Consider the following 40,633-nt stretch of genomic DNA (forward strand, 5'->3'; position numbering starts at 1 on the left):
TCGGTAAAGAAGGATCATGAATCTTTAGAAAAAGAATATGATGAATTCAGAACGAGAGCACAGGAAAGAGAAATGCAAGTTCGTAGAGAGCTTGTTACTGAAAGAAACAAAGCAGAGGAAATGCAAAAAGAGTTATCATCTTTAAGAAAAAGAGATAATAAACTTTCGTAGTTCCCTAAAAATATGATATTAGAAAGCTCACTTCTTCCCCAAAGTGAGCTTTTTTTTATTTATCATGGTTTGAAAGCAAAACTTTTTACAAATTTACATCTGTAAAATTTTTCAGTATCATTATATGCAACGTTACGTATTCTTTCTTTTTACAATATTCTTAACGATTTCAGGCTGTCAGGAAGAAGATGATAGTTTAGACGGATTGGTGGATGCAAGTTCACATGAAGGAGAATTTTACGAAAAACAAGTTAAGTTTCTGAATAAAGCCATCAGAAGTGATAAGAGAAATCCTCGACTTTATTACCTAAAAGGAAATGTGGAAATTAGTTTACATGCCTATGCTAGTGCATTGGAAAACGCAGAGCATGCAATAAAACTAGATTCAACAGAAGGGCGGTACTATTTTCTAGAGGGACAAGCACACTATTACCTTAATAATTTCAGAAGAGCTTTATCGAGTGGTACGAAAGCCATAAAGCTGAAGTATAAGAATCCATCACTTAATATTTTAATGGCAGATGCTTATAATAATCTAGGTAAAGCAGATAGTGCATTACTTTTTATTGAAGAATCTGAAAAAGCAACTCCGAATAGTATTCCGTTACAAAAGGCAAAGGCAAAATCTTTCGAGTTGAAAGGAGATAAGATGAGTGCAATGGCTTTGTACAAAAAAATACTATCTGTAAAGCCAACAGATACTGTCGCTTATGCTCAATTGATTCATTATGAGGTAGAGCAAAAAAATGAGGAAGGAGCAAAGTTATTGATTACTCAGGCCAATGAGAATGAAGTATCTTCTTTGGATATTCAGCTTTACCAAGGACAATTGATCATGGGAGAAAGTTATTTTGACAGTGCCGAAGTGATTTTTGAGAATATATTGACTGTGAATCCATCTAAGTGGGAAGCATCAAGACAGTTAGGAAAACTGAAAAGAAAAAAGAACGTTCCTTTAGAAGCTAAAAAAGTACTTTTAGAAGGATTAAAACATACCCCTAATGCAAAGCAGCTTTGGTACGAATTAGGATTAACCGAGCAATATATGCTAAGGGATTATGGAGAAGCTAGAAAAGACTATGAAAAGGCATTAGAAATAGATCCTGCTTACCTAGATGCTAGAAGAGCACTAAATAATTTAAGAGCCTACTTAAGAAAACTATATGCACCTCCTGTTACTACAACAGAAGAGCAAACTGAAGATACTGGAGAAAATACCTCTTCAGAAGAATAAACATATTAGAACTGCAACGATTCTAACTAAAAACAACTATGATTTCTAAAACTTATGGAAGCTCCGTTTATGGAGTGGATGCTACGCTGATTGAAGTAGAAGTAAACGTACTCAATGGAAAAGGACTTTATGTAGTAGGACTGCCTGACAGTGCTATTAAAGAAAGTGAACACAGAGTAGAATCTGCTGTAAAACATTTTGGTTACGTTATTCCTCGACAAAAAGTAGTGGTCAACTTAGCTCCAGCAGCAGCAAAAAAAGAAGGAGCTGCTTTTGATTTACCTATCGCTTTATCTATTCTACAGGCCTCTGAACAAATTGGTGCTAAAGAACTCGATCAGTACATTATTCTTGGAGAACTAGCTTTAGATGGGACATTAAGGCCTATAAAAGGAGCTTTACCTATCGCGATAGAAGCAAGAAAGAATAATTTCAAAGGGTTTATTTTACCCAAAGAAAACGCTCAGGAAGCCGCTATTGTAAATAATCTAGATGTAATTGGGGTTTCAACATTATTAGAAGCCATAGAATTTATTCAAGGAGATAGAGAGATTGCTCCGTTGGAAATAGATACTAGAGAATTATTCAACGATATGTTGGATGATTACGAACTTGATTTCTCTCAAGTACAAGGTCAAGAAAATATAAAAAGGGCTTTGGAAATTGCGGCAGCTGGAGGTCATAATGTGATTATGATAGGCCCTCCAGGTGCAGGAAAAACGATGTTAGCCAAACGCCTGGCCACGATTCTACCTTCTTTGTCTCTACCTGAAGCGTTAGAGACTACAAAAATACACTCAGTAGCAGGAAAACTAGGAGCAGGTAAAGGACATTTGATTTCAACTCGTCCATTCCGTTCTCCTCACCATACAATAAGCGATGTAGCTTTAGTTGGAGGAGGAGGTATACCACAACCTGGAGAGATTTCTTTGTCTCATAATGGTGTTTTATTTCTCGATGAACTACCGGAGTTTAAGAGAACAGTGCTAGAAGTAATGAGACAACCTTTGGAAGAACGTAGAGTAACGATTTCTAGAGCAAAAATGTCTGTGGATTTTCCCGCTAACTTTATGTTGATAGCAAGCATGAATCCATGTCCTTGTGGTTATCATAATCATCCAGAAAAAGAATGTATATGTCCTCCAGGAGCAGTACAGAAATATCTAAACAAGATCAGTGGTCCATTATTGGATCGAATTGATCTTCATGTAGAAGTAACACCCGTTTCGTTTGATCAAATGACTTCAGTTAAACCTGCTGAATCAAGTACTGATATTAGAGACAGGGTGATAGCTGCCCGAGAAAAACAACAGAAGAGATTTAAGAGTGAAGGTCTTAAGTTGCATAATAATGCAATGATGCCTTCGCAAGTAGTAAAAAAAATATGCACTTTAGATCCATTAGGAAAAAACTTATTAAAGTCGGCAATGGATCGATTAGGCTTATCAGCAAGAGCATATGACCGAATTTTGAAGGTTTCTCGTACAATTGCTGACTTAGCAGGCAGTGAAAATGTCAAAGCTGAACATATTGCAGAAGCTATTCAATACAGAAGTTTAGATAGAGACTCTTGGGCAGAAGGTTAAAAATTATCGCTAAATGAAAAATCACACTATATTTGCTTTTGTATTCCCATTGATGCGGGAGTGTTTCTATTAAAAAAGAAAAAATAGCTGTGAAAATCATTATTGCAGGTGCCGGTGACGTAGGGTTCCACTTAGGGAAACTATTGGCACATGAAGATCACGACATTACGTTACTTGATACAGATGAGGATAGTCTGAATCATGCAGCAAATCATATTGATGTAGCTACGATAAAAGGTTCTTCGACTTCTTTCAATATTTTGGAGGAAGCCAATGTTTCGAAATCAGACATGTTGATCGCTGTAACGTCTTCTGAAGAGACGAACTTGATCACTTGTATGATTGCTAAAAGATTGGGAGCAAAGAGAACAATTGCCAGAATCATCAATAGTGAATACTTACATTCTAGAGATGTTCTTGACATGAGAAGAATGGGAGTGGATGAAATGATTTCACCTCAAGTGTTGGCAACAAAAGAGATCAAGCGCTTGTTGAAAGAAGCAGCTATTACTGATACTTTTGAATTTGAGAAAGGACTCTTGTCTTTAATTGGTATTACCATAGATCAAGAAAAGCCATTAGTAGGAAAAACGTTAGAAGAAACAACGTACTTGAACCCAGATTTCAAGTTCCTTACTGTTGCAATTCTTAGAAATGACGAGACCATTATCCCAAGAGGTGATACGCGCTTCGAATTGAATGACCATGTGTATTACATCGCAAAGCCAGAAGGTGTAGAGAGTGTATTACAGCTGACAAGAAAGAAACTGAGCAAGAAAATTAAACGCCTAATTATTTTGGGTGGTGGCAAAGTTGGTTTCTATGCAGCAAGGGCTTTAAGCTATAAATACAATGTTGTACTTATCGAAAAAGATAGAGATATCGCCATTGAACTAGCTGAAGAACTTCCAAATACATTAGTTATTCACGGAGATGGTAGAAATGTTGATCTATTAGAGGAAGAGGGCATTGACAACGCAGATGCATTTATTGCAGTAACGGGTGACTCTGAAACAAATATTATCACATCACTAGTAGCGAAGAAACATGGTGTGCAAAAAACGATTGCCCTTGTAGAGAATATGGATTACATTCACTTATCTCAGAATATGGGGGTAGATACGTTAATCAATAAAAAACTAATCGCAGCAAGCTTTATATTCAGATATATCCGAAGAGGTGAGATCATTTCATTAACCAACGTTCATGGTGTGGACGCAGAAGTTCTTGAATTTGTAGTGAACGAAAACTCTCCGGTAACAAAGAAGGAATTAAAAGCATTAGGGTTCCCTAAATCCGCTATTATTGGTGGAGCTATCCGAAAAGGTAAGGCTTATATTCCAAAAGGAGATTTCCAATTCGAACCTTACGATAGAGCAGTGGTACTGACAAGACCAGAGTGTATCGCAAAAGTTGAAGCATTCTTCCGTTAATCTGAATATTATCTTAGGTAAGAGATCAAATGCAACGTAAAAGTCAATTTAATGTAGGACTGATATGTAGAGTCCTTGGTGTACTGATTTTACTCAATGGTATTTTCATGTTTACCTGTCTTCCTTTTGCCTTCTATTTTGGTGATGGAGATTGGAAAGCATTAGTACAATCTGGTGTTATTACAGTAATTGCAGGAGGGTTTGGTATGTTATACGCCCAAAAAATGGGCTATGAACAAGTTTTTAAAAAGAAAGACGGTTATATTATTGTTTCATTAGGTTGGGCATTAATGGCTTTCTTTGGAAGCTTACCTTATATCTTCAGTGAAATACAGGCATCGTTTGCTGATGCCTATTTTGAGACGATTTCTGGGTATTCTACAACCGGAGCATCTATTCTAACAGATATTGAAGGAGTAGGAAAAGGTATTTTATTCTGGAGAAGCTTAACACAATGGATAGGTGGAATGGGTATCATTGTATTGGCAGTGGCTGTACTTCCATTCTTAGGAATTGGTGGGATGCAGCTATTCGTTGCAGAAGCTCCTGGTATCTCTCCTGATAAATTACAACCTAGAATTAAGGAAACAGCCAAAAGATTGTGGTGGGTATATGCTGGTTTAACAGGTGTAGAGACTATTCTGTTAATGACGGGAGGTATGAGTTTCTACGATGCCTTGAACCATGCTTTAACAACCATGGCAACAGGAGGCTTCTCTACATATAATGACAGTGCTGCTTCGATGTCTCCCTACATACAGTACATTCTAATATTCTTCATGGTACTGGCAGGGACCAACTTTACGCTGAATTATTTCTTCTTTAAAAGAATGTTCAAAGCAATCTGGAAAAACGAAGAATACAAATACTATTTAGGAATCATTAGTTTAGCAACGATAGGGATTTCTAGTGTGGTTATTTACACAACTGATTTGGGTATAGAAAAGGCATTTAGAGATGCACTATTCCAAGTAGTATCAATAATTACAACCACTGGGTATGTTTCTGCAGATTACACTGCATGGGCTCCATTTGCCACCATGATCGTCTTCGTATTGATGTTTTGTGGGGGTATGGCAGGATCTACAGCAGGTGGTGTTAAGATTGTTCGACATATTATTCTATTCAAGAACTCATTTCTTGAACTAAAGAGACAATTGCATCCTACAGCGATTATACCTGTAAGGTTTAATGATAAAGCCGTAAAAGGAGGTATCACATTTAATGTACTTGCTTTTATCATGGCTTACTTTTTGGTTTTTGGAATTGGGATATTAGTCATGTCAGCTTTAGGGTTGGATTTATTGACTGCAATTGGTGCTGTAGCAACATCTCTAGGTAATATTGGTCCTGGTGTAGGAACAGTAGGTCCAGTAGATAACTTTGCTCATTTGCCTGATATGGCAAAATGGGTATTATCTTTCTTAATGTTGTTGGGAAGGCTAGAACTTTTTACAGTAATGATTATCTTCACTCCATATTTTTGGAGCAGATTCTAAACATATAAGATTTTTTAATTCCGAAGGGAAAGGAACGATGGGAAATACTAAAAAAACAAGTCTGTCTACTATTTATGGAGTAGCGATATTAGTTATCATTCTTGATCAAGCAAGTAAGTTGGCTGTTCATAATTTTATGGACATGGGTACTTTAGGTGAAATTAAAGTGCTTGGTGACTGGTTTAGGTTGCATTACTTGCTTAATCCAGGTATGGCATTCGGTATGCAATTTGGAAATGAATATGGAAAGTTGATACTTACATTGTTCCGTATTATTGCATCAGGTGTCATTATCTATGGTATTTCTGTGTTGTATAATAAAGGAGCACATACAGGTTTCTTAATTTGTGGAGCTATGATTCTTGGAGGGGCTATTGGTAACTCCGTAGATTCTGTGTTTTATGGTGTCTTCATTGAAGGTAATGCAATACCAGGTTCATCAACACCTTGGTTTCATGGACAAGTAATTGATATGCTTTATTTTCCGATGATTGAAGGGAATTTCCCTACATGGCTACCATTTGTTGGAGGAGACCACTTCCTCTTTTTTAGCCCTGTTTTTAATATTGCAGATTCGGCTATATTTTTAGGAGTATTATTTATTCTAATCTTTCAGAATAAATTTTCGGAGTACGATTTAAATGGTGACGAATCTCCCTCTTTTAATAGTTAAAAAGTAATACAAATCATAAAGAAAAATTGACCAAAATCATGGTCTCAAAACACAAACCTTAATTGCAATAGCTGTTAAGGTTTGTTTGTTTTTATTTAAATCGGATAACAATTTTAATGGTGACTTTTTTACCTTTCTATACTACTTTTGATATGTAATCAATAACAGATAAGTGTTTTATGTTATTGATTTACAGATATTTATAATACCTAATTTTTAGACAGACAACTTATCAGAATTAAAATTAATATGAAAACATCATTATTATCCTTTTTATTAATTTTCTCATTATCTACTTTTAGTTCACTTTTAGCACAGACGAAAAACTTCTCGAAAGAGAATAGTTCTGTGAAGATAGAAGGAACATCTTCATTACACGATTGGCATTGTGATGTAACAGAAGTTACAGGATCAATTAATGCTAATATCGATGGTAATACAATATCTTCTATTGATGCTTTAGATTTAACTTTTGTAGTTAAAAGTATCAAATCAGGAAAAGGTGCAATGGATAAAAATATTTATTCAGCATTAAAGGAGAAAAGCAATCCACAAATCACTTTTAAAATGTCTTCTGCTACAATCAGTGGCAATGTAGTAACTGCTCAAGGTAAATTAACTATTGCAGAGTCTACTCAAGATGTTACTTTAACAGCAAATGCTGCTGTTGATGGAGATCAAGTGAAATTTGAAGGTAAAACTTCATTCAAAATGTCACAATACTCTGTAGAGCCTCCAACAGCTATGTTCGGAACAATCACTACAGGAGATGAAGTTTCAATCATCTACGACGTTACATTCAACTAAGAAAATCAGTAATTATCCTATAAAATACTAGAGTGTTGTGTCCATGTATGATGTGATGCATGGATGTTAACACCCTAATCCTACCTAATATTTATTCAAATTTTATTTCCGATTATGAACAAATTATACAACTTCAAGAGCATTTTCGCTTTGATTCTGATGATGCTTGCTGGTAATGCATTTGCCCAAAAAGATAGTGGAATCTTTGACCGTGATATGCAATACATGCGTTACAATGATCAAAGAGGTGTAAACGTATTTGAAACTACAAAGTCAGATACAGTTGGTTTCGATGGTATGAAAGTACGTGTTGGTGCAGACTTCGCTCTTCAAATGCAAGGTTTATCACACACTAATACATTAGGGAACCTACAAGACATGCACACCAACTTTAACTTACCAACTGCCAACTTAAGAATTGATGCTCAATTAGCAGATGGTGTTAGAGTAAACTTATTAACGTACTTATCTTCTCGTCACCACAACGATGCTTGGGTAATGGGTGGTTACTTACAAATCGATAACTTAAACTTCTTAAACTTAAATAGTCAATTAGCAGATGACCTAATGGATATCGTGACTATTAAAGTAGGTCAAATGGAAGTAAACTATGGTGACCAACACTTCCGTCGTACTGACAATGCTTACTCTATGGGTAATGCTTTCATTGGTAACACTATCATGGATGCTTTTGCTACTGAAATGGCAATGGAGGTTTATGCTCAGAAAAATGGGTTCATCGGTATGTTTGGTATGTCAAACGGTGCATTAAACCAATCAGTAACTTCTACTGGTAACTGGTCAGTATATGGTAAATTAGGTTTCGATAAGCAATTAAACGACGACTTAAGAGTACGTTTAACTGGTTCATACTATCACAACTCGAACTTGGATAACTCTAACATCTATGCAGGTGACAGAGCTGGTTCTAGATTCTACAATGTAATGGTTCCTACTGGAGATGACTTCAGATCTGGTCGTGTTAACCCGAACTTCACAAACAACATCGATGCGGTTATGTTGAACTCATTTGTGAAATTCCACGGATTAGAATTCTTCGGTACTTACGAGAACTCTCAAGGTATGTCTAAGGGTGAAAGTGGTGTAGAAAACGCAGAAAACAGAACTTGGGAACAATTAGCAGGTGAATTAATCTACCGTTTTGGTTCAAAAGAACAATTCAATGTTGGTGCTCGTTACAATACAGCTTGGGGTGCTAACGCTGCTGAGATGGGTGAGTATGCTGACGGTACTGTTTGGTCAATTGGTCAACAAGATGTTCGTCAAAACAGATATGAATTATCTGCAGGTTGGTTCATGACTAGAAACGTTTCATTGAAAGGTTCATACATCAAGCAAACTTACGAAGGTTATGATAACTACCTTGAAACTGGTTCTACAAACGCTAACTTCGCTGGTGGTGAATTCGACGGTTTCATGTTAGAAGCAGCGATCAGCTTCTAATTAGAAAGACTTAGTTAATATATAATATATTTCGAATAAAGGTCAGTTCTTAATTGAACTGACCTTTATTGTTTTATTCCGTATATGCACCAGAAGAATATGTTAATTCATAACTGTGTGTATAAATTTCGAAAACAACACCGAAAGGATCCTCTACATAAACCATTTTGTAAGGTTTAGAGTTAGGGTAATATTCTCTTATCGGCATACGTTGTTTACCTCCAGCATCTACAATTTTTTTAGTGAGTGTTTCTATATCTGGATCTTGTACGCAGAAATGGAATAAACCAGCGTTAAATGGGTTAAATTCTGGTTTCTCAGCCTTTGTAGTAGGAAAGGAGAATAATTCTATACCAATGCCATCAGAAGTCGACATATGAGCGATTTTAAAGGATCCCCATCCTTTACCAAATACGTCTATACACATTTGGCCAATAGCTGTCTCGTTTTCTTCTTTTACATCCGAAGGAGGCATAATCACATACCATCCCATTACATCTGAATAAAATTTTACAGCTTTTTCAATATCAGGAACTGTAATTCCGATATGAGAAAATGATCTTGGGTAACTTTGCATAATTATTTATAAATTTTTGATTGGTTTGTAAAGATCGAATACAGAATGCTGGAAGTCAATATCTTACTAATTTGAGAGATAGTTACTAATAGGTTAGTATTATTGATTATCAGTCTAAAAAAAATACAATGGAAAATAAAAAATATGAATGTCCGCTTCGATTCACGATGGATCTGATTGGAAGTAAGTGGAAATCCTTGGTGTTATTTCACCTACTAAAGGGTGGAATGCGTTCAGGAGAACTACAGAAAACATTAAAAGATATATCAAATAAAATGTTTACTCAAACAGTGAGAGAATTAGAGGAAGATCAGTTGATTCAAAGAAGGATTTTTCCAGAGGTTCCACCTCGAGTTGAGTATGAATTAACCCCATTAGGAAAATCGTTAGAAGGCATACTAATTCAGATGGATGACTGGGGGAGGAATGTAATAGAAGATATAAAAAAAGAACGCTAGGTACAAAGTATCTAGCGTTCTCCAAGCTCTCTCTTCAATCTATTCATCTGACTTCTATGCTGCTTAACATAGTTTTTCTTTAGATATTTTGTTGAAACCATTCTAATGGTTCAACTACGTATCAATGTCTTTTTGAGTACATTACAAATGTCATCATATGTTCCTTTAAAATGAAGGTATTTATACTTTTTAATCTTATTTGCTCAAGTTTAAACCTTATTTAAGAATTATATTAAAAAATTACTTAAAATATGTATCGGTGTTACGAAATCATTTCCTTAATGACTTTAAATTTCATCCGAAATAGATTAGCAAGTAAATTGCTATTAACTATGCTTAACATTTATTAAATTGCAGATCGACTAACTCATTTAATTTATATGAAACTTCAAACGCTCATATCATATATTCTACTATTAGCTGTTTTTGCATCATGTATTGCTTTAGAAGATGACTTTTCTCCTAGTATTTCTTCCATGGAAATCGAGGAAAATAAGGTCTTTCATTATAAGGATACTTTCAACTTAAGTGTTACGTTCTCAGACAATGTATTGATCTCTGAAGCAACGATCTCTATAGGTGAGGTAAACCCTGAAAGTAGCTCTGTTTTTACTTTTTCTTTTGACTCTACCTATGCTGATATTCAGGCAAGAGCATTGGCTATCGACTCCTCGTTAGTGATTCCTGCTTACGTTCCAACAGGGCAATATTTCTTAGCATTAAAAAATAAAGATGCAGGAGATAATGTAATGGTAGATTCGATCTTTTTCCGAATAGAATCAGATACTATATTACCTTCATTTTCATCAGATTTCTCAGTGATGTCAGCTATTGAGGGAAATCAAGAAAGTACAGTTTATTGTAGAGGTGAACGATTATTATTATCTGGTATCTTATCTGATAATATTGGTCTTACGAAATTGAGTGTACAGTTTGCCGATAGCTCTCCAAGAAACTTCTTAATACAAGGAGATTCATTGGATATTAATGATATCGTTCAACGACAAATTTTTATTCCTGAGTCGCTGGAGAACGGGATAGATACATTGACTTTAACTCTAGAAGACGAGTACAGTAATGTTTCTGTTAAGAAAATACCTTTAGAAATTAATTGTGATGATGTTGCAGCTAATTTTGCATCATATGAGTCCACTCAAGAAATACCATCAGATCGTATTGTTTTAATTTATCCTGGTACTCCATTCCAATTAACTTCATTAATTGCTGAAGATGAAGGTGGATTAGATTCAGTACAATTAGAAGTAAGTAGAATACCTGTTTCGTCTGATGGAAGTACTTCTACTCCAATTATCGAGCAGTTTGTTGAAGTCGCTTTAAATGGAGTGAATACAATAGATTTAGCTACCTTAGAAGATTTGAACTTTAATTTTGAATTTGATGAACTAACTACTGATGCAGGTGAAACGATTTTCATTAATGTGAAAATAAAAGACCAAGAGCAAACGTGGGATAATGCTTCATTCTTTAGATTCTCATTGGTGGCAAGAGAAGATTTGGCTCCATCAATTACTGTAACAGACTTCATCTTTAATGATACTAAAGAATATGTTCCTGAAAATGAACCGTATGCTTTAACACCTCAAACAAATAGTATCAATATTAAATTAGAAGGTAAAATCTATGAAAATGTAGGCTTACAATCTGTACTAATTGAATTCATTGATTTAGGATTAGGATCAAGAGGTACGTCAGCAAGTAAAACAGTTACTGAGTTTTCATCTTATCCTGTTGATTTAGGAAGTCTGATCTCAGATCTACAAATGGTAGTTCCTTCAATGAATCAGGCAGATTTATATGAATACTCTCAAACCGATTTCCGTTTAAGAATTCTTGCTACTGACATCAGAGGCCAAACGGATGAAATCATCTACAACTTCAGTGTTGATTATAGTTTAGCAATCGAAGAAGGAGAGGGAGAGGTGGAAGAGCCAATTCTTCCAGGTAGAAAAGGATTTTAATATATAATGACAATGATATACTGAATTAAAAATACAGTAGTTTCAATATAAAAAGGAAAGAGGCTGTCTCATGATTGAATAATTGGGGCAGTCTTTTTTTGTGATCATGTTACAAAAAACTTAGCAATTGATTACGGAAGTTTTCTATTCGTGTCAAATAATAGATTTTTAAGTATCAAAATAAGCTAGTAAACTATTTGACTGTCTATTTATAAGGGTGCTTGTAAATAGAAACTTTTTTAGAGGAGGTGTAAAACTGAAAACTAATTATTATCAAGATTCTCTTTCACTCTAATGAGTTTAGGATTCTCTTTCTTTATGATTGTAAAAGTGGGTGAAAAAATTGGTGAGTTTATTTATCATGTTTCACACTAGAAGGATATAAATCATATTTTCAAATAAAAAAACACCTGAAGTAGAATTAATCTATTTCAGGTGTTTTCTTATAAGTCTATTGTAACAAAACCTAACTGCTTAAGAACGCTGATTCGTCTTTCAGGGCTTTCTACAACTTTAATTTCTAGAGGAAGCTCGTCTGGGTTAATGTTTAACTTCTCTAATGAAGCTTCACAAACTGTTACCTGTACATGCTCTTTATCTACAGACTTTAGCATATTCATGGTATCAATATCATCAATTAAACTTCGGGTTACTTCACCGCAGACTATCAATTCTGCTCTGTGAAAATTAAGGTTATTATTCTCTATTAGTGAATCGGTGGTTGTTATTGCTTCTTTTAGGTCTTCTTTACTATCTACATGAAATACAAAACTATCTTCGCCAAGTACACCATATAGTATAGTTGATAATACAAAGAAAGAAGCTAGAACAACACCTACTATGTTTCTTTCCATAGGTTATTTTTGAATGTATGAGTTGAGTGTATTGTGTTATGAATATACGGAGAGTTGTTAATAGAGTTCTTGTTTAAACAACAATTTAAAATTTATTAATAAAAAAAGTCCTACCCTGGGAGGAGTAGGACTATATATTTTCGATTTGGGGATTACGTAAACCTAGTTTACGGGGTAAATACAAGGGTATTCACCTTCGACTTAAGATTTTTGCTTGAATTACTCAGCAGATTCTTCTTCTTCTGATGATTCTTCAGCAGCCTCTTCTTCTGAAGCTTCAGCTTCTTTTTCAGCTTGAGCAGCAGCGGCAGCAGCAAGAGCTTCAGCCTCAGCTTTTTTCTCAGCTTCTTCAGCAGCTTTACGAGCAGCGATACCAGCTTCTAATTCAGCTTTAACAGCAGCCTCAGCAGCAGTTTTCTTAGCTTCTAACTCAGCAGCATATGCAGAAGATCTTTCTGACATCCAAGCGTCGAATTCTTGATCAGCTTGCTCTTGAGTTTTTGCACCTTTGATAACACCTACTTGTAAGTGTTTCTTGAACATTGCACCAGCTTTAGAAAGTACCATACGAGCAGTGTCAGTAGGCTGAGCACCATTCAATAACCACTTTGCAGCAGCTGCAGGATCAATATCAATTGTTGCAGGGTGAGTGTTAGGGTTGAAAGTACCTAATTTCTCGATAAAACGACCGTCACGTGGAGATCTTGAATCAGCTACTACTACGTTGTAGATAGGTCTTCTCTTACGACCACGACGTGCTAAACGGATTTTTACTGCCATTTTAAATAAGCATTTGTGTGTTGGAAAGGAACTCGTCCTTTGTGACACAGTTGAACATATGGGAAACGCGTTCCCTTTACAGCGTGCAAAGATAATATAACTAATTGAATTCTACTACCTAAACACGTAAATAAACAATAATCTAAACGGCGAATTGCTCTAATAGATGCAATTCTCAAGAATCTCAGATCATAATAATTGTCTACGGAGAATAATATCACTCAGTAATTGTTAAATAAAATAACTCTGAATACTTACTTTTCTCTGATTCAATATTACTATCTTGCGTAGAATTATTATCAGAAAATTTTTCAAAAAAATAGATGTCACTAACACTTATTTTAATCGCTATCAATGTAGCTATAAGCTATTATGCATGGCAAAAACCAGATGTATTAAATAAACTTCTTATGCAGCCATATATGGTGCAAAAACAAAATCAGTGGTACAGGTTTATTACTTCTGCATTTGTACATGGAAGTTGGATGCATTTGTTCTTCAATATGTTTACTCTCTACTTCTTTGGGAGATATATTGAGTATTATTTTATGATTATCCTTGGTGATGAAACATTAGTAGCATTAGCTTACTTTAGTTTATTTTTATTAGGGGCAATTGTCGCTGATATCCCAACATTTATTCAACAAAGAAATAATTTTAACTATAGATCATTAGGTGCTTCTGGAGGTGTATCATCAATCATCTTTGCTAGTATTCTATATTCCCCACTGAATGATATCTGTCTATACGGCATCTTATGTTTTCCAGGATTTATTTGGGGAGCAATATATTTAATTTATACACAATATCAGACGAATAATATAGACAGCAACGTAAACCACTCTGCCCACCTTTATGGTGCACTTTTTGGTATTTTGTTCGCTATTGTGATGGAACCTTCTGCCTTACCACAATTTATCCAACAAATTTCATCATGGGCATTCTAAAAGATATTCGCTTATCTGTTAAGCATCAAGTAACACATAGAATCTTGGTGCCTATCCGTACATTATTAAGGCAAGGAATGACTCCTAATGAATTGGCTTGGAGTGTAGGTGTCGGTATGCTTGTAGGATCATCTCCTATGTTGGGTTTATGTACTTGGATATGTATTATCATTGCATCTATTTTTAAACTAAATCAATTTGCAATTCAGGCGGCGAACTATGCTGTTTCTCCACTACAAGCATTTTTGATAATCCCATACATACAATTAGGTACTTTTATTTTTGGTTTAGAATCTAAAGGCATCACTTTAGAAAAAATACAAGCTGCCATTGATGAAAGTCTATTCAAAGGTTTGGAGGAAATAGGGTTACTCATCTTACAAGGTGCAACTGCATGGCTATTAGTATCATTACTTGTAGTAGTCCCATTACAGAAAATTCTTCAAATCGCATTTAAGAAAATGCTCAAACGTATGAACCATCTTAATCAAACTGAAGTAACAGAATAATATGGAATTTGCCGATCGGCTCATCAATTGGTACGAGAAAAATAAACGAGACCTTCCTTGGAGACATACTACCGATCCTTATAAAATATGGTTATCGGAAATTATCCTTCAACAAACAAGAGTACAACAAGGACTACCTTATTATGAAAAGTTTGTAGCAAATTTTCCAACGGTAAAAGATTTTGCAGCAGCAGATATCGACAAAGTGCTTCATTTATGGCAAGGGTTAGGATATTACTCTAGAGCCAGAAATATGCATATTGCTGCCAATGAAGTGATGGAAAAGTGGAACGGTCAATTTCCTGATAATTATAAAGATTTACTGACCTTAAAAGGGGTTGGTAAATATACAGCAGCAGCTATTGCATCATTTGGTTTTAAGGAAAAAGTCGCAACTGTAGATGGTAATGTCTATCGAGTATTATCAAGAATATTTGATATCGACCATGACATTGCATCTGGAAAAGGACAAAAAGTTTTTACTGAAGTAGCCAATGAATTGATTTCAGAAAGCTCACCAGATATATTCAATCAGGCATTAATGGAAATGGGAGCTATCCAATGTACTCCTAAAAGTCCTCGCTGTGAAGATTGTCCTTTTGTACAAGAATGTGAAGCTAGAATTAAGGATATCATCAGTATCAGACCTGTTAAGCTAAAAAAGGTAAAAGTAAGCAACCGTTATCTTCAGTATTTTGTGATCGAACATAATGGCCGATTTATCTTAAAGAAAAGAGCCGAAGGTGACATTTGGACAGGTTTATATGACTTTCCATTGTCAGAAACGGCAGATAAACCTACCGAGTTTTCAACAGGCATTATTCTTGAAAATACAGGATTAGAAATACATGAAAACACTATCTTTCATAAGAGTGAAACGTTTAAGCATTTGTTATCACACAGAAAGTTATTTATTGAGTTTTTTCATGTAAAATTGCAGACTCAAATTTCTATACCAGATAAACATACTGATTATCAGTGGATGGATATTGAGGAAATTAAATCGGTTGGGAAGCCGATCATTTTAGAGAATTATTTGACAAAATATATTTATTAAGTATTTTGGAATCAGAGAAGAAAATCTTTTCTGATCATTTCAAACAACTTAATGATTCATATTTTAATAATTAACAGAACCAAAACAAAAAAATGGCTGGAGTTAACAAAGTCATCTTAGTAGGAAACTTGGGTAGAGACCCAGAAGTGAGACATCTAGAAGGTGGTGCAAGTGTTGCCACATTCTCTCTTGCTACATCTGAAAGCTATACTGACAGAGACGGCAATAGACAAACACAAACTGAATGGCATAACATCGTTATGTGGAGAGGTTTAGCAACTATTGCTGAAAGATATTTAAAGAAAGGTAGTAAAATTTATCTTGAGGGTAAATTGACTACTCGTAGTTATGAAAAAGACGGAATCACTCGCTATGCTACCGAAGTAGTAGCTAGAGATATGGTGATGCTTGATAATAGACCTGAAGGACAAGTTGGTAATAATGCTTATGCTCCACCAACTGCAGCAGATGCTCCTAGCCAGGCTCAAGCGGCTTCTCCTGCACCTGCGGCAGCAGCAGCTACACCAGACTTGAGTGCCGCAGAAGGCAGCAACGACGATCTGCCTTTCTAAATGTTTTTTGAACTTAAACGAAATTCATGGAAGGTGATTTGTCACACCCAGTAATGCCACTATTAATGTTTTCACTCCAAAATGTACCTTGGGGTGCCGCATTAGTAGTGGTGCTTTTACTCATTTTATCGGGATTAATTTCTGGTTCCGAAGTAGCTTTCTTCTCTCTAACACCCGAACAAATAAAAGAATGTAGGGAAGGAGATGATGAGGTTGGTAAAAAAGTATTTAGTCTACTACAGACCCCACAACTACTATTAGCAACAATATTGATCTGTAATAACTTTGTCAATGTTGCAATAGTTATGATATCTACTTTCATCGCTTGGCAAGTAGCAGATGATATAGGTATTGCAAGAGATGGTGCAGAAATTTTTATCACACTAACCTTTGTTGTAACCGCATTGGTGGTATTTATCGGCGAAATTGTGCCAAAAATATATGCCACAAAGAATAGCCTAAATTTTGCCAGAAGAATGATTACCTTCTGGATTGTTTCCATAAAAGTTTGTAAACCATTGGCCTTGTTGCTTACTTCAATGGGTAATACCATGGAAAAAGCTTTGGCTAAAAGAAATTATAACCTTGAAGTATCCGTCAACGAAGTAGACCAAGCTGTTAGTTTAGCAACAGATAAAGTTGACGATAAAGCAAGTGAAATGTTGAAAGGCATTGTTCATTTTGGTTCAAAAACTGTAAAACAAATTATGGTTTCTAGAACTGACATGAATGCTTTAGACAAAGAAATCGACTTCCATGAGTTGATGGATCATATCAATAAAAATTCCTTTTCAAGACTTCCTGTGTATGAAGATACAATAGATTCTTTGGTGGGTATCTTATATATCAAAGATCTACTTCCATACTTGGATAAGAATGAACATTTCGAATGGAAAAGGATTATCAGAAAAGATATTTACTATGTTCCGGAGTCAAAAAAAATTGATGAACTCTTAAGAGATTTCCAAGAACGTAGGGTACATATGGCAATTATTGTCGATGAATACGGTGGTACCACAGGATTAGTAACTCTAGAAGATATTATCGAAGAAATTGTAGGTGATATTAACGATGAGTTTGACGGTGACCTTGTACAAGATTATGTCAGCCAAGATGCTAGCTTTAACCTAGATGGTAAAACATCATTAGTAGACTTTGAAAGGTTAGCATTACTATCTCCTGATTATTTCGATAAAGTAAAAGGTGAAAGCGACTCCTTAGGAGGATTGATCCTTGAACTTTTACAAGAAATGCCTTCAACAGGAAAGAAAATAGACTATAGAGATATAACTTTTACGATTAAAGCTGTAGATAAAAAACGTATTAAAACCGTTCATGTTAAATTCAATGATGAACAACATATCAAACGTTTACAAGCCGAATTCGAAGAAGACGAAAAACAAACTTCATGAAAATAAATAATTTTTTAAGCTTACTTTTCATACCAGTAATATTATTTAGCTGCGGAAGCAGTACTGATCAAGCTTACTTACCAAAACCTAGAGGCTTTCATAGAATCGAAATGCCTAATCATGCATACTCTGATCAAGTCTTTAAAAACAAAGAATTAAAAGGGTATCCATACCAGTTTGAATTAGCAAGTAATGCTATTCTTGTACCTGACTCTTCATTTATGTCAGAACCTTATTGGGTAGAAGTAAAGTATCCTCAGTTTGATGCTACTGTAGATATCTCATATAAAAAGTTAGCTAATTTCGACTCTCTTGTAGGATATACAAACACATCTAATGTACTTACTTTTAAACACAATGTTCGAGCTACAGCCATTGACGAGTATAGTACACAAACAAATAATGGATATGCTGCAGTGATGTATGAAATAGAAGGTGATGTACCAAGTCAGTTCCAGTTTTTTGTTACAGACTCTACAAAACACTTTTTCAGAGCTGCATTATACTTCCCTACATCTACTCAGAATGATTCATTGGCTCCACTCATCGATTATGTAAAAGAAGACATGATACATATGATGAACACATTGAAGCTAAAAAATTAAAACTGATATCCTTCATCCAAGAGATAACAAGCTACTTCTATTGTTTTTTTGAGATAGCTTAAGCAATGATCTCCTTTTACTACATAGTTAAAGATTCCCAAAGCCTGTAAGTCTGCAATTTGATTTACTTCTTCTTGTGCAGAAATAACAATCACTAGTGTTTCTTTTGATTGTTTACGAAGCGTATGGATAATCTGATGACCCGAAATTTCTGGCATCATTAAATCAGTAACAATAATTTTTGCTGGTTCTTTCTCAAATGCTTCTAATAATTTAAAACCATTAGAAAAGAATTTTGCCTCAATATTCGGTAGCTTCTGTAATGCTAATTTCATCAGCATATTTTCTGTTGTATTGTCTTCTATAAAGTAAATCAGGTGTGTTGAATTCATGGCTTTTAGGTTTGTAGATTCTGCTTTTAACTATCGCTTGGATTTTTCTAATGAATATTTCGAAAGTTGCAATATGGGTTACAAGTTCTATCAAATAAGGTGTAACTTTAATATAGTAAATCAGTGAGAATATACTTTTATAACACAATGTTATATATATGTATTCTTTGTTGGATTCCTTTTATTCAAGAGTAAATACAACTTTTTTTGTAGTATCACATCAATCATAGAAACATAATAAACAAAATGAAAAAATATAGCATAATCGTAGCCGGAGGAAGAGGAACAAGGATGGGCAGTGAAGTCCCTAAGCAGTTTCTTCTGATGAAAGGCCTTCCGATTTTAATGCATACTATCAATAAATTTCATCAAGCTGAAGACAATATTCAAATTATTATTACACTTCCTAAGGATCAAATACCTACTTGGAAATCATTAGTTGAGGAATATAGTTTCTCAACACCTCATCAAGTAGTTACTGGTGGAAATACACGTTTTCAGTCTGTAGATAATGCTTTACAATATATCCCTAACCAAGATTGTCTTATCGCAATTCATGATGGTGTTAGACCTTTAGTAGATACTTCGGTGATACAAAAAAGCTTTACTGAAGCTGCAAGTTTTGGTACAGCTATTCCAACAGTTGCCTTAAAAGAATCTATACGTTGGGTAGGAGAGAATGAAAATCGTACTGAAGATAGAAGTGAATATAGAATGGTACAAACACCACAAACATTCCGTTCAGATGTTATCTTCCCTGCCTTTGAGAATGATTATAGAGATATATTTACTGATGATGCTAGCGTTGCTGAGTTTTCAGGTCACTCCGTTCATCTTTTCGAAGGAAACTACGAAAATATCAAAATAACTACACCAGAAGATTTAAAGTTAGGCGAAGCTTTATTGAACTAGCCTCTTAAAAATAGAATATAAAAAAACTGCGGCTGTGTCTTAATATTAATGACACAGCCGCAGTTTTATATTATACCTTTTTGGGATTAATATTCGTCTTCGTTAAAGAAGAAGTCATCTTTTGTAGGGTAATCAGGCCAGATTTCTTCAATACTTTCGTATGGTTCGCCATCGTCCTCTAATTCTTGAAGATTTTCGATTACTTCTACTGGTGCACCTGTACGGTCAGAGTAGTCAATTAACTCATCTTTTGTTGCAGGCCATGGTGCATCTTCTAAATAAGAAGCTAATTCTAATGTCCAGTACATATTTATAATAGTTTTTTGTTAATACAAATTGGTCAATGAGACATAAAATTTAATTTATATCTCATTTTTGATTTTCTGCGAAAATACTAGTTTTTTTGAATTATTCAATAGTCAAAGAGACAATTAAAAATTTTATATAGTAGATTCAAGTTCCTATGTATCTACTATATAATACATCAAAAAGTTTCTAAAAAGCCTATTTTTTTATTTCTACTAAGATTAATTAGCATAAACAATACGAGATTTATATACTCCATTTAAATCACATCCTTTGATTTCTAATGGAATAAAACCTGAACCTACTTTCTTATAATGCTTCTTTCTCCAAGAACCATCAGCTTTCTGTAGGTACATTGTCACTTCGACCTTTTGACCTTTAGGTGTAAAAACTTCTCCTTGTTTGAAATAAGTACCGATAGCATCTCCTTCACATTCTTTGAAAGGATATTTTTCAGTTACTCTGAATTTCGGATTCTTTCCTTTTTCTTCATGCTTCGCCTTTACTTGCTCAACACTTGGCATTTTCTTACCAGAATTGTAAGCATAATCAGCCAGAGCATAATAATTACCTGTGTAATCACATGAAGACAAGTCTAACTTGACAACTCCGCCTCCTTTTCTTTTGAATACTTGTTTCGTCCACGATCCGTTGTAATTCTGTAGATAAATGTAGATATCTACGTATTCGTCTGGATTGGCAGAACGAACGATCCCTTCAATTAAATGTAAACCTCCTAATGGACAAGCTTTAGGAACATCTTGTTTAATTACAGTAAAAGTAGGTCTACCTCCTTGAGCAGCAATAGAAGTAGTGTTGTAATCAACAGTGAAAAGGCTGATGAATAATATCGGAATAATAGTAAGAGTATTAATAACAGTCTGCATAACTATTTTGGTGTTCAGGTAGTGCAAAGACTACCAAAATAACTTTTTCACTTTTATGTTTTCTCGAACGAGCTTTCTAATAAGAGAACGAATAAAAATTCGATTTATCTCATAAGATACTGAACAAATAACAAAATGTGTACTAAATTATTCACTTTACTTCAAAAAATACCAAAATCTATTTTTCTTTTTATTTTTTTGAAATATCAATCGAATCCACAACTTCACCTAACATTGAGTACTTAAACCAAAAAAGCACTTGATTTTATTTATCTAGCTATCAATTATTTACCAACCAATTGTAAATAAATGTTTACAAATGATGTTTTTTATTTTGTTTTATTAAGTAAATGAATGTAAATTTGAGTTATCAAATAAAGAAAATAACTGTTGGTTCTAGCTACTTTCTACTATAAAAATATTTGTAGACAAAGGTCTACGTTGTTGTTTGTTCACCCTATTGGAAACGCTATTTTCTCATTGCTACTTTCTACTTAAACACATTTAGTTGACAAAAACATTGCTACTATTTACACCCTTACAAGGCACTTTATAAAGTGCCTTTTTTATTTTAATATAGTAAATACAACTCTGCGATTTTCCTGTCGACCCGAAGAAGTTGCATTACTACCCACTGGTCTTTCTTCTCCGTAACCATATGCATCTATTCTCGTTGGGTGTACTCCTTTAGATATCAGATACTCTTTTACAGCATTGGCTCTATTTTTCGACAGCTCTATGTTATATTCTTTTGAATCTACATTATCCGTATGGCCTTCAATGATTAAAATCCATAATTCATTTCGATTCATCATCGCAACCAATCGATCAAGATCAAAAAAGGATTCTTTACGGATATTAAAAGAATTAGTATCGAAGTTTAAAGAATTCATGACGAAAGTAGCATCTTCTTCATCTGTTAAGTTTACAGTTTCCATGGCTGATAAACTAAAGTTCTTATCAGGGTCACTATCTTCTTTGATCTCAATACTACTACCAATGAGGTCATCATCATCAACATAAACTACATAGTCCGTATCTGGAGGTAATGCTAATTGAAACTCTCCATTATCACCTGTATACTTTTCATGTACTTCAACACCGTCAGCTGTATTGATCTTAATTTTCACTTTTGAGATTCCCTCTCCATTTTTATCTACTACTTTACCGTGAGCAAACAACATAGGTAAAGGGCGTAAGTGTTCAGGAATTTCTAATTCATAAATATCATCACGACCATAGTTCACATCTCCTTTAGAGGAAACTACCAATGCCTTATTACCAGCTGAAGTAAGATAAAAAGCATCATCATCTACACCATTAACCGCAATTCCCATGTTAACCGGTTCACTCCATTCTGTCCATGAGTTAGGATTTAGTCGTTTTGACATAAAAATATCATAACCACCAAAGCCCGGATGGCCATCTGAACAAAAGTATAAGGTTTCTTTGTCAGGGTGTAAATAAGGGTTCTTTTCTGCAAATGGTGTATTGATCACCTCACCTAAATTAACAGGCTCTCCCCAACTACCATCATCATTCTTAACACTAACATATATATCAGTATTAAATTCTCCTGCTCCATGGAAGTAAAGACCATCTTCTGGGTAATTAGGATTATATTCTCCAACTGCTCCTGGCCTATCTGAAGTAAAAAAAGCTACATCGCCATCTAAACTAAGGCTTAAACCTGATTCATAATAAGGTGTATTTATTGGATACTGAAAAACATTAACTGCACTCCAAGTACCATCTCTTTGTTTTTTTGAATAGTAAAAGTCTCCTTTTCCTAACCTGGACTCTGTACCTCTTACATATGAGAATTTTCTAAGCTTACTATAGTTACCATATAGCAATAACGTCTGACCATCACCACTGATACCCATAGGTACTTCGTGTGATTCTGTATTCACTTCAACTATTTCTTGAGCTAGAGACCAATTTCCATAAAAGTCTTTTTTAGAAACATAGACGTCTTCTCCAGATTTTGCAGTTTTTCTAGCAAAAAATAAATATTCTTCATCTAAGGTAATTACAGGCTGATATTCTCTGGCAACAGTATTAATCTTATTCCCTATATTTTTTAGTTCTCTAGGATTACTTGTATCACCAAGCGTTGTTATGATTCTATCAAAATAATTTTCTTGATCTGGAAAATATGATTTATACGTAGCGTATATATTCTTTACATATTCGTAATCTCCTTTTCTAAAAGCATCCTCTGTCATTTTCTTTACTGCAATCAAAGCAATGTCCATTGGAGCCATCTGTTTTACAAAACGATCGTATAATTCTGTATTTGCAGTATCACATCCTCTATCATGGATATTTAATTGACATAGTATTTCGATAATACTAGTACCTTCTGCATCAGCAAATGCCTTGAGTTTTTTATAACCATCCGACTTATACATATTCGACGGAGAGAACCCATATTCTTTACCATAAAAAAGAGGAACAATCTTTTTTAATTCATCTTTTGAGTATAACTCTATGATATCCTTGCAATAACGTTCATACATATGACCGCTTCTGTTACCATATTGACGCAGCGATGTATTGTCTAAATACTCTTTTAATACACCTTTTCTAATTTCATTTACTTTTGGAATATATTTAGAATCAGGGTAGTCACTAATATAGTCTCCACATTGACGGATTAATATCTCTCGTAAAGCAATTAATGTATCACCTTCCATAATTCTATTGTATACCTCTGTTCTATACAATTGGTAAGTTGGACGACGATAAGGAGCTTGTTGAAGATAAGCATAGGCTTCTTGTTGAATTCTTGACGACAAATAACCCGTTACTTCATCACCTGCTACAGATAATGATTGTCTGATCATTAATTTATCTGATTCATCAAGATCTACATAACTTTCTGATGCTAGTACAGACCATTTATAGGCTTCGCGAAGATCGGCAAAATACTCATCCATGTTTTTGAATCGTATGATGTGCATTTCTTTCGCTTTTTTATCTACTACCTTCTCAAACAGTTGGTTGGCTAAAGCGAATTGTGAGAGCGTTGAATTGGGATTTTCCTTTAATGATGCTCTAAATGTATTAATGGATTCTTCGATTTCTCCATTAAAAATTTGAGCTATACCTTTTGACTCTATTTCAGTCTGTGCAGCGACACCACTTATTAACAGAATATAGTAAACAAAAAAGGTAATAAGACGTTTTAATATCATGAATTTACTAGATAGAGTATAATTAGTTTAATCCAACCTCTTTTTAATTGGTGTTTAAAATACAATTAAATTGAAAAATTTGAAGAAATTTATTTAATTTCATTGTACTATCCGAAGATTACAATGTAAAATATTTATAGAAATTACTATATTGTAACATTAATGAAGTTAATTTAAGAAACAATCGTTAACAAGTGAGTATTAACATGATTATTTAATTATAAAATTAATTATATAATCTCAACTATCAACACATTATACATAAGAATAGAGTATATGAGAACACTAACATTATTAGCAGTTGCGGGAGTTATTGTCCCATCTCTGCTATCACTTTTTCAAAACAGTAATCGTCTAACTTTAATAGAAAGAGTGATTAATGCATTAGCGAAACTTGTAAAAGTTTCGTTGGTTCTAGGTTTCGGATTAGGAGCCCTAGGACTTGGCAGTGCTATTGTCTATTACGGAAGCCCTCTCTTTGGATTAGCTACTAATCCTGAGACAATCGAAATCTCTGTTTGGGCATTACAATACTATGCACTTATCGGTGTAGTATTACCCATCCTAGGAATTGTAATAGGTTCAATGCTGACCAAACGTCAAGAATTAAAATAAAAACGTTTAAGACGAAATTTTAAGTCACTATGAGACATTCATAGTGACTTTTTTATTATATATTCGTTATACATTTTTTGATATTTACAATAATCATACGAATATATGGCCCTCAATTATATTTGGATATTTTTTATCATTGGAGCATTTGTTGTCGCACTAATCAATTGGATCTTCTTAGGGGATGCATCCACTTTTCAAGCTATAATTGAAAGTACATTTAGTATGTCAAAGACAGCATTTGATATCTCTATTGGGCTTACTGGCACACTTGCTCTCTGGATGGGCCTCATGAGTGTAGGAGAAAAAGGAGGGGCAGTACAAGTAATGTCAAAGTTAGTTGGGCCATTCTTTTCTCGAATCTTTCCAGATGTCCCTAAAAATCACCCTGCTATCTCATCAATGATGATGAACTTTTCTGCAAATATGTTGGGCTTGGACAATGCAGCGACACCTCTTGGGTTAAAAGCAATGAAAGAGTTACAAGAGTTAAATAAGGAAAAAGACACTGCATCAAACCCAATGATCATGTTTTTGGTACTTAACACATCAGGGTTAACACTAATTCCTATTACAGTTATGATGTACCGATCTGAATTGGGGGCTGCTTCTCCAACAGATGTATTCATACCTATTTTATTAGCTACTAGTATTTCTTCTTTAGCAGGATTACTAATTGTATCTATTTATCAAAAAATCAACCTTCTAGATAAAGTCATATTAGCATATTTAGGAGGATTAGTAGCCATTATTACAGGTACAATTACTTTATTCTATAACCTTTCTCCTGAACAAGCAAACGCTGTTTCTTCAGTAGCAGGTAATTTTATTTTACTATTTATCATTACCTCTTTTGTTGGTTTAGCAGCATACAAAAAAGTAAATGCATATGACGCATTTATTGAAGGTGCAAAAGAAGGTTTTAAAACAGCTGTAACTATTATTCCATATCTAGTAGCAATACTTGTAGCAATAGGTATGTTCAGGGCTTCTGGAGCATTGGATTTTATTATTGATGGGGTGAAGTGGGTAGTACAAGACGGTGTCGGTATTGATGCAGCTTTTGTTGATGCCTTACCTGTGGCATTTATGAAACCATTAAGTGGCAGTGGAGCAAGAGGTGTAATGCTTGATATTATGAATGCTCAAGGAACAGACTCTTTTGCTGGTAAGCTATCATCAATGATGCAAGGAGCTACAGATACAACATTTTATATCATTGCAGTATATTTTGGCTCAGTAAATATAAAGAAAACAAGGTATGCAATTACCTGTGGTTTAGTCGCCGATATTGCAGGAGTAATAGCTGCGATTTTTCTTGCTTATCTTTTCTTTTAAAAAGGTAAGCAAGACTTTCTATTTTCCCTTAAGATTCTTTACTTTTATCCCTAAGGCATTTAAGCCCTCTCATTCAATATCATACAATCCATTCTACTTACTTACACCTTCCATTGAAATCCTATCTAACATACTTTGTTCTTCTACTATTGTGTAGTTATGTTTCTTCTTTTGCTCAGGATAATATTGCTAGAAGAAGTTATACCACTCATTCGCTCGAGAAAGGAAAAATCACTATCGATGGTTCTTTTGATGATGACGCATGGAACAATGTAGAGTGGGGTACCAACTTTACTCAAAGAGACCCTATTGATGGTGCACCACCTTCTCAGCAAACCGCTTTTAAGTTAATGTATGATGAAAAATACCTCTACATAGCAATCAAAGCATATGACTCTTCTCCAGATAGCATTGTTAAAAGAATGTCTAGAAGAGATGGTTTTGAAGGTGATTTTGTAGAAGTGAATATCGATTCATACCATGACCTTACCAATGCTTTTTCTTTTACTGTAAGTGCTTCTGGTGTTATAGGTGATGAAGCAATCAGTCAAGACGGTAATGATTGGGACAGCAATTGGGACGCTATTTGGTGGACAAAAACATCTGTTGATGCCGAGGGTTGGAATGCAGAAATACAAATTCCACTGTCTCAATTGAGGTTTGCCAACAAAGAACACTTGACTTGGGGATTACAAGTTACTCGTCGTTTATTTAGAAAAAATGAAAGGTCATATTGGCAATATATTCCAAAAGATGCTTCAGGCTGGGTACATCATTTTGGAGAATTGGTTGGACTAAATGGAATCAAACCACAAAAACAACTTGAGGTTGCTCCTTATGTATTAGGCAGAAATGACAGAGGGCCTAAAGAGGAAGGTAATCCATATCAAACAGGTTCTGAATATTCTATTAATGCAGGTGTAGATGGCAAAATAGGTATCACTAGTGATATTACTTTTGACTTCACTATTAATCCTGATTTTGGGCAAGTTGAAGCAGACCCATCTCAGCTGAATTTATCTACATTTGAAATTTATCTTCAAGAAAGAAGACCCTTCTTTATAGAAGGAAGAAATACGCTTTCGTTTGATGCTACGAAATCAAGATCGGGAGGAAGCTTTTCGAGAGATAACCTTATATACACTAGGCGTATTGGTAAAAAACCAAGTTATTCTCCTTCTATTGATGAAGGACAATATATCGATGAACCTAAAGTAGTCCCTATTTTAGGTGCTTATAAATTAACAGGGAAAAATAAGAATGGATTTGCTTTTGGTATCATGCAGAACTTTACTGCTAAAACTGAGGCAGAAATCAGCACTAAAGGAGAAACTTCTAAAGAAACTGTTGAGCCTTTTACAAGCTATCTTGTAGCAAGGGCAACCCAAGATATTAACCAAGGTAATTCGGTTATTGGAATGGCTTTTACATCAACAAACCGGAATATCGAATCGGAATCATTAAACTTTTTACATACTAATGCATATAGTGGTGGTGTAGATATATTACATCAATGGAAGGATAGAACTTATTACCTTCAAGGTAATTTTATGGCTAGTTATGTAGAAGGTGACCCTACTGCCATTACAGAAACCCAAGAATCAGGTCGACACTTTTTTCAGAGACCTGATGCTGATTATGTTTCTGTAGACACTACCGCTACTTCACTATTAGGAACAGGTGGTTATCTTAAATTTGGTAGAAGTGGAGGGTCTCCGATACGTTATGAAGTAGGAGGTACTTGGAGGTCGCCTAAATTTGAGATCAATGATGTTGGCTTTATGAATTCGGCAGATATCATAGCCCAATGGTCTCGAATTGATTACCGTACCCTTCAACCAGTTGGCGTTTTTAGAAGTATCAATGCGGATTTACGTGAATACCTATACTATGATTATGGAGGTCGAGTGACTTACTTTGGTATTCACGGTGGGTTTGATTTACAATTTCAGAACTTTTGGACTTTAAGTGGTGGTGGTGCCTTCCAAATTCACCGACTAAGTAACTTTAAACTAAGAGGTGGTCCCGCATTTCTAGACCCAGATAGAGAAGGATTCCGTTGGAATATAGAAAGTGATTCCAGAAAGAAACTTTACTTTAACTTTGGTAATAGAAACAGAATTGCACATCAGAACAGCGGAAAGCAAATTGATGCATGGGTCGGCCTAACTTACAGACCCATCAATGCATTGGAAATTAGTATTTCTCCTTTCTTCGCCTATAACAGTGACGACGTACAATACGTTACAACAGAACAAAATGGTAGAGGTGATAATTATATTCTTGGTAGAATTGAACAACATACTACTGGCTTTACCTTAAGAGGTAACTTAATCCTTAGACCTAACCTATCGTTGCAATACTACGCTCAACCTTTTGCATCAAGAGGTGATTATTATGATTTCAAAAGAGTGTCAGATACTCCTAAAGCAAAGAATTATCATGACAGGTTCCATCAATTCTCTACTGATGAGATCGAATATAATGATGCTTCAGAAGAATATACAGTTATTGATGAAAAGGGAAATTACTCTTTCGAAAAACCCGACTTCGATGTTACTGATTTCAACTCAAACTTTGTCTTAAGGTGGGAATACAAGCCTGGATGTACCTTCTTTGCTGTATGGTCTCAGAGTAGAGGAGATGTTGTTGAACCCTTCAGAGAATTCTCATTTTCAGAAATTGTCAATAATATTTTTGATACAGCTGTTAATGATGTATTTATTCTGAAAGCGACTTACCGTTTCAGAAAATAGTATTTAATTTTCAGACATCAGCTTACATAAATCCTCATCGATCAAAAGATGACCTTTTGGTAGTTGAAAAAATCTAACATTATTTATTTTCTCAGAAAATTTCACAGCACCATCTATTAATATTACCTCATCTCTTTCTCCAAAATACATATCAACAGGTATTTTATTCTGGTTTACTATATCTGCTATTTTATTTAAGTCTGGCTTCATAAACCGAGACGAAGTAGCTGTTCCGAAAAATCGTCTCCTCTGTTTTTCAGTTTCAAAGTGATTCATAAAGAAATCATAAAGAAACTTCGACAGTAGCCCTCTATTATAAATAAAACCTACCACTTTGAACATTAATTTTGGAAAACGCATCAGTATCATCATCAACTCTAAATACCAACGGGGCAATTTTGATACATCATAAAGAGTATGTGTCTTTAAACCATCCGATGCACAAAGAATCATTCGATCTATCTGATCAGAATAATATTTCTGCACACAATACATCGTAATCTTTCCACCCATACTATATCCTAGAATAGAGAACCTTTCTTGATCGTACTTCTTTAAAATAGAATCTATTATCTCTCGAATATTCCTAGAAGAAAAATGGGATGGCTTCCATTCAGTATTACCATGGTAAGGCAATGAAAAAGAGACTAAAGTATAATCATTTGTCCAAGCAGGGGCTATTTCTCTAAATAAATTCACATTGTCTCCAAACCCATGAAGGCATATTAATAGCTTAGGTCCATTTCCTAATTGGAGACATTCAATATTACCGTTTTCTACTTCTATAAAATAAGTGGATGATTCTGAGGTTAGCATATAGTATTTAGTGAGTGAGTATTCATTTGTTATTTTACAAAAAAGATTGGAAATCAGCAAATAAGGGAAGTTTAGAGATAAAAAAAGAGGTATTACCGAAGTAATACCTCTCTTTTTTATAAAATAGGCTAAAACTATTCTGCGTCTGCAGCGTCCATAGCTGAACGTAATGCTCTTGGAATAGCAATTGAACCTACTGTTACTGAATCGTTGTATAAGATTTCGTAATCTTTAGCTTCGATTGCACCAACACGAACTGATTTACCTAACTCTAAACCTTCGATAGATACTTCTACGTTCTCTGGCATGTTAGCAGGAAGTGCTTTAACCTTAATTTTTCTAAGTTTAGCAACTAACTTACCACCCATTTGCATACCTGGAGATGAACCTACGAATTTTACTGGAACTTCCATTTTGATTGGCTTGCTCTCATTTAATTCTAAGAAATCTGCATGCAATAACACCTCAGAAATTGGGTGTAATTGGTAGTCTTGGATAATTGCTGTTTTCTCAACACCTTCGATGTTGATGTTTACGAAACATACTTCAGGAGTATAAATAATATCCTTGAATAAGTACATTGGTACTGCAAAGTGAATAGGCTCTTCACCACCGTAGATTACACATGGAGCTAAACCTTCAGCTCTTAAGTCTTTAGCAGATTTTTTACCTAAAGTTTCACGCTTGTAACCAATGATTTCTACTGTTCTCATCGTAAATTTTAATTATAAAAGTAAAACATGTATAAACGCCTTGGTACTTGATCCTCCCTTTCTCGAAGGTAGATCCCATCCCAAAACATGTTAACTTAGATTCTCCTATTATGGAAAATCAGCGTGCAAAGGTAAACTATTTTTCTTATAAAAGAAAAGATTATTAGTATCTTATTAACACAAAAAAGGCTATATCCCAACAAGTTATGTCAGAATATAGCCTTAAGAATATTGTTTCAGCTGTTTTGTTTAGATAAACAAAGAACTGATTGATTCATGATCTTGAATCTTTCTGATTGCTTTTGCAAATAGCTCAGCAACTGAAAGTACGTGTACTTTTTCTCTGTTTTCTACAGGTAAAGTATCTGTAACTACTAATTCTTCTAATTTAGAAGCAGCCACTCTATCGTAAGCAGGACCTGATAATACACCGTGTGTACAGATTGCTCTTACAGATTTAGCTCCTCTCTCCATAATGATTTCTGCAGCATTACATAAAGTACCTGCTGTATCTACTAAATCATCGATTAGAATAACGTTCTTATCTTTAACATCACCAATCACTTGCATTGAAGCTACTTCGTTTGCTCTCTCTCTGTGCTTATCACACATAACGATATCAGACTTGAAGTGCTTAGCATATGATCTTGCTCTTTTAGCGCCTCCTACGTCTGGAGAAGCAAAAGTAAGGTTATCAAGACCTAAGCTTTCAATGTAAGGAACAAAAATAGGTGATGATTGTAGGTGAACTACAGGAATATCGAAGAAACCTTGGATTTGGTCAGCATGCAATTCGCAAGTAACTACTCTCGTCGCACCAGATGCTGTTAAAAGATTTGCTATCAATTTAGCACCGATACCTACTCTTGGCTTGTCTTTTCTGTCCTGACGAGCATATCCAAAGTATGGAAGCAATACAGTAACAGTAGAAGCTGATGCTCTTTTTGCAGCATCAATTAGTAAAAGTAGTTCTAGTAGGTTGTCAGCTGGAGGACAAGTAGATTGGATGATAAATACATCGCAACCTCTTACTGATTCATTAAAGTGAGTTGAGATTTCGCCATCACTAAAGCGTTGTAGAACAACATCTCCTAAGGATTTACCATAAGAGTGTGCGATTTTGCTCGCGAGATACTCCGTTCCCGAAGCTGAAAAGATTTTAACTGAAGACATCAGTATATTATTTGTGGTACACTATCTAATGAATTCCAATACTTAAGGACAGAAGTAATGCCTCTGAACTTAAACATTCTTCGACTGCAAATTTAGAAGATTCATTTATAGTTTACCACTTCCTTTAAAGTTTTTAGAAAATAATAAGGCAATCCTACTACAGATTGCCTTAAAACACATAAAATGTGGTGTGTAATTAGTTATCTAATCTCTTAAAACATAATAATATGTTCCTTCAGAGGACATGATCAAATCTGCTTTTTGTGCAATTTGGTCTAAATCAACATCATGCACATCTCCATTATGGTAATGAACTAACCTAAAATCCTCTGAACTATATACGTATACTTCAGATACTTTTGTGATTTCATCTTTCAAAGCTTCGTTTTCATTGTAATTAGTAATCCCCCAATCCAATTCATCTAATGTATGCTCTAAGTTTTGAACATAATGTGGACCTAAAGATTCTAATACTGAATATTCCTCATGAGAATACTCTTGAGCGTTGATTTTTTCTAGTTCCTTATTCTGAGCGAATAATAAAGAAGATGCCAATAATAGTGTAGTGAATAAGAATGTAGTTTTCATGATAGTGTGTTTTTTGGTTGTGACTTCTATAGCCTTATACGTTTTTTAGCAGTGTCAGATACTTTTTATTTGACCCTTGTATGTAATATTTACTTTGTTTTTTCAATATGTTTAAAATATGTTAATTTTATCAAAAAAACAAGTTTTAAAGGTAGAAAAACAGCTTTTAACACTATCAAAACCAATATTCTACGACCTATTAATCTGTAAACCTCCAGAATGTAATGCTACTATATTTGATCCTTTTGGAAATAATCCTTTTTTAATCATATCAAATACTCCAAACATCATTTTTCCTGTATAAATACGCTCGAGCTCGATGTTATATTTTTGATTAAAAAGTGCCATAAACTCCATTAATTCAGGTTTCTTTTTGGCATATCCACCAAAATGATACTCCAAGTTTAATGTCCATTCTGGAAAGCTGTTTCTGCCTTTCACTGATGAAATAAATTCATTGATATCTTCATAGAGAAAATCACCACCTTTTAGAGCGGGAAAACCTATTACTTTTGTTTCACTTGATATTGAAGTGATCAAACCTGCCAAAGTACCTCCGGTACCACAAGCTGCACATAAGTAATCAATGTTGTGATCAAATTGATTTAATTCTTCTCCTAACTCTGCAACACCAGCTAACGCTAAATCATTTGAACCTCCCATGGGAGCCATATAAAAGTCTCCAAAAGTATTTTTTAATTGAGGTATAGCAGAACGATAGTCACGGAATGAAGTACGGTCTAAATAAGTTAACTGCATTCCTTGTGATTTTGCAAAAGCTAAAGTTGGATTTAAAGGAAGGTGTTCTTCTCCTCTAATTACACCAATCGTTTTTAAACCATACAACTTACCTGCTGCGGCAAAAGCATGAATATGATTAGAATAAGCACCTCCAAATGTCAAAATTGTATCATATCCGTCTTCTTTAGCTTTTAAAAGATTATACTTCAGTTTTCTCCATTTATTTCCCGATACTTCTGGATGGGTTAAATCATCACGCTTTACAAAAAGACGAACCCCATTCTCGATGAGAACAGGGTCCTTTATTTCTTGCATGGGAGTGTTTTCCTTAGGTAAACTTTCCATGTCTAATATTTATTGCTTTACAGTATCAATTACAAAATTGTGGTTCGTATAGATACAGATATCAGCGGCAATACTAAGGCCTTCTCTTACCATTTCCTCAGCTGTTAGGTCTGGAGCATGCTTCTTTAATGCTAAAGCTGCTGACTGAGCATACATACTACCCGATCCAATAGCTGCAATATCATGGTCTGGTTCAATAACATCACCAGTACCAGAAATGATTAAAACATCATTTTTATCTGCAACGATCATCATTGCTTCTAATTTTCTTAAGTAACGGTCAGTTCTCCAATCCTTTGCTAATTCGATAGCAGCTCTCTTCATATTTGACTCTCCAAAAGCGTTTAATTTCTCTTGGAAACGTTCCATTAAAGTAAATGCGTCAGCAGTTGATCCAGCAAATCCACAAAGAATTTTACCACCCATTAAAGTTCTGACTTTTTTTACATTGCTTTTTGCTACTGTATTTCCAAAAGTAGCTTGTCCGTCTGCTCCTAATGCTACCTGTCCATCCTTTTTAATAGCAAGGACGGTAGTTGATCTAAATTTCTTTTCCATAGTTTTTATGTTTTTGTTTATCTGATCACCAATAAGCGACCCATGTGTTTGATCATCGACAAATTGTCAGTTTTATAAGGTTGAAAAAGGAAAATCGAATATTAATTAAATGATTTGTACCTATTTTGTCATATTCTCTATCAATATCTTTAATACTCTCGATTTTCTGAAGTATTTTCAATACGATTTAAAGAAAAAACTCGAAAAAGTTCTAGTGAACTTTATATCATCAAATAATTACATATGATCTTTAATTACAAACATGCCGTAATAAGTGCTATACTATTAGGGTCTACAATGCAAGCCTGTAAAACTACACAGCCTGCTGCAAATGGTCAAAGTGATATCGGCCAAGCCCAAATAGATGAAACTATACTTATTGAAGATACTACTACACAAGAAAATGTTGACCAAACCCCAGAATGGGTAGCAAAGAAAGGACCTTATCATGCTGCATATGATCAAGCATTTAAGATCCTTCATACACAATTAAAAGTGAGCTTTTACTGGGAGAAACAGCATATGAATGGAGATGCTGTTATTACATTACAACCGTATTTTTATCCACAAAGTGATATTATCCTTGATGCCAAGCACTTTGATATACATAAAATCGAGCTTGTAGATAAACAGAATCAGTCAATAGCGGCTCTTGAGTACACCTACGATAGTTTACAACTAAATATAGCTTTAGATAAAGAATATAGTAGTGATGAAACTTGTCACCTACATATTGTTTACACTGCAAAACCTAACGAAAGACAGTCTCATGGTAGTGAAGCTATCACTGATGATAAAGGTTTATATTTTATCAATCCATTAGGTGATGAAATAGGAAAACCACAACAGATCTGGACACAAGGTGAAACCCAAGCCAACTCATGCTGGTTCCCTACATTCGATCATCCTAATGTAAAGATGAAGCAAGATATCTTTATGACTGTACAGGATAAATATGTCACTTTATCGAATGGTAAATTAGTATCACAACAAAAAAACAGTGATGGTACTAGAACAGATCATTGGAAACAAGAACTACCACACTCTGTATACTTAGCAATGATGGCTGTTGGTGACTTTGCTGTTGTGAAAGATGAATGGAGAGGAAAAGAGGTTAGTTATTATGTAGAACCAGCTTATGAAAAGTACGCCAGAACAATCTTTGGTAGCACTCCTGAAATGATGGAATACTTCTCCAACCGTTTTGACTATCCTTTCCCTTGGGCTAAATATTCACAAATTATCATCCGTGATTTTGTGTCTGGTGCTATGGAAAATACAACAGCCTCTACATTTATGGAGTCTGTACAAGTCGATGATAGAGAAAAGCTAGATCAGGATTGGGATTTTATCGTTGCTCATGAGTTATTCCACCATTGGTTTGGAGATTTAGTAACCACTGAATCTTGGGCAAACCTTCCGTTAAATGAATCTTGGGCGAACTATAGTGAATATCTATGGAGAGAATACAAGAATGGAAAAGATGAAGCAGATTTTGCGTTACAGTCTGAACTAGAAAGTTATCTATATGAATCTGAAACTAAGCAAGAACCTCTGATCAGGTATCATTACATCAATAGAGAAGATATGTTCGATAGTCATTCTTATGCTAAGGGTGGGTATATCTTAAATTTATTTAGAAATACAATCGGGGATGATGCCTTCTTTAAAGGGGCTTCTATTTATTTAAAATCCAATGAATTTAAAGCTGCAGAAATTGCCAACCTTAGACTTGCCTTTGAAGAAGTTACAGGACAAGATTTAAACTGGTTCTTTAATCAGTGGTTTATGAATGCAGGCCATCCTGATTTTTACATCAAAGATTCTTATATTGATGGAAAAGTAAAACTATTAGTTCAACAACAACAAGATCCAGAATATACTCCAATCTACAGAATACCGACTAAAGTGAAATTCTGGTGGAATGATGGTAAATCGGAAGAAAGAAAAATTACGATCACAAAAGCGTCAGAAACATTCCAATTTATGTTTGATCAACAACCTGATCTAGTCATCTTTGATCCCGATCATATCATTCCTGGAGTTTTTGATCACTCTAAATCACCACAAGCTTATACACTTCAAGCTAAATATGCTGAAAATGTAATGCATAGAGTAGAAGCAATTGAAAAGTTAGGGGAGTCTATTGTTGCTGATACTTCTGTTATTCCAACTTTATTGACTTTTATGGATGATAAGTTCTGGGGTATTAGAGAAACAACAGTAGCCGTATTTGATCAGTACCAAGGTACAGGAGATATTTCTGAGGTTGTAAAGAAAATGCGTACGATGGTACTAAAGGATGATAACGCATCTGTGAGAGCAACTGCACTTAGTGTATTGAGCAGTATTGATGAGCAATTTATCGAAACAGCAAAAATCGCAATGAATGATAGCTCTTATGCTGTTGTAGCTACAGCATTGTATGCTTCATCTTCAATAGAAGGACCTAGTATTCTACCAAAAGCAGAACAATTTGAAGATACTAAAAACCCTAATATCGTTTTTGTACTTTCGTTAATCTATACAGACCTTGCTGTAGAAGGCAAACTAGATTGGTTCGATAAGAAACTGACAGAAATGAATGATCAGTTTAGACAATATATGTTCAGATCTATGACAGGATATATATTGACATTAAAAACTGACAAGGATAAAGAAAAAGCAGCCGATATTATTTTAAAATATGCAACGAATAAAGGTTCTAGTACTAACACCAAAATTGCAGCTTACCAAGCTGTAAGTCCTTTATTAGATAATGAAGCTATTAAGAATAGAGTAACAGAAGCTATTAATGCGGAGAAAAATGACGATGTAAAACAGATGTTGTCCGAACAAGGGTATTAATTGTAATCCTATTCTTTTCAAATAAAAAAAAGGATTCCATATCTGAATATTGATCTGGAATCCTTTTTTTGTTTTAGTCTTGGTAGAAATGTTTACTAGTTATAAATTCTCTTACCCCTTCAGGAACAAGGTATCTGATATCTTTATTCTCTTTAATAGCATTTCTAATATATGTCGCTGAAATATCTACCATAGGTGCCTCTATGAGTTTTACATGAGGATGATCTTTTAGATCTGAAGGCTTTGACTTAGGCCTTGGATACACTAATAAACCATAATCATTTAATATCACTTCATGATTCTTCCATTTCTTGAACCCTGCTAAATTATCCTCCCCAACTATCAATTTAAAATTATGCATTGGATTCTTTTCTGATAAATACACTAGAGTATCTACAGTATAGCTAGGTTTAGGCATTCTAAATTCGATATCTGATGCCTTAAAGTTAAAATTGTTTTGGATAGCAGCATTTACCATATCCAAACGATCAAATTCATGCAATAAAGAACTTCTCTTTTTGAATGGATTTTGAGGAGAAACGACAAACCAAACTTCATCTACCTCTCCACTTTGAACCATCGCATTTGCCAAAATTAAATGACCAACATGAATAGGGTTAAATGACCCAAAGAATAAACCTGTTTTTCTCATGATCCTATTTTTTCCAACCTCTTAGCATTTCTCTTTTACCAGGAGGGCCTGGATATCTTTCTACCTCATATCCTACCTCTACCAAATCTCTCCTAAGCTGTCCTTTTGCACAATATGTAACAAATATGCCTTCTTGAGCCGTGTAGTTGTAAGTTTTCTTCAAGTTATCTACAGACCAAACCTCAGGCTGTTTATTTGGAGCAAAAGCATCAAAAAAGATCACATGAAAATAATCTTTATCAGCTGAAAGATCTTCCAGAGTAGATTCCTTTTTAATGATGGTGAAATTAGGTAAGATCGATACTTCCTTTTCCCACTCACAAGAGTGAAGTTCCTCGAAATACGGTGTAAGCTCTTCAGATAAAAGTGATTTATAATTTAAACCATCAATCAAATCTGAAGTCAAAGGAAAAGGTTCTAGGGTAGTATAATTGATCTTTACATGGGGATGAAGCAGTGCCTGTTCTATCATAAGAATAGCATTTAGTCCTGTACCCATTCCTACTTCCAAGATATTTATTTCTTCTTTCCCTTCATAAATAGCTTCAAAACCTGACTTGATAAAAACATATCTAGATTCTGTCAATGCTCCATGTGAAGAGTGATATGTCTCGTTCAGTGCTTCATTAAACAATGAACTGGATCCATCGTTGGTTTCTATAATCTTAATATTGCCCATAGTACAAAATTAAACAGGAAGTCTAAAAAGCAAAAAGACCACCCTTGTGAGGTGGCCTTTTATATATTTTATTAATAAAATTCTTAGAAGAACTTATAACGATCATCTTGAACGTCCGATAAATCCTTAACTGCTTCTAAGATTTTATAGTTTGCAGATCTAGAGTATCTACCTTCAACTTGACGTTGGTAGATAGTGTAATCAGCAGTTTCTAAAGCTTTGTTTGCTTTTCTAACTTTTACGATGATTACGCTGTTCTCATCAACGATTGGAGCAGATTGCTCACCTTCTTTCAATCCAAAAGCAGTACCGATTGCCTTTGGAGCAATTCCGATTCCTTGGATAGAAACATCATTCAATGATAAGTCGCTAACGATATCTGTTTTAGCACCGTTACCATAAGATTTAGCCATAGCAGCTAAATCACCTTTAGCACCAGCTAACTTGTTTTTGATATACTCAGCTTTTGCTTGCTTAGTCGCTTGAACTTTAGCTTCGCTTTTTACAGCATCAAAGTTAGCAACACCTTCCTCACGAGCAGAAAGAATAGTAGCAACTACGAAACGATCGTCTAAGTCAAATACTTCAGACACTTCATTTACGCTACCTTCATTGTATGCCCAACGGATTACTTGTCTTACTGAGTTACCTCTTAAGCTGTTGATGTAAGTAGCAGTTGGAGCAATTGTTAAAGCTTGCTCAATAAAGATTTTCTCTTCTTCAGCAATTTTTTCGAAATCACTTCTTCCACCTTTTGCTTTAGCAGCAAACACTGAAGCTTTTCTGTATGCTTCGTTAATTGTAGCATCTGAAGGAGTTAACTTCTTCTCTACAATTGCCAAGTCATACATCTTTTTCGTTTTAGTTTCAGTTACTTTAATGATATGGTAACCAAATTGAGTTTTAATAACTCTTGAGATTAAACCTGTTCTTCTTGCAGAGAATACTGCTTTATCAAACTCTTTTACCATTCTACCTTCAGTGAACCAGTTTAAGTCACCTCCGTTAGCTTTAGTAGTAGGAGCAGCATCACCTGTTTTCTTTGCTAACTCTTCGAAGTTTTCACCACCTTGGATCTTTCTTAAAGTAGCATAAGCTTCTTTCTTAGCAGCAGCATCGTCTTGATCGTTTTTGAATAAGATATGAGATGCTCTTGCTGAATAAATAGTATCTTCTGATGTACCTGTAATTTTGTAGATTCTAGAAGCTCCAGCCGCAAAGTAAGGTCCATAGATTTCACCTACTTGAAGATCTTCATTCAACATGTAAGTTGGAACACCTGTCATGTTTACAGTCATCAAGTTTGTAGCTCCTTCAGAGTGAGAATCTACAAATGCAGTATCGTTAGAAGTTGTAGCAAACGTACGTTTTAAGTTTTTCATCTCAGCTTCTAAGTTTTTCTTATCCACTTCTGATGGCTCAACTTTAAAACTAACAAACTCGATACCTCTGTTAGCATCACGCTTGAACTCCTCTTCATGAGCACTGTAGTATGTTTTAGCATCCGCATCAGTTACGTCTACTAAAGAATCAGCAACTGCGTAAAAAGGAACGTTTAAGTAAGCAATTTCTACTTTATCGTTTTGCTTTTCATATTCTTTCTTACCTTCTAAATCAGAAGCGTAATAAGTTCTTGACATTAGGTTCTCGTATTTTACTCTGCTACGAGAAGTTTTTAGCTGTTGCTCGAAGTTCAAGAATTGTTGGTACTGTTGTGAATTAGCACCTTGTTGCTTCAACATACTTAAGTATTGTTGAATATTTTCTTTTGAAACTTGTCCTGTCGAGTCTCTGAAATATTGACCAAATTGTGGGTCGATGTTGTTACCAGAAATAATATCGTCTAATTCCTCTTGAGAAATAGTAACACCCAAATCTTCCATTTGTTGACCGTAAGCAACACGGTAGATTAACTCATTCCATGCCATTTGACGAACACCTTGTAATTGTTGCTCGTTAGGAGGCGTAGGATAGTTTGCCTTAATAGCATCTACAATCTCTGTAAATTCTCTTAATTCGATTTCATCCCCTCCAATAACTCCTACAATTTGCTTGTTTCTTCCAAGTAATGTAGAGTTAGGTGACAATAAATCGCCACCGACCATAAATAGAATCAGACCTATTGCGATCAATCCGACAGCAACGCCAGATTTTTCTCGGATCTTCGTAATGATTGCCATGATAAAATTATAAATGCTTTATATATGAATCCTTTATAGTTTTTAAGTTCCTTAATGCTCGTTCAGTGTCACTACACAAAAAATCAACACCCAAAAAAACTTCAATTGTTCGTTGACCAAGCAGAATTAAAAACATGCAAATGTAACAAGTATTACTATTGCAACACAAATTAATACAAAAAAATGTACAGATAACACCAAAAAGAAAAAAAAAAGCCTAGCAGATAAAATCTACTAGGCTTTTTTGAGCGAAAAACGGGGTTCGAACCCGCGACCTCAACCTTGGCAAGGTTGCGCTCTACCAGCTGAGCTATTTTC

37 protein-coding genes and 1 tRNA gene (1 of these 38 running past the window's edge) are annotated in these 40,633 nt (G+C 34.7%); 21 read left to right on the forward strand and 17 right to left on the reverse strand.

From position 1 onward, the window contains the following. The 8 genes from QL232_RS20240 to QL232_RS20275 all read left to right on the forward strand — a co-directional run. Nucleotides 1-171: the 3' portion of a hypothetical protein gene (locus QL232_RS20240; protein ID WP_281615546.1), read on the forward strand. 555 nt of this gene lie to the left of the window's left edge; 171 of the gene's 726 nt are visible here — the last part of the coding sequence; its start codon lies off the left edge, out of view; the stop codon is at nucleotides 169-171. Nucleotides 172-295: 124 nt separating this feature from the next. Further along, nucleotides 296-1,405, forward strand: a complete 1,110-nt coding sequence (locus tag QL232_RS20245) for a tetratricopeptide repeat protein (RefSeq protein ID WP_281615547.1) — start codon at nucleotides 296-298, stop codon at nucleotides 1,403-1,405. Between the two features lie 38 nt (nucleotides 1,406-1,443). Further along, nucleotides 1,444-2,991 carry a YifB family Mg chelatase-like AAA ATPase gene (locus QL232_RS20250; RefSeq protein WP_281615548.1) on the forward strand — a complete coding sequence of 516 codons (1,548 nt, stop codon included), beginning with the start codon at nucleotides 1,444-1,446 and terminating at the stop codon, nucleotides 2,989-2,991. A gap of 89 nt (nucleotides 2,992-3,080) precedes the next feature. Further along, nucleotides 3,081-4,424 (forward strand): Trk system potassium transporter TrkA, encoded by a 1,344-nt coding sequence (gene trkA, locus QL232_RS20255; protein ID WP_168883638.1) that lies wholly within the window; start codon nucleotides 3,081-3,083, stop codon nucleotides 4,422-4,424. A 29-nt stretch (nucleotides 4,425-4,453) separates the two neighbouring features. Continuing rightward, the gene (locus QL232_RS20260; protein WP_168883639.1) at nucleotides 4,454-5,923 is read left to right on the forward strand and encodes a TrkH family potassium uptake protein; all 1,470 of its coding nucleotides are present in this window, start codon (nucleotides 4,454-4,456) and stop codon (nucleotides 5,921-5,923) included. A 37-nt stretch (nucleotides 5,924-5,960) separates the two neighbouring features. Continuing rightward, the gene (locus tag QL232_RS20265; protein ID WP_168883640.1) at nucleotides 5,961-6,596 is read left to right on the forward strand and encodes a lipoprotein signal peptidase; all 636 of its coding nucleotides are present in this window, start codon (nucleotides 5,961-5,963) and stop codon (nucleotides 6,594-6,596) included. A gap of 249 nt (nucleotides 6,597-6,845) precedes the next feature. After that, nucleotides 6,846-7,403 carry a YceI family protein gene (locus QL232_RS20270; protein WP_281615549.1) on the forward strand — a complete coding sequence of 186 codons (558 nt, stop codon included), beginning with the start codon at nucleotides 6,846-6,848 and terminating at the stop codon, nucleotides 7,401-7,403. Nucleotides 7,404-7,517: 114 nt separating this feature from the next. After that, nucleotides 7,518-8,867: a hypothetical protein gene (locus QL232_RS20275; RefSeq protein WP_281615550.1), complete on the forward strand. Its 1,350-nt coding sequence runs from the start codon at nucleotides 7,518-7,520 to the stop codon at nucleotides 8,865-8,867. 73 nt (nucleotides 8,868-8,940) lie between these two features. On the opposite strand, the gene QL232_RS20280 is transcribed toward QL232_RS20275, so the two are convergent. Then, nucleotides 8,941-9,444, reverse strand: coding sequence for a lactoylglutathione lyase family protein (locus tag QL232_RS20280; protein ID WP_168883643.1), 504 nt, complete (start codon nucleotides 9,442-9,444; stop codon nucleotides 8,941-8,943). 167 nt (nucleotides 9,445-9,611) lie between these two features. On the opposite strand from QL232_RS20280, the gene QL232_RS20285 reads away from it, so the two are divergent. Continuing rightward, a complete protein-coding gene (locus QL232_RS20285; protein WP_281615551.1) occupies nucleotides 9,612-9,902 on the forward strand; it encodes a helix-turn-helix domain-containing protein in 291 nt (96 codons plus the stop codon). 380 nt (nucleotides 9,903-10,282) lie between these two features. Continuing rightward, nucleotides 10,283-11,881 (forward strand): DUF4625 domain-containing protein, encoded by a 1,599-nt coding sequence (locus QL232_RS20290; protein WP_281615552.1) that lies wholly within the window; start codon nucleotides 10,283-10,285, stop codon nucleotides 11,879-11,881. Nucleotides 11,882-12,324: 443 nt separating this feature from the next. On the opposite strand, the gene QL232_RS20295 is transcribed toward QL232_RS20290, so the two are convergent. Together QL232_RS20295 and QL232_RS20300 are read right to left on the reverse strand one after the other, a co-directional pair. Beyond that, a complete protein-coding gene (locus QL232_RS20295; protein ID WP_168883596.1) occupies nucleotides 12,325-12,735 on the reverse strand; it encodes a hypothetical protein in 411 nt (136 codons plus the stop codon). Nucleotides 12,736-12,954: 219 nt separating this feature from the next. Next, on the reverse strand, nucleotides 12,955-13,515 hold the full coding sequence (locus QL232_RS20300; RefSeq protein WP_168883595.1) for a 30S ribosomal protein S16: 561 nt from the start codon (nucleotides 13,513-13,515) through the stop codon (nucleotides 12,955-12,957). Between the two features lie 323 nt (nucleotides 13,516-13,838). Between QL232_RS20300 and QL232_RS20305 the strand changes: the two genes are divergently transcribed. From QL232_RS20305 to QL232_RS20330, 6 genes are all read left to right on the forward strand, one after another. After that, nucleotides 13,839-14,462, forward strand: a complete 624-nt coding sequence (locus tag QL232_RS20305) for a rhomboid family intramembrane serine protease (RefSeq protein WP_168883594.1) — start codon at nucleotides 13,839-13,841, stop codon at nucleotides 14,460-14,462. Further along, on the forward strand, nucleotides 14,450-14,971 hold the full coding sequence (locus QL232_RS20310; protein ID WP_281615553.1) for a DUF2062 domain-containing protein: 522 nt from the start codon (nucleotides 14,450-14,452) through the stop codon (nucleotides 14,969-14,971). The genes QL232_RS20305 and QL232_RS20310 overlap by 13 nt, the downstream gene beginning before the upstream one ends. Before the next feature lies 1 nt (nucleotide 14,972). Then, on the forward strand, nucleotides 14,973-16,028 hold the full coding sequence (mutY, locus tag QL232_RS20315; protein ID WP_281615554.1) for an A/G-specific adenine glycosylase: 1,056 nt from the start codon (nucleotides 14,973-14,975) through the stop codon (nucleotides 16,026-16,028). A 92-nt stretch (nucleotides 16,029-16,120) separates the two neighbouring features. Further along, nucleotides 16,121-16,600, forward strand: a complete 480-nt coding sequence (locus QL232_RS20320) for a single-stranded DNA-binding protein (protein ID WP_168883591.1) — start codon at nucleotides 16,121-16,123, stop codon at nucleotides 16,598-16,600. A 26-nt stretch (nucleotides 16,601-16,626) separates the two neighbouring features. Further along, nucleotides 16,627-18,012, forward strand: a complete 1,386-nt coding sequence (gene gldE, locus QL232_RS20325; protein ID WP_168883590.1) for a gliding motility-associated protein GldE — start codon at nucleotides 16,627-16,629, stop codon at nucleotides 18,010-18,012. Continuing rightward, on the forward strand, nucleotides 18,009-18,617 hold the full coding sequence (locus tag QL232_RS20330) for a gliding motility lipoprotein GldD (protein WP_168883589.1): 609 nt from the start codon (nucleotides 18,009-18,011) through the stop codon (nucleotides 18,615-18,617). The genes gldE and QL232_RS20330 overlap by 4 nt, the downstream gene beginning before the upstream one ends. On the opposite strand, the gene QL232_RS20335 is transcribed toward QL232_RS20330, so the two are convergent. Beyond that, complete coding sequence (locus QL232_RS20335) at nucleotides 18,614-19,009, reverse strand: response regulator (RefSeq protein WP_281615555.1); 396 nt, start codon at nucleotides 19,007-19,009, stop codon at nucleotides 18,614-18,616. The two genes, QL232_RS20330 and QL232_RS20335, sit on opposite strands and share 4 nt — an antisense overlap. A 246-nt stretch (nucleotides 19,010-19,255) precedes the next feature. Between QL232_RS20335 and QL232_RS20340 the strand changes: the two genes are divergently transcribed. Beyond that, entirely contained in the window at nucleotides 19,256-19,921 is a 666-nt protein-coding gene (locus tag QL232_RS20340) for a 2-C-methyl-D-erythritol 4-phosphate cytidylyltransferase (protein WP_168883587.1), read from the forward strand. Nucleotides 19,922-20,007: 86 nt separating this feature from the next. Here the strand turns inward: QL232_RS20340 and QL232_RS20345 are convergent, their stop codons facing one another. The 3 genes from QL232_RS20345 to QL232_RS20355 all read right to left on the reverse strand — a co-directional run bounded on the left by QL232_RS20345 (nucleotide 20,008) and on the right by QL232_RS20355 (nucleotide 24,314). After that, on the reverse strand, nucleotides 20,008-20,229 hold the full coding sequence (locus tag QL232_RS20345; protein ID WP_044211605.1) for a DUF2795 domain-containing protein: 222 nt from the start codon (nucleotides 20,227-20,229) through the stop codon (nucleotides 20,008-20,010). Nucleotides 20,230-20,448: 219 nt separating this feature from the next. Next, nucleotides 20,449-21,114 carry a hypothetical protein gene (locus tag QL232_RS20350; protein ID WP_168883586.1) on the reverse strand — a complete coding sequence of 222 codons (666 nt, stop codon included), beginning with the start codon at nucleotides 21,112-21,114 and terminating at the stop codon, nucleotides 20,449-20,451. A gap of 566 nt (nucleotides 21,115-21,680) precedes the next feature. After that, entirely contained in the window at nucleotides 21,681-24,314 is a 2,634-nt protein-coding gene (locus tag QL232_RS20355) for an OmpA family protein (protein WP_281615556.1), read from the reverse strand. Between the two features lie 276 nt (nucleotides 24,315-24,590). Here QL232_RS20355 and QL232_RS20360 point away from each other — a divergent pair, with 276 nt between their 5' ends. The 3 genes from QL232_RS20360 to QL232_RS20370 all read left to right on the forward strand — a co-directional run bounded on the left by QL232_RS20360 (nucleotide 24,591) and on the right by QL232_RS20370 (nucleotide 29,023). After that, nucleotides 24,591-24,929: a hypothetical protein gene (locus tag QL232_RS20360; protein WP_168883584.1), complete on the forward strand. Its 339-nt coding sequence runs from the start codon at nucleotides 24,591-24,593 to the stop codon at nucleotides 24,927-24,929. 105 nt (nucleotides 24,930-25,034) lie between these two features. Beyond that, a complete protein-coding gene (locus QL232_RS20365; protein ID WP_281615557.1) occupies nucleotides 25,035-26,267 on the forward strand; it encodes a spore maturation protein in 1,233 nt (410 codons plus the stop codon). A gap of 113 nt (nucleotides 26,268-26,380) precedes the next feature. Further along, on the forward strand, nucleotides 26,381-29,023 hold the full coding sequence (locus QL232_RS20370; protein ID WP_281615558.1) for a DUF5916 domain-containing protein: 2,643 nt from the start codon (nucleotides 26,381-26,383) through the stop codon (nucleotides 29,021-29,023). Nucleotides 29,024-29,026: 3 nt separating this feature from the next. On the opposite strand, the gene QL232_RS20375 is transcribed toward QL232_RS20370, so the two are convergent. The 6 genes from QL232_RS20375 to hslV all read right to left on the reverse strand — a co-directional run bounded on the left by QL232_RS20375 (nucleotide 29,027) and on the right by hslV (nucleotide 33,957). Continuing rightward, complete coding sequence (locus tag QL232_RS20375) at nucleotides 29,027-29,839, reverse strand: alpha/beta fold hydrolase (protein ID WP_281615559.1); 813 nt, start codon at nucleotides 29,837-29,839, stop codon at nucleotides 29,027-29,029. A gap of 134 nt (nucleotides 29,840-29,973) precedes the next feature. Beyond that, on the reverse strand, nucleotides 29,974-30,552 hold the full coding sequence (locus QL232_RS20380; RefSeq protein WP_281615560.1) for a 50S ribosomal protein L25/general stress protein Ctc: 579 nt from the start codon (nucleotides 30,550-30,552) through the stop codon (nucleotides 29,974-29,976). 249 nt (nucleotides 30,553-30,801) lie between these two features. Beyond that, on the reverse strand, nucleotides 30,802-31,725 hold the full coding sequence (locus tag QL232_RS20385) for a ribose-phosphate pyrophosphokinase (protein WP_281615561.1): 924 nt from the start codon (nucleotides 31,723-31,725) through the stop codon (nucleotides 30,802-30,804). Between the two features lie 204 nt (nucleotides 31,726-31,929). Next, nucleotides 31,930-32,313, reverse strand: coding sequence for a hypothetical protein (locus QL232_RS20390; protein ID WP_168883578.1), 384 nt, complete (start codon nucleotides 32,311-32,313; stop codon nucleotides 31,930-31,932). Between the two features lie 189 nt (nucleotides 32,314-32,502). Next, a complete protein-coding gene (locus QL232_RS20395) occupies nucleotides 32,503-33,399 on the reverse strand; it encodes a pyridoxal-phosphate dependent enzyme (protein WP_168883577.1) in 897 nt (298 codons plus the stop codon). 9 nt (nucleotides 33,400-33,408) lie between these two features. After that, entirely contained in the window at nucleotides 33,409-33,957 is a 549-nt protein-coding gene (hslV, locus tag QL232_RS20400) for an ATP-dependent protease subunit HslV (RefSeq protein ID WP_168883576.1), read from the reverse strand. Nucleotides 33,958-34,200: 243 nt separating this feature from the next. Here hslV and QL232_RS20405 point away from each other — a divergent pair, with 243 nt between their 5' ends. Continuing rightward, nucleotides 34,201-36,804, forward strand: coding sequence for a M1 family aminopeptidase (locus QL232_RS20405; protein ID WP_281615562.1), 2,604 nt, complete (start codon nucleotides 34,201-34,203; stop codon nucleotides 36,802-36,804). A 73-nt stretch (nucleotides 36,805-36,877) separates the two neighbouring features. Here the strand turns inward: QL232_RS20405 and nadD are convergent, their stop codons facing one another. From nadD to QL232_RS20425, 4 genes are all read right to left on the reverse strand, one after another. Beyond that, nucleotides 36,878-37,456: a nicotinate (nicotinamide) nucleotide adenylyltransferase gene (gene nadD / locus QL232_RS20410; protein WP_281615563.1), complete on the reverse strand. Its 579-nt coding sequence runs from the start codon at nucleotides 37,454-37,456 to the stop codon at nucleotides 36,878-36,880. Between the two features lie 4 nt (nucleotides 37,457-37,460). Next, on the reverse strand, nucleotides 37,461-38,135 hold the full coding sequence (gene mnmD / locus QL232_RS20415) for a tRNA (5-methylaminomethyl-2-thiouridine)(34)-methyltransferase MnmD (protein ID WP_281615564.1): 675 nt from the start codon (nucleotides 38,133-38,135) through the stop codon (nucleotides 37,461-37,463). A gap of 83 nt (nucleotides 38,136-38,218) precedes the next feature. Beyond that, complete coding sequence (locus QL232_RS20420; RefSeq protein WP_281615565.1) at nucleotides 38,219-40,315, reverse strand: SurA N-terminal domain-containing protein; 2,097 nt, start codon at nucleotides 40,313-40,315, stop codon at nucleotides 38,219-38,221. Nucleotides 40,316-40,562: 247 nt separating this feature from the next. Then, nucleotides 40,563-40,633, reverse strand: a tRNA-Gly gene (locus QL232_RS20425).

Source organism: Flammeovirga sp. SubArs3 (assembly GCF_947387565.1).
GTDB classification, from domain to species: domain Bacteria; phylum Bacteroidota; class Bacteroidia; order Cytophagales; family Flammeovirgaceae; genus Flammeovirga; species Flammeovirga agarivorans.

Excerpts from the sequence above, each read along its gene's own strand:
- QL232_RS20350 (WP_168883586.1), bottom strand. The coding sequence starts at position 21,114 with ATGCAGACTGTTATTAATACTCTTACTATTATTCCGATATTATTCATC.
- QL232_RS20295 (WP_168883596.1), bottom strand. The coding sequence starts at position 12,735 with ATGGAAAGAAACATAGTAGGTGTTGTTCTAGCTTCTTTCTTTGTATTA.
- QL232_RS20340 (WP_168883587.1), top strand. The coding sequence starts at position 19,256 with ATGAAAAAATATAGCATAATCGTAGCCGGAGGAAGAGGAACAAGGATG.
- QL232_RS20300 (WP_168883595.1), bottom strand. The coding sequence starts at position 13,515 with ATGGCAGTAAAAATCCGTTTAGCACGTCGTGGTCGTAAGAGAAGACCT.
- QL232_RS20285 (WP_281615551.1), top strand. The coding sequence starts at position 9,612 with ATGGATCTGATTGGAAGTAAGTGGAAATCCTTGGTGTTATTTCACCTA.
- QL232_RS20335 (WP_281615555.1), bottom strand. The coding sequence starts at position 19,009 with ATGAATTCAACACACCTGATTTACTTTATAGAAGACAATACAACAGAA.
- QL232_RS20355 (WP_281615556.1), bottom strand. The coding sequence starts at position 24,314 with ATGATATTAAAACGTCTTATTACCTTTTTTGTTTACTATATTCTGTTA.
- QL232_RS20395 (WP_168883577.1), bottom strand. The coding sequence starts at position 33,399 with ATGGAAAGTTTACCTAAGGAAAACACTCCCATGCAAGAAATAAAGGAC.
- QL232_RS20385 (WP_281615561.1), bottom strand. The coding sequence starts at position 31,725 with ATGTCTTCAGTTAAAATCTTTTCAGCTTCGGGAACGGAGTATCTCGCG.
- nadD (WP_281615563.1), bottom strand. The coding sequence starts at position 37,456 with ATGAGAAAAACAGGTTTATTCTTTGGGTCATTTAACCCTATTCATGTT.
- QL232_RS20330 (WP_168883589.1), top strand. The coding sequence starts at position 18,009 with ATGAAAATAAATAATTTTTTAAGCTTACTTTTCATACCAGTAATATTA.
- mutY (WP_281615554.1), top strand. The coding sequence starts at position 14,973 with ATGGAATTTGCCGATCGGCTCATCAATTGGTACGAGAAAAATAAACGA.
- QL232_RS20250 (WP_281615548.1), top strand. The coding sequence starts at position 1,444 with ATGATTTCTAAAACTTATGGAAGCTCCGTTTATGGAGTGGATGCTACG.
- QL232_RS20345 (WP_044211605.1), bottom strand. The coding sequence starts at position 20,229 with ATGTACTGGACATTAGAATTAGCTTCTTATTTAGAAGATGCACCATGG.
- QL232_RS20245 (WP_281615547.1), top strand. The coding sequence starts at position 296 with ATGCAACGTTACGTATTCTTTCTTTTTACAATATTCTTAACGATTTCA.
- QL232_RS20405 (WP_281615562.1), top strand. The coding sequence starts at position 34,201 with ATGATCTTTAATTACAAACATGCCGTAATAAGTGCTATACTATTAGGG.
- mnmD (WP_281615564.1), bottom strand. The coding sequence starts at position 38,135 with ATGGGCAATATTAAGATTATAGAAACCAACGATGGATCCAGTTCATTG.
- QL232_RS20280 (WP_168883643.1), bottom strand. The coding sequence starts at position 9,444 with ATGCAAAGTTACCCAAGATCATTTTCTCATATCGGAATTACAGTTCCT.
- QL232_RS20390 (WP_168883578.1), bottom strand. The coding sequence starts at position 32,313 with ATGAAAACTACATTCTTATTCACTACACTATTATTGGCATCTTCTTTA.
- hslV (WP_168883576.1), bottom strand. The coding sequence starts at position 33,957 with ATGGAAAAGAAATTTAGATCAACTACCGTCCTTGCTATTAAAAAGGAT.
- QL232_RS20380 (WP_281615560.1), bottom strand. The coding sequence starts at position 30,552 with ATGAGAACAGTAGAAATCATTGGTTACAAGCGTGAAACTTTAGGTAAA.
- gldE (WP_168883590.1), top strand. The coding sequence starts at position 16,627 with ATGGAAGGTGATTTGTCACACCCAGTAATGCCACTATTAATGTTTTCA.
- QL232_RS20260 (WP_168883639.1), top strand. The coding sequence starts at position 4,454 with ATGCAACGTAAAAGTCAATTTAATGTAGGACTGATATGTAGAGTCCTT.
- QL232_RS20290 (WP_281615552.1), top strand. The coding sequence starts at position 10,283 with ATGAAACTTCAAACGCTCATATCATATATTCTACTATTAGCTGTTTTT.
- QL232_RS20365 (WP_281615557.1), top strand. The coding sequence starts at position 25,035 with ATGGCCCTCAATTATATTTGGATATTTTTTATCATTGGAGCATTTGTT.
- QL232_RS20310 (WP_281615553.1), top strand. The coding sequence starts at position 14,450 with ATGGGCATTCTAAAAGATATTCGCTTATCTGTTAAGCATCAAGTAACA.
- QL232_RS20265 (WP_168883640.1), top strand. The coding sequence starts at position 5,961 with ATGGGAAATACTAAAAAAACAAGTCTGTCTACTATTTATGGAGTAGCG.
- QL232_RS20375 (WP_281615559.1), bottom strand. The coding sequence starts at position 29,839 with ATGCTAACCTCAGAATCATCCACTTATTTTATAGAAGTAGAAAACGGT.
- QL232_RS20360 (WP_168883584.1), top strand. The coding sequence starts at position 24,591 with ATGAGAACACTAACATTATTAGCAGTTGCGGGAGTTATTGTCCCATCT.
- QL232_RS20275 (WP_281615550.1), top strand. The coding sequence starts at position 7,518 with ATGAACAAATTATACAACTTCAAGAGCATTTTCGCTTTGATTCTGATG.
- QL232_RS20420 (WP_281615565.1), bottom strand. The coding sequence starts at position 40,315 with ATGGCAATCATTACGAAGATCCGAGAAAAATCTGGCGTTGCTGTCGGA.
- QL232_RS20305 (WP_168883594.1), top strand. The coding sequence starts at position 13,839 with ATGTCACTAACACTTATTTTAATCGCTATCAATGTAGCTATAAGCTAT.
- QL232_RS20320 (WP_168883591.1), top strand. The coding sequence starts at position 16,121 with ATGGCTGGAGTTAACAAAGTCATCTTAGTAGGAAACTTGGGTAGAGAC.
- QL232_RS20270 (WP_281615549.1), top strand. The coding sequence starts at position 6,846 with ATGAAAACATCATTATTATCCTTTTTATTAATTTTCTCATTATCTACT.